The sequence below is a fragment of the Parvularcula lutaonensis genome, assembly GCF_014651915.1.
Classification (GTDB): Bacteria; Pseudomonadota; Alphaproteobacteria; order Caulobacterales; family Parvularculaceae; genus Parvularcula; species Parvularcula lutaonensis.
Map to the genome: position 1 here is coordinate 1,185,374 of NZ_BMXU01000001.1, position 57,127 is coordinate 1,242,500.

Genomic DNA, 57,127 nt, shown 5'->3' on the forward strand with positions numbered 1-57,127 from the left:
TCTTTGAGACAAAATGTCCCGGTCATGGCCTCGTCGAACGGGACGCCGGCCTTGCGCAGAACCGACCGCATTCGCACCGCCGCATAGAGAAGATAGGGGCCTGTCTTTCCCTCGAATGCGACGAAGCGGTCGATATCAAAGACATAATCCGTGGTCCGCGGGTTCGAGAGATCCGCGAATTTGAGCGCGGCGATCCCGACCATCCGGGCATTGTCCGCCCGGCTCGGATCATCGGCACCATCCCCGGAATTCTCACGCAGGCGCTCCTCGGCCTTTTCCGTCACCATGGCGATGAGGTCGGAGAGTTTCAGAACGCCCCCTTCGCGGGTCTTGAACGGCTTTCCGTCCTTGCCGTTCATCGTCCCGAACGCCGCGTGCTCGAGCTGGTCTTCCTCAAAGAGGCCCATTTTCACGGCTGCGCGGAAGACCTGCACGAAGTGCTCGGACTGCCGCTTGTCGACGACGTAGATCGCCCTTTCGAAGCCGTCTTGCTTGCGCTGCACCAGAGTCGCGAGATCCGTCGAGCCATAGCCGACAGATCCGTTCGACTTGACCACCAGGAGCGGCGGGATCCCTTTCTTGTCGTCCTCGCGCGCGACGAACACCACCTGGGCACCGTCGCTCTCCTCGAGGAGTCCCCTCTCCTTCAGCTCGGCGACCATCGGCTCGATCAGGTCATGCACCGATGCCTCTCCGCGCCAGAGCTCGAAACTCACGCCCAGCGCGCCGTAGTCACGTTCGAGCGCTTCACGGCTGACATTGACGAAGTGCTGCCAGAGTGCGCGATAGCCGGGCCGACCGGCCTGCAGTTCGGCGGTTGCGGCCTGCGCCTCGGCCATCCGCTCGGGATCGGCCTTGCAGGCTGCCGACGCCGCCGGATAGATCTCGGCGAGCTCCTCCACGGTGACAGGGCTCTCCTCGGGGAAGCCATCGGTCTTGTTCTCGTCGAAATAGGGAAGATCCGGCATCCGGCGGCGGAGCTCGGCGATCAGCTGGCCCATCTGCAGGCCCCAGTCGCCAAGGTGGATGTCACCGAGTGCATCGTCCCCTGCTCGGCGCATGATCCGCTTCAGCGCCTCGCCGATGATCGCGCTGCGCAGATGGCCGACATGGAGCGGCTTCGCCACGTTCGGCCCGCCATAGTCGAGCACGACCTTCTCCGCCTTCTCCACGCGGAAGCAGCCCTGCTGCTCATCCGCTTTCAGCTCGGAGGCCAGCTCTTCGACAAAGGCGACGGTCGGGGTGAGGTTCAGGAAACCCGGCCCGGCCAGTGTCACCTCCTCGAACGCCGCATCCCCGTCGAGGCGTGCCTTGATGGCATCGGCGAGCTGGCGCGGGTTCTTCTTCGCAGCCTTCGCTGCGGCGAGCGCACCGTTGCACTGAAACGGCGCGAGGTCAGGCCGGTCCGAGACGCGCACTGCTCCGAGCGCGCGGTCGAGGCCCTCCGCTTCGAAGGCATCGCCGACAATGCGGCTGAGCCGCTCGGTCAGAGAGATCATCAGAGCTCCGGGAATTTGAGGCTGGCGCCCGAGCGGTTCCAGCGGAACTGCTCCTCGGTGAGGACAAAGCCGATGGCGATCTCGAAGTTGAGACCCGAAGTCGCTTCCTTCGCACGCGGGATCACGATGCTTTCGATCTCCTCGGTGAGCGTCACGACGCTTTGCCCCGGCTTGAAGGTAACGGGCACCTGGAAGGTTTCTTTTGCGATGACGTCGCGATTCGTGCGGGTGACGGCGACGAAGTACTCGACCATCACGGTGTCTTCCTCGGCAGCCGGGCCGCGGCCGATCGACATGGTGAAGGCAACCTCCGCGTCGATGGGCACGTCGGCGTAATAGCGGCACGAACTGGTGACATCGTCGATCTCGCCCGAGAACGCGACGTTCTCCAGCGCAGGCTCTGCGCCGCGGAAGTCGATGAACCTTGCTGCCTGCTCGAGGACGAACACGTTCGGGCACGGCGCCGGGTTGGCGAGCCGTGCCGCGCGGCGGCGTTCCGTGCTGGCGCAGCCCTCCAGCAGGAGGACAAGGGCGAGAAGAATGACGGCGTATGGACGCATAGAGGCGTGGCTCCCGTGACGCTGGTCGAATATGGCGGTAGCCCGCACTTCGCAATTCCTATAGGTGAGCTTTCACCCGACGCGAACCCTGGCGGGGCGAATGAGCCAAGAAAAACCTCTTACACTTCGGATGGCCGCTCCCCGCGGCTTCTGTGCCGGTGTCGACCGGGCCATCGAAATGGTAGAACGGGCCATCGAGCGCTACGGCGCGCCGGTCTATGTCCGCCACGAAATTGTCCATAACGAAACCGTGGTGACGCGGCTCCGCGCCCTCGGTGCGGTCTTCGTCGACGAGCTCGCGGATGTTCCCGACGACCGCCCGGTGCTGTTCTCCGCCCATGGCGTGCCGAAAGCCGTGCCGCAGGAGGCCGAGCGCCGGAACCTGCATTATCTCGACGCGACCTGCCCGCTCGTCAGCAAGGTCCACATCGAGACCGAGCGCCACCACCGCCGCGGCGCCCATGTGCTCCTGATCGGTCATGCCGGCCACCCGGAGGTCGAAGGCACGATGGGACAGCTCCCGAAAGGCGCGATGACGCTGATCGAGGACGTCAAGGACGCCGAGACCTTCGAACCGCCAGCGGGCAAGCAGCTGGCCTACGTCACGCAGACGACGCTCTCGGTGGACGACACGAAGGAAATCGTCGCGGTGCTGCAACGCCGCTTTCCCGACATCTGGATCCCGCACAAGGACGACATCTGCTACGCGACGACCAACCGCCAGGAAGCGGTCAAAGTGATCGCGGAGGATGCGGATCTCCTCTTCGTCGTCGGATCGCCGACTTCTTCGAACTCCCTGCGCCTAGTCGAAGTCGGCCAGCGTGCGGGCTGCCCGGTGGGCCAGCTGATCGAGAATGTCGACGCCATCGACTGGGACATGGTCGCAAGGCTGGCGCCCCGCGTCGTTGCGCTCACGGCGGGGGCCTCGGCCCCCGAAAGCGCCGTGCAGGGCGTTGTCGAGGGCTTCCGCCAGCGGTTTGACCTGACCGTCGAAGAGGTGACGACGACCCGGGAAAACGTCGAGTTTAAATTGCCTCGCGAACTCGTCTAGCGTCGGTCCGCGATGGCGGTGTTTACAGACGTTTCCGAAGCAGAGATCGCTTCTTTCCTCGCAGGCTACGGCCTGCCCGCGCCCGATGCCGTCACCGGCATCGCTGAGGGTACGGAGAACACGAACTACAAGGTGATGGCCGGAGGGCGCCGGTTCATCCTGACGCTCTACGAGGCGCGGGTGAATGTTGCCGACCTGCCTTACTTCCTGTCCCTGATGGATGAGGTGGCGGGCGCCGGGCTTCCCGCCGCCAGACCTATCCGTACCCTGAAGGGTGAGCGGTTGCAGGCCATTGCCGGCAGGCCAGCGGCGCTGATCGAGTTCCTGCCAGGCCGGCCCAACATGGATCCCTCGCCGCGGGATGCCGAGACGGCGGGCAGCTTCCTCGCCCGTTTCCACCGAACCACGGCGCATTCGTCACTGCACCGGCCCAACACCATGGGCATGACGAGCTGGCGTGAGATGACCGCCCGCGCAGGCGATGCCCTCGACCGTTTCGGCGAAGGCGTGAGGACCGAGCTTGCCGAGACCTTGAAGCTCCTCGCGCGCTTCTGGCCCGTGGGCCTGCCCAAGGGGCCGATCCATGCCGACCTTTTCCCGGACAACCTGCTCCTGGACCACGGAGAGGTTTCGGGAATCATCGACTTTTACTTCGCGTGTACGGATTTCTTCGCCTACGACCTCGCGATCACGATGAACGCCTACACGCCTGAAACCGGAGCGCTCGATCTTACCAATGCCGAAGCGGTCCTTTCCGGCTATGACGAGACCTACAAGCTCACCGATGCCGAACGCTCGGCGCTGCCGGTCCTTCTCTGCGGCAGTGCCCTGCGATTTTTCCTCACTCGGGCCACGGATAATATCTTCGCACCGGAAAGTACGCTCTATACTCCGAAAGACCCGCTCCCGTGGCTGCGCCTGATGCGCCACCACCGGGCGAGGCTGGAGGACGAGTTATGATCAAGGCGTATACGGACGGTGCATGCTCGGGCAATCCGGGGCCCGGCGGGTGGGGTGTCCTCCTGGTCTTCAATGGCGAGCAGAAGGAGCTTTGCGGCGGCGAGGCCGAGACGACCAACAACCGCATGGAGCTGATGGCCGCCATCCGCGCCCTCGAAGAAGTCGCTCCGAACACGGAAATCTCCATCACCACCGACAGCCAGTACGTGAAGAATGGCGTCGAGAGCTGGGTGCACGGCTGGAAGCGCAATGGCTGGAAGACCGCGGCGAAGAAGCCGGTGAAGAACAAGGATCTCTGGGTCAGGCTCGACGGGCTCGCCGGGGAGCGCAAGGTCAAATGGGCCTGGGTGAAAGGCCATGCCGGCCATGATGGCAACGAGGCCGCCGACGCCCTCGCCCGCAAGGGCATGGCGCCCTATCAGTAGCGCTTCATACCCCCTACGGATCGCTCCGACGCTTGCCCCCTCGACGGTCACAGTCGCGTGATGTGAGCGCTCGAACCGCTGGGCGGGATGCACCACCGAATTGACCAGCACGGAGGCACGCCTACCCTTCAGGGAACCAGTCACGAACCGGAGGTATCCCATGCGCATGCTTTTCCTGTCAGCCGCAGCCCTGGCACTGGCGGCCTGTGCAAGCGGTCCGACCGGCCCGGATGCCGCAGCGAGGTTTGACACCTTCCAGGCTATCCAGACCAATGACTTCAGGGCGTATGACAAGGTGCAGGTCCTCAAACCCGTCCCCGGCCCCGACGTCGCCTCGCGGATCGATGCCAGGACCGTCGGGCGCCGCTTCGACCGCCGCCCGATCAGCCAGCAGGACGTCGACGCGAAAATGAATGACCTCTACGAGGACCTGGTCCGCGAGCTGAGCCGTCACGCCGAAATCGTCGATGAATCCGGCCCCGGAATCATCACGGTGCGCACGATTGTCACCGATCTCGATGCCAACCGCCCCACCATGGCCGAGCTGACCGACAATCCGGGCCTGTCGCTCCAGTCCATCGCTGCTGGCGATGCCGCGGTCAGGATCGAGCTCATCGAGGACGGCCAGGTGCTGGCCGTCATCACTGACAGCGACAACGTCAACAATCTCGGCGATCCCCGACTTGCAGGCGTGGCCATTTGGGAAACGGCGGACCGTTTCTTCGAGCAGGTCGCGCGCAAGCTCGGCGACCTCTTCGCCGGCTAGGCTTTCCCGGCTTTCCACGCTGCGTGCCCTTCGGCGCGCAGCTCGCAGGCCGGGCACGCCCCGCAGCCATAGCCCCAGGGGTGCCGGGTTCCCCGCTCTCCCTTGTAGCAGGTGTGGCTGTGCTCCTCGATCAGTGTGGTGAGCGTCTCGCCGCCAATTCTCTCCGCCAGCTTCCAGCTTTCCGCCTTGGACAGGTGCATCAACGGCGTCTCGACCCGCAACGGCATCTCCATACCCAGGGACAGCGCCTTCTCCTGTGCCGCGATCGTGTTGCTGCGGCAATCGGGATAGCCTGAATAGTCCGTCTCGCACATCCCGCCGATCAGGACCCCCGCGCCCCGGCGATAGGCCAAGGCACCTGCCGCGACGAGGAACGCCAGGTTACGTCCGGGCACGAAGGTGTTCGGCAGCCCATTCTCCTGCATCGTGATTTCGACGTCCGCGGTCATGGCCGTCTCCCCGATTGAGGAGAGGAAGCCGAGATCAATCAGGTGATCGTCGCCGAGCTTGGCCCCCCAATCGGGAAATGCCTCCGCCATCCGCTCACGGACGGTCAGGCGCTGCTCCAGCTCGACCCGGTGCCGCTGGCCGTAGGTGAAGCCGACGGTTTCCACTGCGCCGTAGCGCTTGAGCGCCCAGGCAAGACAAGTCGCGGAGTCCTGTCCGCCCGAGAAAAGCACCAGCGCTGTGTTCGATGACATCATGGTCCTTGCCTAGTCGTGACCGCTCTCGCGGGAAAGGTGCGTCCGTTAACCTCGTCTTCAGATATTGCAACCTAAGGGTGGTCTTGTCCGGGGATGATCCTTCCCTCACCTAGTGGCCGCCAAGATGCTCTCTCCTGGGCGGCCGTCATCCCGGATCACGTTGGCGGGTGCCCTGTGCCTTACGGGTTGCCCTGCCCCTCATGGGCACCCGCCAGCTTTTCTCTTCTCTGGGAGAGGGTTGCCCCTATCTGGGAGAGGGTTGCCCCTACGAACGAGCCAGTGTCACCGGCGCCGTCGAATGGTGCTCGGAATGGCTGTGGCCGTGCATGTGCGACGACCACATCAGAAGGATCGCTAGGATCGCCCCGAACGCATAGGTTGCAACGCTCGATTTGAAGCCCAGCTCACCGAACTCTTCGGGGAGCTGGCTGGCCCCCACAAACAGCAGCGCACCTGCGGCGTATCCCAGTGCAAGCGAGAACTGCTCAAGGGACAGGTCCGGCACGACCGCGAGCGTCGCCAGCGTGCCCATGGGCGTCGTCAGCGCCGCGCCGAACAGCGCCGCGAGGAGCGCGATCACCTTCGGCACGCCTGCTCCGCGGAGGATCAGGAACAGGACCACCCCCTCGGCGAATTCATGCATGATGAGCCCGAATGCGCCAAGGAACCCGGCCACGTCACTCGCGGCGAAGAGGAGGCCGTATTCCATCCCGTCGAGGGTGCTGTGCGCGGCAATGGCGAAAAACGCCGCGAAGGCGCGGCCTTCCGGGCGCCGCGCAAAACGGCTGAACACGAAGAGCGTGAAGTACCCAGCAAGCGCGGCAAGCGGCGCGGCCTGGCTGCCCCCGAACGCCTCGGGCAGGATGAACATCGCGGTGCTGAGAAGGATGCCTGACGCAAGCGCGGCAAAATAGGGCCGGTACCGCTGGGCGGTGTCCGGGCGTGTGGACACGGCGAAAATGCCCACCGACGCCATCGTCGCGGCGAGCACGCTCGCAACCAGAGCGGGGGGCCATCCGAAGACCCCCACCGAGGCGTCAATTTCTCCCAAGGTGGCCTCCCCAAGCCGGCCCGCCAGCGCCGATCATTTCGTCGCACAGCCGGGCGAATGTGACAAGAAGGTTCTGAAACTCTGTAACGCGGAGCGAGCCGTCTGCACCTGCCGTGGATTCTTGGCAAGAGCGGAAAGTCCACTAGCATCATGGCAAAGGAGAAACCTTATGCGTATCCCTGCCTTGACCGTTCTCGCCGCGCTGTCCCTCGCCGCCTGTGCCACCTCGTCCGAAGAGAAAACGGTGATGACCCCCGAGGAGGATCCGCGCGTGGTCGGGCGCGAGGACGGTGTCTGCTTCACGCGCACCATCAACGGGTTTTCGGAATGGGACGCTGGTGAAGGCGTGATCCTCAACCGATCGGTCAATGACCGCTACCTCGTGACCTTCGTCGGGCCCTGTTTCCCGCTTGATACAGCCATCGTTGTCGGACTCAGCCCGCGCTTCGGCACCGGCGGCTGCCTTCGCCGCGGCGATCTGATCTATTTCTCCGACAGCGTCAGTGGCCGCTCCAGCACGCCCTTCCAGTCCGGCACCTGCCGGGTCGGCGACATCTACCGGTTCGATCCCAAGGCGAAGGCCGATGACACCGATGAAGCCAGCGACGAGGCGGGTGAGGAGGGATGACGCACGGCCTCGGCGCAAGCTAGCGTGAACCTCCCAGCTTCCGGAGCACCTGGCACGTGACACCATTCATCCTTCCCTTCCACGGGAAGACGCCCAAGATCCACGACAGCGCCTTCATCGCGCCCGGCGTCATCATCATCGGTGATGTCGAGATCGGGCCCGACGCCTCGGTCTGGTATGGCTGCGTCCTGCGCGGCGACACGAACCGCATCGTCGTCGGTGCACGCAGCAATGTGCAGGACGGCACCATTTGCCATGTCGATGACGCGTCCCGCGGCGGAACACCGGTCCTGATCGGCGAGGATGTCTTGATCGGCCACCGCTGCATGCTTCACGGCTGCACGGTCGAGGCGGGCGGCTTTGTCGGCATGGGCGCGACAGTCCTCGACGAGGCCGTGATCGAGGGCGGCGGCTTCCTTGCGGCCGGAGCCTTCCTCTCCAACCGCAAGCGCGTGCCCAGCGGCGAGCTCTGGGGCGGCATGCCCGCCAAGAAGCTCCGTGACCTGCGCGAGGGCGAGGACAAGATGGCCCTGATGGGCGCAGCCTTCTACGTCGAAGAGGCCCGCCAGCACCGCGAAGCCATCGACGCCGCCAGCGCTTGACGCGCGGGGCCCGGCGGAATACCTCTCGCATCCCGTTGGGGCTATAGCTCAGTTGGTAGAGCGCGTCGTTCGCAATGACGAGGTCAGCGGTTCGATTCCGCTTAGCTCCACCATTTCTTTGATCTCACGGCGCGAGGCGCCTCGGATGGCGCGGACCGGTTGGTCCGGGCCGCGGTCGCGACCTTGCTCCGGGTTCGATCTTCGATCGAACGCCTCCACCACTCTTTCTCTCACGATGCGCAGCATCTCCGAGCGGGTGGGCTGACCGCCCGAGACCAGGTCGGGCCTTTGTTCCGACCTCGATCTCCGGTCGAAAGCCTCCGCCGGTTCCCCGGTCGCGCAGCGACAAAGGACACCGGAGGGTGGCCTCTCCCATCCCGGCACACGTCCCGCTGGCACGAAGTCTGCACCCTTTTCTCCCGTCAGCAGAGAGGAGGCGTCCATGCCGCACCAAGTTGATCTCCACGTGGGCCAGCGGCTTCGCCAACGCCGCACCCTTCTGGGCATGACCCAGCAAAAACTGGCCGATGCCGTCGGCATCAAGTTCCAGCAGATCCAGAAATACGAAAGCGGCGCGAACCGTATCTCCGCCTCGCGCCTGTGGGTCATCGCTCGCGCGCTCGAGGTTCCTGTCAGCCACTTTTTCGAGGGCCTGACCGAGGAAGAGCGCGCCCTGCACGAAAACGGCGAGCATGAGGATGGCGTCATCGCCCCGGAGGTCTTCCACCAGAAGGAGACCATCGATCTCATCCGCGCCTACTACAATCTCAAGGAAGCGCCTCGGAAGCGCCTCCTCGATCTCGCGAAGACCCTGGCCGACGCCGCGGCCTGACGTCTTCGCCTGGCGTACCGGCCAAGCGGGCCTGCCCCCGCGAGCGCCGGTATGGGGGAAAGGCCCCGCGCGCACCGGGTGAGGGTGCAGCGCGGGGTCTTGCTTTTTGGGGCCGGTGCAGGCCCTTGTCCGCTCCATGGACATCAGGACCCTCACCGATTTCGCAGCTGACCTCGCCAGAGCGGCCGCGCAGGAGACCCTGCCGCGGTTCCGGGCGGGCATCGATATCGTCAACAAGGCTCAGGGCGGCTTCGACCCGGTCACAGAAGGCGACCGCGAGGCCGAACGCGCCCTGCGCACCCTGATCTCCGATCGCTTCCCCGGCCACGGGATCAAGGGCGAGGAGTTCCCCGAAAAAGAAGGCACGGAGCCTTGGCGCTGGGTCCTCGACCCCATCGACGGCACCCGCGCCTTCATCTGCGGCGTCCCGATGTGGACGACGCTGATCGGGCTCGAGCATGAGGGCCGGCCCGTCTTCGGCATAATCGACCAGCCGCATCTCAAGGAACGCTGGGTCGGCGAGACCCTGAGCAACGCGAAGAGCCTCCTCGTCACCGGGCCTGCGGGAAGCCGGGTTTCGGGTTGCGCCTCGCTCTCCGAAGCACGGATGATGGCCACCGACATGCGGGCTGGCGAGTATTTCTCCGATGACGAGGCCGAGGCTGTCCTGCGTCTCGGACGCGAGGTTCGCGTCACCCGGCAGGGGCTCGACAGCTACGGCTTCGCGCTCGTCGCCTCGGGCCAGATGGACATGGTCGTCGAGGCGGGCCTCCACTGGCACGACGTCGCCGCCGTGATCCCGGTCATCGAAGCCGCAGGCGGCACCATCACCGACTGGCAGGGCGCCGAGCTCCGCGACACCGGCGGCACGCTCCAGGTCATCGTCGCCGCTTCTCCGAAGCTCGCCGAGGACGCAGCTAGGATCCTCCGCGCATAGAAAACGGGGCCGGCGAACCGGCCCCTCTTCCCAGTTTCAGTTCTGGCCGATTACGCGCGATGCGCGTCCTCGACGTGAGCACCGGGCTCGATGGTCTTGGTGCGGAGACCTTCGGACTCCGGATCGTCCGACAGGGTGTCGGCGTGGATCAACTTGTTGAGCAGCGGCGACAGGGCGATGAGGCCCACGCCCACGCCGACCGCGACCCAGCCCACATTGCTGTAGACCGCGATAACGCTGGCGCCCGGAGCCGCTGTAGCCTGCGCGATCAGGGCGGCGACTGCGTTGCCAGCACCTGAGGCTAGGAACCACGTGCCCATGATCAGGCCCACCATCGACGGCGCCGAAAGCCGCGTCATGGCCGAGAGGCCGACCGGCGACAGGCAGAGCTCACCCGTGGTGTGCAGCAGGTAGATCAGGAAGATGAAGATCACCGGCGTCAGGCCCGCCGAGGAGTTGGCGCCCCAGACGAGAACGAGGAAGCCAAGACCGAGCTGGATAATGCCGAGACCGAACTTCTGCGGCGCTGTCGGGTCCTTCCCGCGCTTGGCGAGATAGGCCCAGAACATCGCGAAGAGCGGGCCGAGGAGCACGATGTACATCGCGTTCAGCGACTGGAAGACCGAAGCGACGATCTCCTGACCGAAGATCGTCCGGTCGACTTCCCGGTCGGTATAGATATTCAGCGATGAACCCGCCTGCTCGAAGAGCCCCCAGAACAGGACCTGCATCGAGATCAGGATCAGCGCGAGGATGATCCGGTCACGGGCATGGGGTTCGAGCTGGAAGACCGAGCGCCACAGGATGTAGATCAGCGTCAGAAGGCCGAATACAATAAGCAGGATGTTGACCGTGCCCTGGTCGCGAACGAGCCACCAGACACCGACAGTCACGATCGCGGTGCCGATATAGATCAGCCATTGCGGGCTCAGGCCTGCGAACGCCGGCTTGTGGAGCTTCTGCACATCGGGAGCATCGCCCGCGCCCTTGAGGAGCGGCGTACCGAGCACGAAGACCAGAAGGCCGAGAAGCATGCCCACGCCTGCCGCGCCGAAGCCGTACTTCCAGCCGAAGGTCTCACCGAGATAACCGGCGATCAGCGCACCAGCAAAGGCACCAAGGTTGATGCCCACATAGAAGAGCGTGAAGGCCGAATCACGGCGCGGATCCGTCTTAGCATAGAGCTCACCGACGATGGTCGAGATGTTCGCCTTGAGGAAGCCCGTGCCCATGATGATGAGGGCAAGCGCGAGATAGAAGATGTTGAGAACGGCGATGTCCGGCGAACCGCCCGGCGCCACCGGCTCACCCTCGATGGCCATGGTCGCGTGACCCGCAACCAGCATGACGGCACCGATGATGATGGCCTTGCGCTGGCCCAGATAGCGGTCCGCGAGCGTGCCGCCGATGACGGGAAGGATGTAGACCAGCGTCGTATAGGCGCCATAGATGCCGTAGGCTGCGGTATCACTGAACAGGAAATGCTTGGTCAGGTAGAGGACCAGGAGCGCCCGCATGCCGTAATAGGAGAAGCGTTCCCACATCTCTGCGAAGAAGAGGATGTAAAGTCCCTTGGGGTGATTGCGCATTTGGAACAGCGCCATCGCCACACCGACCAGCGCAACGCCAGCCAGGATCAAGTAGAACATGTGTCCGTTTTCCTTCCCGCGGCGCTCTGCCCTGCCCCGCAGCCTGTTTTGAAAAAGCGCCCGCTCTGCGGCGGGCTCGAAGCTGTGACCCTAGCAAGTCCTACGGTCTTGAAAAGTGCGAAGGCGCGCCCCGGCAAGGCGGCCACGTCAACGCGATCATAGGATGTTGGCCGTAAATTCACCGCCGGCCGGGCAGTGAGAGCATGATCGGGGCACTTTGGAGCAGAATATTCGACCGGGTCGAGGCCTGGTTGCGCGTCGACTGTGACGGATCCCGCGAGACCGTCACGAGAACACGCGCAGTCTATGTCGTGGCCCTCGTGCTTGGCTTGCTGCAAGCCTTCAACACCATCGCTCTGTGGATAAGTTACGAGCGCTGGAGCACGGACTCCACCATCGCCCTGGTCGCGGCTTTGATCTTGCCGGCGTCGATCGTCTTCCTGCGATGGTCAAAGAACTTCACCGCCTACGCCACGTTCTACACCATCCTTTCCATCTCCTGCGTGTCGGGTTCGGCGCTGCAGGACCATGTCGGCATCAACTCGGCCCTGCTGCCGATGATCTGCATCGGCCCCATGATCATCGGCTATATCCTCGATTGGCGGGCCGCCCTTGCTTACGGGGTTGCTGGGCTGTTGCTGCTCGGGTTCTTCCTCTGGTGGGCGTGGGCCGAACCGCATCCCCTCTTCAGCGAGCTGCCATTCACCTGGTTTTTCCAGCGATGGCTCCAGGCGACGCTCGCCCTGATCCTCGGCACGGTCCTCGCGGTCAACGCCAGCTACAACACCTACGCCAACATCCGTCGGCTCGAGGAAAGCCTGGCCCGCGCCAAGCAGGCTGAAGCCGCGAAGTCACAATTCCTCGCCACCATGAGCCATGAGCTCCGCACGCCCCTCAACGGCGTGATCGGCATGGCCGAGGCCTTGGATTCGGCCAGGCTCGACGACAAGGAGAAAGAGCTCGTAGCCACCATCCGCCGTTCGGGCGAAAGCCTTCTCTTCATTATCGGAGACCTCCTCGACCTGTCGAAAATCGAGGCGGGCAAGATGGAAATCGAGCGCCAGCCCTTCGCGCCTCGCAGGCTGATCGAGCACGCTGCGAAGACCTGGCGCGCCAAGGCCAATGCGAAATCCGTGAACATCGAGGTCTCGATTGCCGATGACTTCCCCGAAGGCATGATCGGGGACGAGCACCGCACTGGGCAGATCATCAACAACCTCGTCTCGAATGCCGTGAAATTCACCGACGAAGGCACGATCACGATTGAAGGCCTGCGTGAGAACGGCCAGGTCGTCTTCCGGGTCACCGACACCGGACGCGGCATTCCCGAAGACCAGCAGGCCAAGATCTTCGACGCTTTCGAACAGGGCGAGAGCGGTATTACCCGCCGCTATGGCGGAACGGGGCTCGGGCTTCAGATCTGCAAGCTGCTGGCCGGGCTTCTCGACGGCTCGATCGAGCTCGAGCGTTCCGCCGAAGACCAGGGATCGAGCTTCCGCCTCACTCTCCCCCTGCGCGAGGCACAGATCGAACGGCCCGAACGCCCCCAATCCTTCCTGCATGTCGCCCCCGAGCTCGAAGGCCTCCATGTCCTCGTGGCCGAGGACAACCATGTGAACCAGCTGGTGCTGCGCGAATACCTGCGCCGCTGGAAAATGACCTTCATCTTCGCCGATGATGGTCCGTCCACGCTCGATGCTCTGGAGGCGGACCATTTCGACCTCCTCCTCCTCGACAAGCACATGCCGGGCATGAGCGGGCCGGAGGTCGCAGCAGCGATCCGCCGGTCCGATGCGCCCTACAAGGATATCCCCATCATCGCCGTCAGCGCCGACACGATGTCCGGGGAAGACGCCCGCGCCCGCGCCGCGGGCATGGACGGTTACGTATCGAAGCCGGTGCGGCCCAACGCCCTCCTCATGACCATTGCCGAAGTGCTCGAAGACCGCGCTCTCGCCAGGAACCGCTCGGCTAGCTGAACAATCCGGCCACCTCGTCCCACGGCACGAAGGCGATGCTGACATAGACAGCAGCGGCGGTGATCGCCCAGCCGACGAGCATCATCAGCCCGTCCCGTGCCGTCAGCGCCACGCCGGAAAAGGTGAGCGCCGCTCCGGGGAGTGCCACGGCACTGATGAATTCGAGAGGAATCATCAACAGTGCATGAAGAAGGGCCGCGACGCCCACGAGCCGCGCGCTGGTCGGACCCACGAGGACAGTCAGCCGCTCGGTGAACAGCCTGTCGATCCTTCGCAGCCAGGGCTGCATCTTGGTCTTCGCGTTCTCGATCTTCTCGCGCTCGAAACTCACTTCGCGCAGGCGCTTTGGCAACCAGATCCGGGTCGCTCCGGCGATGAACTGCACGGAGTAAAGAACCAGCGCCGCGCCAAGGAGGATCGGCACGCCCGGCACGGCCCCGATCGGCGGAAACAGGGCCAGGAGCCCGAAGAGAATCAGCACCGGGCCAAGCGACTGCGCCCCGAAGGCATCGACCAGCTCGCCCACGGAGGTCTTCTCGCCATCGGATGACTCGCGTGCCTCCTCGAGGATGTCCTCGAGCGGCTCGGTGTCGTCATTTGCCGGCTGCTGCTCCATGCCTGCCCAACACGTCCGAGGGCGAGGAGTGCCCGCCGGCATTGACGGGAAGGCATCCGTGAGCGTTCACTAATACCGGAGCAGGTGGATTGTCTGGATGAGCGGAGCGATGACAGGGCCGGGCTGGACCGGCAGCCGTATTCTCGCCGTGATGCAGCGGATGGGCCTCGATCCGAGACCGGCCGAGCCAGAGGCCGGCGACGACCTGCGCATCATCTCCGGCCTCGATCCGGCAAGCCAGCTCCCCTTCGGTGCGATGTATTTCGCCGAACCCCATGACGGGGTGAGCTATCTCTCGCTCATCGCCCTGATCGAGGCGCCGGGCCTGACCGAGGCAGGTGCGAAGCGGATCGGGGCGCGGCTATCGGTCGCCACGGCTTTCATCGACCAGGGCCATCTCTGCGTGTTTGCCGAGCTCAACACCAAGCCTCCCTTCACCGACGATTTCTTCAGCACACAGCTCGACTTCTTTCTCAAGGATCTCCGGCTCGCCGCCCAGATGCTCTTCGGCTCCAGTGACATGACCTTTCGCGCCGTGGATGCTTTCCGCGAAGTCAGGCGTCGCCGCGGTGACAGCGCGCCCATTGTCCGCGCCCTTCTCGGTCGCAGCAAGGGCGACGCTTTCACCGCCGCCACCGTGACGTGCAGCCGTTGCAACGGGACCGGCCGCCGGTTCCTGCGGCCATGCCGGGACTGCTACGGCACGGGAGAGAAGCGCTGAGCGCGCCCGACCTCGAAACGATCCGCGAGCGGACGGTTAATGTCTATGACCAACACGCCATTGGCTGGGATCGTCACCGGGTGCGGATCTTCTATGAGCAGGCATGGCTCGAGCGCCTCACCGCCAGGCTGCCGCGGGGTGCGTCTGTCCTCGATCTCGGCTGCGGTGCCGGGGACCCGATCGCCGCGTGGCTCATCGCGCAGGGCTTCGCCGTCACCGGTGTGGACTTTGCCGAAGGGATGCTGAGGATCGCGCGGGCGCGCTACCCCTCGGCCCGCTGGCTGTTGCAGGACATGCGCGTTCTCGACATCGACGGACCCTTCGATGCGATCATTAGCTGGGACGGCTCCTTCCATCTGACGACGGACGAACAGCGCGCACTCTTGCCAAGGCTCGCGAGCCTCCTCGCCCCCGGCGGACGTCTGCTCCTGACTGTAGGCCCCCACGAGGGCGAAGTCACCGGCGTCGTCGAAGGCGAGCAGGTCTACCACGCCAGCCTCGCGCCCGATGAATACAGGGACCGCCTCGAAGCCTTGGGCCTCGACGCTGACATCACGACCAACGACCAAACAGTCGAGGACCGCACCATCCTCTTCGCGGTGAAGCGCTCGCGCCGCTCCCGAGCGCGGTCAACGCAGCAACCTAGAAGATGATCCGTGTACAGACGTTATTGCACCAAGCCTCATACAGCGAAGTGCAAGGCCAAAGATGAAGCGATGCAAGCCGGCTAGGCTTGCATCGTCCAGCCTTCGACACCCATCGCGGCTTGGCGCAGGGCTTCGGTGCGGGTCGGGTGCGGATGGCAGACCCGTGCGATGTCTTCCGAGCTGCCCCCGAAGGCCATGGCCACGCATGCTTCGGCGATGATCTCCCCGACCCCGGCGCCGATCATGTGGACACCGAGGATGCGGTCCGTCTTCTTGTCCGCGAGCACTTTCACGAAACCGTCCGTCTCGTGATTGGTTTTCGCGCGCGAGTTCGCGGCGAAGGGGAACTTGCCGACGGCGTACTCGACACCCTCTTCCTTCAGCTGCTCTTCGGTTTTGCCGACCGTCGCGACCTCGGGGTTGGTGTAGACGACGCCCGGAATGATTCCGTAATCGACATGACCGTAGCCGGTCTTGATGAACTCGGCCACAGCGACGGCTTCCTCTTCCGCCTTGTGCGCCAGCATCGGGCCGGGGATGACGTCGCCGATGGCGTAGATGCCGTCCACGCCCGTGCGCCAGTGGGCGTCGACTTCGATGAAACCGCGCTGGTTCGGCTCGATTCCGACCGTGTCGAGACCAAGATTTTCCGTGTACGGCTTACGCCCGATCGAGATCAAGACCACATCCGCGTCGATCTTCTCCTGCTCGCCGCCTTGCGCAGGCTCGACGGTGAGGGTCGCGCCCTTGTTCGTCTTGTCGATCCCGACAACCTTGGTGCCGAGCTTGAAATCCATGCCCTGCTTTTTCAGGATACGCTGGAACTGTTTCGACACTTCTGCGTCCATGCCCGGCGTGATGCGGTCGAGGAACTCCACCACCGTGACCTTGGCGCCGAGGCGACGCCAGACCGAGCCCATCTCGAGCCCGATATAGCCCCCGCCGACCACGACCATGTGCTCGGGCACCTTGCCCAGCGAAAGCGCACCGGTCGAGGAGACGATCACCTCTTCGTCGATCTCGACCCCCGGCAGGGACATGATGTCCGAACCCGTCGCGATGATGATGTTCTTGGCACTGAGGGTTTCGGTTCCCTCATCGGTTGTCACCTCGACCTTGCCCTTGCCGGCAATCCTGCCCCAGCCATTGTAGCCATCGATCTTGTTCTTCTTGAACAGGTACTCGATGCCCTTGGTCAGGCCGTTCACTGCGTCGTCCTTCTGGCCAAGCATCTTGCCGAGATCGAGTTCGACGCCCGAGACCTTCACGCCAAGGTCGGCCATGTGCTTCTCGGCCACCTCGAAGATCTCCGACGCGTGCAGCATCGCCTTCGAGGGGATGCAACCGACATTCAGGCAGGTGCCGCCGAATTTCTTGGTTTCGCGCTTGTCGATGCAAGCGGTCTTGAGGCCGAGCTGGGCCGCGCGGATCGCTGCGTTATAGCCCCCGGGGCCACCACCGATGACGACGACGTCGTACTCTTTGCTCATCACGAGAACTCCTTGATCGGCCCGCAGGTATGCCGCGCGCGAGGAGGGGTCAACCGTGACGGGTCATACGAAGAACGCCTCGCGCACCAGAAGGACGCCGGTAACCAGCAGATAGACGCCGAAGACCTTCGACAGCCGCTCCGCCGAGAGGCTGTGCGCCAGCCTCGCCCCCAGCGGGGCGAAAAGCACCGTTCCCAGCGCCACAGCGAGAAACCCCGGCAGGTGAACGAACCCGATGGCTCCCGGCAGGGCCGCCTGCCCCCAACCGGCCAGCATGAAACCAAGGCTGCCCGGTATCGCGATGGCCATGCCGAAGCCCGCTGCCGTGGCCACCGCCTGATGGATCGTCTTGCCCTGCGCGGTCAGCAGGATGACCCCGATCACGCCGCCGCCAATCCCCATCAGCGATGAGACCAGCCCCGTTGCCGTGGCCGCCCCCCGCTGGGCCAGCGGCGACATCGTGATGGTCTTGCGCACGCCCCGCTGCCCGCGCAGCCGCTGGATGGCAATGCCGAAAATCCCGATCGCGAAAAAGGCGAGCAGCACATCGCCGCTGATCACTCGCGCCAGCCCTGCGCCAAGCAGCGCGCCGAGCGCGATGAACGGACCCCATCTTTTCAGCACCCCGAAGTCCACCGCCCCGCGTTTGTGGTGCGCACGGAGCGACCGCGCCGATGTCACGATGATGGTCGCCAGCGATGTGCCGACCGCCGTCTTCATCGCGACCTCTGGATCAGCCCCGCCCTGGATGAACACGAGATAGAGCACCGGCACGATGACCACGCCGCCACCAATGCCGAACAGCCCGCCAAGCGTTCCCGCGAAGGCCCCCGTCAGCGCAAGGAGAATGTACTGGATCAAGCGGGCTCCGGCTCTTGGGCAAGGCCCTCTTCACGCACGATCCGCAGCAGAAGGGAAGGCTCCGCATCGCGCGCTTCCTCCGAAATCCTCCGCCGCCAGCGCCGCGCCCCCGGACGGCCTGCGAAGAGGCCGAGCATGTGGCGGGCATAGCGCCACAGGGGCGTCCCGTCCGCCTCGGCTTTCGCCACGACGGCCGCCACCACGTCCTCCACCGAAGGCACCTCGCGCCTATCGCCGAAGAACAGCCCGTCCACCTCGCGCAGGATTGCCGGGCGCTCATAGGCAGCCCGGCCCAGCATCACGCCATCGACCTTCGGCAGATGCGCGAACCCCTCCTGCGGCGATGCCACACCGCCATTGAGGATGACGTTCATGTCGCCAAACCGCTCCTTCATCCGGAAGACAATGTCGTAATCGAGCGGCGGGATCGTCCGGTTCTCTTTCGGACTGAGCCCCTGTAGCCAGGCCTTGCGCGCATGGACGATCACCGTATCGATCCCGGCTTCTCGGACATGCTCGATGAAGCGGGGCAGGATCACCTCGGGGGCCTGGTCGTCGATGCCGATCCGGCATTTTGCCGTGACCGGCAGGAAGGTCGCCTCGCGCATCGCGATCAGGCAATCGCGCACCAGCTCGGGCTCCGCCATCAGGCACGCACCAAAGCGCCCCGACTGCACCCTGTCGGAGGGGCAGCCGACATTCATGTTGATCTCTTGGTAGCCGTAAGCCGCGCCAATCCGCGCCGCCTCGGCCATCTTCGCAGGGTCCGAGCCGCCAAGCTGCAGCGCCGTCGGCCCTCCATGGTCATAAGCCAAGAGGTGGTCCCGGTCCCCATTCAGGATCGCCTCGGCGGTAATCATCTCGGTATAGAGCAGCGCACGCCGTGTCATCTGCCGGTGAAAGAACCGGCAGAACCGGTCCGTCCAGTCGATCATCGGCGCGACGGAGAAGCGATGCGGCGCGTGGGTCATTGGGGGCGTATAGGGGCAGAGCTCGCCGGGGGCAAAACGGCGCCATTCTGCCTGAGCGATGTCATTCGGGGGCAGGCAACGCCTGAGCCCGGAACCCGAACGGCGCTCCCTATGGCCTTTGGGTGCGAGCCTCACCCGCTCCGGAATTACATAAAAAACGGTGATGGAAGCAAAGCTCGCCTTTGGGCCTCAGATGACGAGGGGGAGGGATCGTCAATCGCCACTTCCTGACACACTGGGTGCAGTCGTCCCCTACAAGTCGAAATATGCCAACGCATCCTCGTAGATGCTGCCCATCCAGACCCGGCCATCCTTCTCCCTCACGCCGGTCACGTGATGATACGTTTTCGGATCACCTTCGAGGAAATGAACCAGCCTCCCGCCGGGTTCGAACGCCATGACCCAGCAGATTCGCGGCACCTTGGGCTGCAGGTTCTCGGGCAGGGCCGAAACGATCCTGCGAACCAGCAGCGGCGACTGATGAAGCTTTGTCACGGCCGGGTTCCGGGGCGCGGGCACTGCTACCCAGAAAAGTCCATCCGTACCAAGAGCGATATTGTCGGGATAACCCGGCAGATCCGCGAAAAGCTCCGACCGCCCATCGTCGAGCCAGACCTTGTGGATCCGGCACTGCCCCGTCTCGGCGACGAGAACGAATTTCTCATCGGGGTCGAGCGCAACCCCGTTCGCAAAGGTGATGTCCTCCAGAAGAACCTCGGGCTCCCGCCCCTGCCGCCAGCGGATCAGCCTGCCCGTCCGTGTGTCTTCGACAATATCGTTGCGGTATTTCTCGAGATGGTATGTCTGCGAACTTTCGGAGAAATAGATCGTTCCGTCCTTCGCGATCGAGGCATTGTTGCAGACGCCGAACGGCTTTCCGAAAATCTCGGGCAGGAGAGCTTCGACTTCCCCGGTCCGGGGATCGACGGCCTGCAGGCCGAGGTCGGCATTGCAGACCAGGACCCGCCCATCAGCCATCAGCTCGACGCCGAGGCCTCGCCCGCCAATGTCGCAGACTTTCTCCGCCACCTCCGCCCCCGGCGGGACCCGCAACAGCCAGCCATCATTGCGCAGCGCCGAATAGACCGTGCCGTCATCCGCGATCACAGCGTCTTCAGGGCCTTGGCGCGGTGACGCGACTCTCGTGACATCGGGCATGGGGCGGGGATTGGGGAAGCTGTCCATGTCGCCAGAATGCCGCCTTTCCGGCGCTTACGGAAGGATCAGCCGCAGTCCTCAGAAGCCCCGGAACTCGGCCACGTCCTCGAGGCTAGCCCGCTCGCTACGCCAATTGTTGATCGGCGCCGACTTGTCCTCATGCCCCAAAGCCATGCCACAATAGATCACCTCGGCTTCATCCAGTCCGAAATGTCCGTGCAGCGTCTCGCGAACCTTGCCCCAAGCCTCCTGCATGCAGGTCGCAAGGCCCGCCTCTTCGGCCAGCAACGCGATCGTCTGCATCAGCATACCGAGATGGGCCCACTGGCCATGGCCGAACTCTCTCCGCGTGACGAAGAAAAGGCCAACAGGCGCACCGAAGAACCTGAAGTTCTCCGCAAGCTGCGCATAGCGTCCAGCCTTGTCCTCGCGGGGAATACCGATGGCACCATAAAGGTCCTCACCGACCCTGAAGCGTCGCGTGCGGAAAGGTTCTCCGAGCTTCTTGGGATAGACGGGGTATTCGTCATCCTCGCCCTCGGGGTTCTTGAAGAGGGCCGATTGAGCAAGAGGGGTCAGGGCATCCTTCTCTTCCCCAGCCACGGCGATGATCCTCCAAGGCTGGAGATTACCCCCCGAAGGTGCCTGCAGCGCGCGGGAAAGAAGTTCACGAACGGTTTCTTCCGGCACCGGATCGGGCAGGAAGGCGCGGCAGGAATGACGACGGGCAACAGCTTCGGATACAGACAAGGTCATCGTCGGCTCTCCTCGATTTCTTCGAGCACCTCGCGCGCAAGATCGAGGCTCGCATTGGCATACCTGACCTGCAAACCATGGGCGACGATCATGTAATTCACTTCGCCCACCGCCTCGCGAAAGCCCTCATAATCACCGTCCAAAGGTATGAGGTACCGCAACGTGATCCGTGAAGGATCAAAAGCCTCGAGCGCCCAGTCCAGACCCCGATTGGCAACTTCCGTATCGAGATGATAGGCAACGAGTGCTGCGCGCAGCTCCTGATTATCGAGGCGGCTCAGTGCGCCCGATGCCTGCATCTCGACATAGGTAGGCGAAGGCCGCGCAGGCCGCGAAGCCGATATCATCGCGTCGATATGGCTGGAGATATCTCGCTCCGACAGGGGCGTCTCATCTTCGAGGAAAGCCCGCAGCTCCGTGACGAGTTCGAGGTAATTTTCAGAGCGCTCCCGCTGCTCGAGCAGCGTCTCCTCGATGAAGGCAAAGTCCTGCTTGAGCTTGTCGATCAGGACCCTCTCCCGCTCCGCCTCGGCCCGGTCCTCGTTCCAGTTGCCGAGCTGCACGCCCAGGAAAACACCGACCGCCACGATGAAGAACTCGATCGTCACCGCGAGCCAGTTCTGCTCCCGCACGCCTTTCGCAACCGTGCTCAGCACCATGACAGATCACCCCCCCGCGAACTGCTTCGCCATCTGAGACAGAGGTGCCACCATCTTGCCGTAGCCCAGTGCCTTCTCGCTCGACGCATTGCCGTCTTTCGCGCGCTTGTAGACGCCCTGGACAATCCCGGCGAGCCGGAAAAGATTGTAGGCGAAATAGAAGTTGAGGTCCTCGGGAACCTCCGCTCCCGTCTTTTCGCGGTAGCGGTCGATCAACTCCTCCTCACGCGGAATACCGAGGCTTTCCAGATCCTGCCCGACAAGACTCTCTCCACGGCTGGGGTCCAGCGGAATCTTCCACGACAGAAGGTAATAAGTGAGGTCGGCAAGCGGATGGCCAAGCGTCGACAGCTCCCAGTCGATGAGCCCCATAGGCGTTGGGCTGTCCTTGGCGAACATGCAGTTGTCGAGGCGGAAGTCTCCGTGGATCAGACAGGTCTCGTCCGCGTCGGGAATGTTCTTCGGAAGCCAGTCGATGAGCCAGTTCATCGGCTCGATATCGTCGGTCTCGGAGGCTTTGTACTGCTTCGACCAGCGCCCGATCTGCCGGGCGAGATAGTCGCCTTCGGGCCCGAAATCCCCGAGGCCCACCGCCTTGTAGTCGACCGAATGAAGCGCGGCGAGGGTGTCGGTGAGATTGAGATAGACCTTGCCCCTCTCATCCTTGGGCAGTTCGCTGAGGAGCGGGTTCCAGAAGATGCGCCCGTCCATGAATTCCATGATAAAGAACTCAGAGCCGATCATGTCGGCATCGTCTGTATGGAAAAGGACCTTCGGCACAGGCACGTCAGTGTCGGCCAGCGCGCTCATCACCCGCGCCTCCCGGCCGACCTGGTGGGCCGAGCCGAGCAGCTTGCCGGGCGGCTTGCGGCGCAGGACGTAACGCCCCTCTGCGGTCGTGATGAGATAGGTCGGGTTCGACTGGCCACCCTTGAACTTCTTGACCTCTATGTCACCCGAAAGACCGGGAACCGAAGCGCCTGCGCCCTTCTTCAGCCCTTCGATATCGAAAGCGAGGTGATCGGGAACGTCGCCCAGTCCGGAAAAGTCGCTGGCCATGCTGGCCTCCCTTGGATCGTTTTTCCTGTTGTGGCGGAGTTGCGCCGAGGAACCAAGGCGGGCGCAGCATCTTGGCCGCTTGACGGGCGGGTGCCTCTGCCCCGAGAGGGCCGGGTCCAAGGAGTGATGCTTGTCCCAAGACCCTGAAAGCTACGACGTGATCGCCCTCGGCGCAGGCGCCGCTGGCCTTTTCTTTGCCGCCGAGGCGGGAAAGCGGGGCAAGCGAGTGCTGCTGCTCGACCATGCGAAGAAGATCGGCGAGAAAATCAGGATCTCCGGCGGCGGGCGGTGCAATTTCACCAATATCCACGCCAAGCCAGAGAACTTCCTGTCGCAAAATCCCAAGTTCTGCATCTCCGCCCTACGCGGCTTCACGGCGCAGGACTTCATCAAGCGGGTCGATGCTGCCGGCATCGGATGGCATGAGAAGCATCTCGGCCAGCTTTTCTGCGACGATAGCGCCCAGGCGATCATCGACATGCTGGTGCGAGACTGCGAAAGCCATGGCGTCACCATCCGTACGGAAACGGAGATCGAGCGCGTTGCGCGTGGCAACACGGGGTTCGCCGTCGCGGCAGGCGGCGCGGTCCATGCGGCTCCGGCCCTCGTGGTCGCGACCGGTGGCAAGTCGATCCCGAAGATAGGAGCGACAGGCTTTGGCTATCAGCTCGCGGAGCAGTTTGGTCTGAAGGTTGTCGAGCCGCGCCCGGCCCTGGTCCCGCTGACCTTCGAGGGCGCGATCAAGGACATGGCGAAAGACCTCTCCGGGGTCTCCGTCCCCGCGCGGGTCACGGCATCTCCCGAGGCGGTCTTCGGCAGGAGGCGCAAGAAGCCGACGGCCTTCGAAGACGGATTTCTGTTTACCCATCGCGGCCTCTCCGGGCCTTCGATCCTGCAGATCTCCAGCTATTGGCGCGAAGGCGGCGGCGTGACCGTTGACCTCTCGCCCGCCAATGATGTCTATGAAACACTCCGGGCACGGCGGGCAAAGGGCGGCAAGACGGAAATCCAGACGGCCCTCTCGGAAGTCCTGCCACGACGACTCGCGCAAAGCCTTGCAAGCCATGAGGGTTGGCGCGGCAATCTCGCCGATTTCTCCGACCGGAAACTGAGAGCCGTTGCTGATCGGGTGCATGGCTGGGGAGTTAGACCGGCAGGATCCGAGGGCTACCGCACCGCAGAGGTCACGCTTGGCGGCGTGGATACGGACGGTCTCAATTCGAAGTCCATGGAAGCCAAGGACGTGCCCGGCCTCTATTTCATCGGCGAAGTCGTTGACGTGACCGGCTGGCTCGGCGGCTACAACTTCCAGTGGGCCTGGTCCTCAGCCTACGCAGCAGCCCGCTCGGTCTAGGCGATCTTGCGGAGCTTTCCAGCGAGGGTGCTGTCGCCCTTCTTCTCGGCAATGCCAATGAGAAGGTCGAAATAGGCTTTCATCGCCACGTCCTCGGACCAACGGCTCTCGAATTTCTCGAGCGCCAGCCGCCCAAGCCGCTCGCGCGTGTCGCCTTCCATCAGCTTACGAACGGCATCGATGATATGCTCGGGTTTCTCGAACAGGAACCCAGCGCCGGTCTCTTGGACGATCTCGCGATAGGCACCAAGGTCACGCGCGATGATCGGCGTGCCGGCACGGAACGCCTCGATCGAGACCAGCGGGAAAACCTCGTGACACCGCGAGGGCGTCACCACGGCAAGGGCCTTGCGATAGTAGGTCCCCATCTCCTGCGGATCGAGACGCCCCAGCCACCTTACCCGGCTGTTCTCGGGCTCTATCCTCAGGAGTTCGTCTTTATACGCTCCATCGCCTGCGATCAGCAGGTCGCAGGGCGCATCCGGGCCGAACAGCGGAACCACATCCTGAAGCCCCTTGATGATCTCGAGCCGCCCGGCGAAGAAGAGGTAAGGCACGCCGCCATTGAGGTGCTCCTCCTCCCCTTGCGGTGCGGGATCGGCGGGAAGGAAGCTCGGCAGGACCTGCATCGGGAACCTGAAGCCGAATTCCGCATGGTTGTGGGCACTGGCCTGGCTGAGCGCGATAAAGGCGTCGACCTCGGCGGCCTGTTTCTCGAGGAGGTCCGTATACCGCCAAAGCTGCGGCGGGCGGCGGTGAGCGATTTGGCAGCGGAAGCATTCGCGCCCGTCGCAGACCTCGCGGTTGTGTCGCCAAAGGATGTGCGATGGACAGACGAGCCAATGCTCATGCGCCGTGTAGATTTTCAGCGCACTGCCGATAGACAGCACCCCCGGTCCGCCCATCAGCGAGATGTTGTGGTAGTGGATGATGTCGGCATCCGCGACCGCCGCCTCGATACTCGGCTTGGTGGCGAGCGGCCTGCCCAGCTGCTGGATGGCGAGGGTTTCGAGGAAGGGACGCTTCGCTTCCACAGGAACGACCCTGTACGGACGGCCCTCGGGTGCTGTCATGCCTTCGGAAGCCTTGCCGGCGAGCAAGCGGTAGGCATCAGGATTATGGACCACCGTGACCTGGCATCCGCGCTCGGTGAGAAGCCCGGCAAAGCGTTCGAGATAGATGCCGTCGCCGCCGAAATTGAACGGCGGGAAGAATGTCGAGACGAGCGCGATATGGGGTCCGGACAACATCAGGGGTCAGGCGTCTCCCGCTTCGGGCCGAAAAGCATGATCCGGGCGAAACCCCGACGCTTTTCCTGACCCGGTAGCGACCACTCGAACTTGAGCTGGCCGAGGATGTGGACAAGGCCGATAAGAAGGACGACGTAGCCGGAATAGACATGAACCTTGCCGACGGGGATCTTGATTTTCATCACCGTGCGTGCACGGCGTTTGTCGTGGGTCGACTTGTCGAGCGGCTTCACCTCGGATAACGGGAGGCCGTCCGCGGCAACATAGCGCTTCACGAACGGTCCCAGCGGCGGGTGGAAAAGATCCGTCCCTGCACGGAATAATCCGGTAACCATCAAGACAAAGAACATCGCGTAGAAGACTGCGATCACTGTCCTACTGATGGGTGAGCGACCGGCGAAACGGGTCTTCCTCTTTCCCTTGCGGATGCCTTCCACCTGCCTGCTGAGGCGCAGGACTTCGTCCTGGCGCGGAAGGACGTCTTTCATCCGAGGAAGGACGGCCCGAACGAGAGGAAGGATCAGCCTGACCGCCAGGACGGCAAGAAATCCGTAGGAGGCAAAGGCGTGGGTATAAACGAGAACGTACTTCAACTGGGGGAAGCCGAGCTCGTCACGGAAATGGATCGCGTAACCTGTCAGCGCGAGAAAGATCACGAACAGGCCGATGGCCCAGTGGAGATAGCGCAACACCCGGCCATAGGGGTCATGCGTTTTCGAAGCTGTACCCTGCATGGTATCCACTGTTAGCGCCGCAGCTGCATCCATCAAGCGTCCCCGCTTTTCGAAGCGGCGAGATGGAACATCGCCCGGCGCATGCGCGGGTCAGCGAGGGCTGCTGCGCCGAGGATCGCTCCGGTCAGTATCATGGCGGGGAGATCAGCAAGGCCACTGATGCGCACCCCTGCGCAGACCGCGACGCCGAGAGCCGTGGGCAGGAAGAAGTGACGCAGCGAAGTCGGCGCCAGGCTCTCCCGCTGGGAGGCAAGATGCGCAACGCTCCAGACCGCCGCGACCCCGACCGTGTAACCGACTGCCCCGCCCAGCGCGCCATGGGTGATCGCGCCACCGAGCGCGACGATCGCCGTAACGACAGCGCCCCAGAGCTGCACCCTGAAGATCGCGCGGTTCCGCTCTTGAGCGATAAGCGTCCAGCGCGCCGTGCCCGAAGCGAAGGTGAAAAAGATCGCGACGACCAGGACTTCGAACTCGAGAGACACATCGGCATAGTCCGCCCCGAACACGACGCTCATGATGAGCTTCGAGCCGACGAAGAGAACAGCGCAGGCCACGACCCCGGTCCAGCTTGCGAAGCGTTGGGAAGCCTCGACGAGAGCGACGAACCCCTCCCTGTCCGATGCTGCATGGCGTGCGAATAGCGGATAGAGGTTGAGGTAGTAAAGCCAGCTGAAAGTGATGATCGAAATCGCGATCCTCAGTGCTGCGCCGATATCGCCGGCTTCGGTGGCACCTGCGATGGCAGCGACGATCAGCACGGGGACGGACGATGCGAAGGCGTTGGCGATCTTGGCGAGGCCGAGGCCCGATGCGCTGCGAATCATGTGCAAGCCGCCTCTAAAGTCGAGACGCGCCGAGCCGAGCCCGAAGGTCATGGCCTGGCTGGCGAGGAAGAACAACGCCATGATGGCGGCCGCCAGCGCCTCGGCATAGCCAACGGAAAGAACGCCGCTTTCTCCGGGCGCGAAGAGGATGACAAGAACGAGAAAGGCACCCATCCGGAGGCTGGGACCAAAGGCTGCGATGTCCATCCGCTCCTTGGCCTGGAAGAGCCATTCCTGATTGAGCACGAGACCAAAGAGCGACAGGCCATACAAGAGAAGGAGGCCGGGCGGTGCGGCATCGCCTGCAAGGCTGACGTAAAGCGCTAGGAGGAGCGGCACAGCGATGGCGGCGAGCATAAGCCTCGCCGAAGCCACTGTGCGGACAATCTCGGCGTAGCTTTCAGGGTGCTGGGACAGCCTGCGGATCCCCGTCGCCCCGGTGCCGAAATCGACGAAGGCGAAGCCGATCATCCACATACTGACGGCCGTCTCCACCGCGCCGTATTCCTCCGCCGTCAGGGTCCGGGCCAGAAAGGCAAAAGCCGCGATACCCGCGAGCTTGGTGACCACCTGGCCCAGGAACAGGACCGCGAAATCGACAACCGCCTTGAAGGAGGCGAAGAGCGCCCGCGCGCGCTGGCTGATATCGGTTGTCGTGCTCATGAGGGCTCGCAGCCCCATAGCTCGATCTCGGCTCCGGGGAGCGTCCCGCCGAGGCGCTGGGGCTTGCCGTCCCTCGCGACGAGGATCGCGTGTATGTCAGGATAGGTGCCGCGGAAATGGGTCGGAAACGCGGAGACCACGCACGCCTCTGGCTCGTCGCGAAGAAGCGCGCGCATCCCTGCCGCATCCTCGATGAAAGGCCAGTCCGGCTTTCGGTAATCCGTAAAGGGAACTTTAGCGAGCCCAACCGTGACGACCGGCCTGCCCTGCCCTTCCGCCAGCGCCGCAGCCGCGATGGCGTCAGAGATTTCCATCTTCGGATCGTTGTAGTTCGGCCTGAGCATCAGCACGCACGCGGAAAGGATGACAAGCGTCCCGAGAGTTTTCGAAAGCGGAGCAGGCAGCCTCCATCCCGCGACCCGCCACCGCTCCACCCAGTCAGCGACCTGGAATGCCCCTGCGAGCGCCGCGGCCACGAGAAATCCGATCTCGATGAAGAAATAACGGGGCCAGACCCGGAAACCGAGAGCCACAAGGATGACCAGTGTAACGACGATCGCAGCGGGGTAGGCCCCCGCGGCAACCGGGGCGCGCCGGGTCATCTGCCAGCCACCAATTGCGGCAAAACCAAGCGCGATCGGGAGAACGGCACCCAGGGCGCCGAAGCTGGCCATGAGCTCTATGGCCGTTCGCAGGGGGTTCTCCCATTCCTTCATGGCTTCAGAGCCAGCGGCATCGGCATCCGAAGGCGCGCTCATCTCGCCCATCGTGGAGGCGATGTCGGCCATGATCGGTGAATAGAAAAGGAGGAGCGCGACGATAACCACCAAAGAAGCAGCGAGCGGCATGCGGAGCCATTGCCACACTGTTTGCTCGCGCTCGATGAAGGCCTTCCGTGCACCATCGATCAGGAGGACGGCGGCTTGCGCTGCGAAAAAGAAAGCTGCGGTCAGGTGGATCGCCATGGCACCGACGACGCAGGCTGCCCAGAGCATCCAGCTTTGCCAAGGCTTCTCGCCGCGCTGGGCACGGAGGATGAAGAGGCTCGAAAGGCTGATGAAGAACAGAAGCCCGGTGTAGCCGCGGGCATTCTGGGAAAACCAGACATGGTGGTAGGAAATGGCAAGGACCAAGGCCGTCAGCATCGCGACCGGCAGGCTCGTCACCCTGCGCATGAAAAGCCATACGGCCACGATGGAACCAAGGCCGAAAAGAACGGCCGGTAGCCGCATCGCCCAAGCGCTTTCACCAAAGATCCCGACACTGATCTTGGCCATCCAGCTGTAGAGGACATGGTTGTTGAGGGAGCCGTAGGTCTGGACGAGCTCGCCCCAAGGCAGGCGGACATAGTTCAGGAGCGTCAGGATTTCGTCATACCAGAGATCCGCATTCAGATGAATAATACGCAGTACGAGCGCGAGCATCAGCACGCCGGCCATGCCGATGGCTTCCGGCCGTGTAATCGGCTGCGGACCTCCGTCGGTCATTTTTCGGGCTTCCTGATGACCGCACCGAGGATCAGCTCGAAGTCCTCGTCCTCATGGTCGAGCTCCTCGGTCTCGAGATCCTCCGCAGCGAGCCCATAGAGAAACATCGCGCAGGAGAAGACGTTGCCGTAGGCCTTGACCGAAAGCTCTGCGTCCGGGGCGACCTTTCGGGTCAGCGCCTCGACGCCTTGGGCCGTGAGCCGCCAATACTCACCCCAGTCGTCCCGACCAAGGCGGCGCGCGATCTTGGACGTGCCGTGGGTCGTCATCAGGACGACACCGCCTGGCTTCAGGATGCGGTAGAGGTTCCCCATCGCCGCTTCCATGTCGTAGATCATCTGCAGCGCCTGGGTGAAGATGATGCAGTCGAAACTGTCGTCCGGGATATGCGGACAGTCGGTGAGATCGGCAACGATGGTTGCGTCGGGATTTCCCTCGACAACGTGCAAAACGTCCGCCTGCGCATCAGGCGCGCCGAATTTCTTGATATAGAATGGATCACCCAGCTCCATGCACCGCCCACGGATAAGGTCGCTGTTCGCCTCCAAGAACTTCTCGATGTAGTATCGGTCGATAGGCATGCCGCGATCCATGCCGAAGATCGGGCTGATCGGGGTCAGCCTGCGGAGCGATGCGAAATCGACATTGCCTGTCCGCGGCCATTGCAGGCGGTGCTTCCGCTGGAAGGCGACGATCGAGCGGCGCATGTCCTCCGAAAGGACACGGCGGGCGAGAGAGAGCAAGGGTCCGGTCACGAACGCCCTCCTGCAGCTTGGAGAATACGGGTGGCGGAATTCCTCACGGATCGGAGGAACTGGCGCTGCTTGAGGTAACCGCCGCCTTCGCCAGCGAGGAACGCGCGCCATCTGGAGACATCGCGATAGTAGTACATCTCGAGGCGCGGCATGGCGGTAACGGGCGAGCTGCGCGTCGCGACGCCAAGCTCCACGCCAAAGGCGATATCGTAGTGTCTGGCGATGGCCGCTTCGACGCGGTCGTCGGTTGCGCCGTAGGGCTGGGCGAAAGACACAGCATCGATGCCGGTCTTTTCCTTCAGTTCTCTCTTAGACCCTGCCACTTCGTCTTCGAGGTTTTCGTCGCCCAGGGTCGGGAGGTTCGCGTGATGCCGGCTGTGCGGCGCAAACTCGGTGACACCTTCCTGCAGCCTGCGGACAGTTTCCCAGTCCATCAGCGGTCGCGCGGGATCGTTGGCACCGGACCAGTTTTCCCGCTCACCGATCACCGCGGTCGGAAGGAAGACAACAGCCGGGAAGTGGTGATCTTCGAGGATCGGGGCCGCGATCTCGGCGTAGTCCTGGAAGCCGTCGTCGAAGGTGATGAGAAGGGCTTTCTCCGGCAAATTGGCCTCGCCCTTGCGCCAGCGGATGGCATCGGCAACCGTGACCGGACTCCAGCCGAGAGCCGCGATAACGCTCATCTGTTCCCGAAAGACCTCGGGCGGCGTGCAGGTGGGTCCGTCTCCATCCGAGATTGAATGGTAGGTGAGGATCGGCAGCCTGTCCTGATCGCCGGCGCGCGTCATCGGTCAGTCCTCGACCACGTGGGTTTCGAAGATCGCCCGGAGTTCCGCCCAGCGTTCTTCATCAAACGAGCCATCCTTGGACAGACATTCCACGGCGCCATAGGCCATCGCAAGCGCATGGTGGGTGTTGTCGTGGGCGAACAGGCCCTGGCGACCGAAGGTCAGGACATTGTCGAGGCTTCCGACCCATTCGTCGAGCTTGGCGAAATTCTCTTCGAAGGTGCGGTCATAGACCGGATAGGCGAAGGGAAGCCTGCGGGTATGGACCTCGAGGGTCTTGGCCGAGACGGGCAGGCCGGCCTTCTCCAGCCAGCCGCGCATCTCTTCTCCGAGCTGTTCGTCGGGCATCGACCAGTATTTCTCATGAGGATCGCACGGCAACTCCGCACAGAGAATGGTCTTCCCTTCAGGTTGGCCTTGCGCGTGATAGTTCTTGGGCTCGGACAGGCGCGACATCGGGATATCGCTCTCGGCGAAGTAATGGGCGTCGTACTCAGTAAACTGATCCGTATCGAGAACGATATAGACTAGGATCATGCCGCGATAGCTGACCGAGTCGGCGGCCTTGCGGACCTCCTCGGGCGCCTTGTCACCTGCTGCGCGGACGAGAAGCGAAATTGGCAGGGTCGACCAGAGCGTCTCGACGGGTTCTGTCCGTGTCCCCTCTTTCGTTTCAAGGACAATCGAGGTGACGGTCTTTCCGTCCATCTCCATGCCGACAAAGCGGGTGCCGAATTCGATATCGGCACCGTGGGCAATTGCAGCATCGGCAATGGCGTCGCAGATCTGGCCGAAACCCTCACGGGGATAGTAGAACTTGCCCGTGGTCGGCGATTTGAGACCCGGCAGTGTGCCGAGGATCTTGCGCATCAACTTGGGAAGTGAACTGCCCGAGACGCGGCGGTGGGCCAGCGTCGGGGCGAGCTGGTGCGGCTCAAGACCCCAGAGCTTGCGAACATACGGGAAATAGAAGGCATCGGACATGGTGTTGCCGAGACCACCGCGCAGGACCGTTTCGAAAGTCTCTTCCACGACTTTCGGTGCACGCATCTTCGCCGTCGCCATGTCGAACAGAAGTGCCGATGCGAAGGCCGGTGGCATGTTCATCACGAGGTCAACCGGCTTCAGCGGGAAGTGAATCCAGCTCCCTTTGAGGCGCATGCGGCCGTGACGTGGGCGGAGCAACAGATCCTCACCGAGGAGATCCTTGATGTCGTCGAGGATATCGGCCTCTGCCACCGGGTGGAGGCGGTGGCTGCCGTAATCGACGCGCATGCCCGCGAGCTCGAAACTCGCCGCGTTACCACCGGGGACGTCGGCGGCCTCATAGAGCTTGACCGCGCCGTAGCCGTGCTTGGCCAGTTTGTAGGCCGCGCCGAGGCCAGCAGGCCCGCCGCCGAGGATGGTGACGAAGGATGGGGTCTGGTCCGTATGCGTCTCTTGCGGACGGTCGAGAACTTCCGCGTCGCTCATGACGTCTCCGATATCGCTGCGGCCTTTCGCGGGCCGATGAACTGGATGGCGAGACCGAAGAGGCCGCCGCCGATGAGGATGGTCTGCCAGACGAAACCGGTCGCCACGACCTCCGGGGCCGTGACGCCGAGGGCGGCGAAGAAGGTGGCAAGGCTCGTCTCGCGCACGCCCAGGCCGCCGATGGAAATCGGCAATGTCGCGACCAGCTTGGCGAGGGGCCAGGCGAAGAGCCACAGAAGCGGGTCGGACGGGCCGCCCATCGATTGGCTGAGGGCCGCGTTGAGAAGTGCGAAGCCGCTCTGCACGGCGACGGAGAGCCCGATGCAGGTGAGGAGCGCTCCCTTGTCAGCGGCCGCGGCCTCGAAAGCATTCGCGAGGGAGGCGCCGATCTTCTCCGCTTTCGTTCCTGCACTGAACGTACGGAGGAGCCCCGCAAGTCTTCCGAGGTTTGCAATAACAATGACCGCTGCGATGATCGCGATCACTGATGCCGCGGTGAGGTAGCGGCCATAGGCTGCGCCTTCTGATCCGAGGACCGCCGCGGTGGCGGAAGCGATGAGGAGCAAGGCGCCGACGTCGATCAGGCGGTCGGCGACGGAGCCGACGACCACCCTGCCCTTATGCGCGTCGCTGCCCATAAGGAGGCCCGCGCGAACGACATCGCCTCCAGCGACGCCAGGCAGACCGAGATTTGCAGCGAGGCCTGCGAAATGCGCCTTCAGCACGGTGATGAATTGGGAGGCCGTGCCCGTCATCAGTGCCCATTTGAAGGCGGCAACGCCGTGACCCGTGAGAAAGAGAGCCAGCACCACGAACCAGACAAGCGGGTTGGTGCGGGAGATGTCAGCCCAAACTGCGGCGGGATCGACAAACTGGAAAACGAGCAGCAGTGCGGCGGCAGTGACCGCCAGCTTGATGGCCCAGGCCCATTTTCCGATCAGTTTGCCCATCCTCCTTCAATCCCTCGCAAAACGAACCGCCTACGGACGGAGATGAAGGCGCGAAATCATGTCGGCCAGCAACCCGAACGACCAGATCATCAACGCGGCCAGAAATGCGAAGACGGCTGTTTCCGACAGGTTCCACTGGGTAATGTCGTAGGCAAGCTTGACGAGGCCGAGGAAGAAGAGAGCAGCGCCCAATGGCATGAAAACCCTCAGTGGACTGAAAAGAGTAACAATCCGCACAACGAGCATCATGAAGCGGAAGAAGTCAGTCGGCCTGATCTTCGAATGCCCAACACGACGGCCATATTCGATGGGCGTGTACACCACCTTGTGGCCTGATCCGAACATGCAGAGCGTGATCGTCGTCGTGAAGCTGAAACCATCCGGCAGCAGGTCGAGGAACTTCTCGAGGCTCTCGCGGCGGAAAACCCTGAGGCCGGAATTGAGATCGTTGATCTTGTGTCCGGCAAGAAGGTTCGCCGTCTTGTTGAGGAGCCACTTGGCAGGCTTGCGCACCAGCGGAACATTGGACATCGCCTTGCCCCGGTCGCCGACGACCATATCGACACTACGTGCCATTTCGAGCATGCGAGGGATGTCCTCGGACGGATAAGTACCATCCGCATCGGTGATCGCGACGAATTTCGATCTCGTGTTGCGGATACCGGTCTTCAGGGCGTGGCCGTAGCCACGATTCTCCGGGCACCGATAGACATTCGCGCCAAGTTTTTCGAGGATTTCGGCGCTGCCGTCCGTCGAGCCGTCATCGACCCAGATGACTTCGGCGTCGATCCCGCTTTCGCGGATCATCTTGTCCATACGCTCGACGGCTTCCTCGATCGCTCCCGCCTCGTTGTAGACAGGGACTACGATCATCAGCTCCGGCTCAGGTCGCTCATCCGTCCCGGCAGTCGCCGGCTGTTCATGCTCGGCACTTGCAGTTCCATCCATGGCGGGACCCTGATCCACGTCCTTGTCGTCGTACATATTTCGATGTTCCCCAATCGAGAGCCCCGGCGCCGGGTCCATGACCCGTCAGCTCTGGAGCCTCTTCCTGCTCGCGCTGCCTGTCCTCAGCACTTTACTTCAATAGCATTAACCAGAACCTTCGAGAACCGGGCGTTTGCAGCGCAGCAATTGATCCGCGAATGAAAGCTCGACGCCTCGCCGCATCACCGTTCTTCATCCGAACAGCCGACAGCACGGAAGTACTCGATAGTCTTCGGAAGACCGGTTTCGAGCTTCGTTGTCGGGGACCATTTCAGGTGCTCGCGCGCAAGCTCGATCTCCGGTTTGCGGCGATGCGGATCGTCCTGGGGCTGGGGCTTGTAGATGATTTCCGACTTCGTGCCCGTCAGCTCGACGACCCGCTCGGCGAGATCCCTGATCTGCAGCTCCTCGGGGTTGCCGAGGTTGATCGGCCCGGTGATCTCCTTCGGTGTCTGCATCATCCTGATGAGACCGTCCACGAGATCGTCCACGTAGCAAAAGCTCCGGGTCTGGCTGCCATCGCCGAAGATGGTGATCGGCTCGCCGCGGATCGCCTGGCAGATGAAATTGGAAACCACGCGACCGTCATTGGAGCGCATACGGGGGCCATAGGTGTTGAATATCCTGATGACCTTGATGTCGACATCGTGCTGGCGGTGGTAATCGAAGAACAGCGTCTCGGCGCAGCGCTTGCCCTCATCATAGCAGGCACGCGGACCGATAGGGTTGACGTTGCCCCAATAATCCTCCGGCTGCGGATGGACGAGCGGGCTGCCATAGACCTCGCTGGTCGAGGCCTGGAGGATCGGGATCTTGAGGCGCTTGGCGAGGCCAAGCATGTTGATCGCACCCATGACGGACGTCTTCGTCGTCTGCACGGGATCGAACTGGTAGTGCACCGGGCTCGCCGGGCAGGCGAGATTGTAGATCTCGTCCACCTCCACATAGAGGGGAAAGGTGACATCGTGGCGCATCGCCTCGAACGCCGGATTGCCGAGAAGGCCCGCGATATTCCGCCGGCGCCCTGTGAAGTAGTTATCGACGCAAAGGACCTCATGCCCTTGCTCGAGAAGTCTCTCGCAGAGGTGGGAGCCAATAAAGCCCGCACCACCGGTTACCAGGATCCGTTTCGGCATAGCCGTTCCCCGCCTGTCCTACGCACTGTCACTTCCCCGCATGGTTGCAAGAAAGAGGCTACCGACGGACGGCGGCATGAGTCCGGCTGGATTGACTTGGCTGGTTCGCGCTCTGCCCAAGCACAAACATCCGCGATCCCGCTCAAAATACGCCGCTTTCCCAAATGGGAAGCGATATTCCCCTCTCCCGCGCGGCTTCTCCTTAGAGGAGCTATCCCCACGAGTCCGAACACTTAGTCACACCGGGCTCGGAACTCCTAGAGCGAAACTGCCACTTTTTTGCAGTTGCACTGTTCCAGAGCGGGAAGCTTTGAGGATCCTCAAGACTTTTGCGCCCATCGATGCGTAACAACTGCGTTTGACCCGTTCCTTGCAGGGTGGGACAATGAAGATCTTCGGGATCAGGGGAACCGAACGTCATGATTCGAGACATCGCGATCGACAACGACAACCCGTCGGTGCCGCGGGGCACGGCCGACGGGGCACTGCAGGGCACGGTCTACGTGCTGCGCAACGGACTCGGCGCGTTCGGGCTGCTCGATCCGCTGATCGAGGCGAGCCTGCGCGGTATCCGCAAGTCCGCTGGTGACGAGGTTGCCGATAACTGCGTGCGGGAGGGGTTCGAGCAGATCCACAAATGGGTCTCGCCGGGGCACATTCCTGAGGTGGCCGAGGCGGTCTACCGAGAAATCCAGCCCCTCGCCCCGAGCATCCTGACGAGCTACATCCGCCAGGCCTTTCCGGACAAGGAGCATCTTTACTACGAAGAAGTGCCGAATGTCCGCTTCCATATCCCTTATGATCTCGCGAAGGCTCATCAGGACGAGTACAAATCGTTCTCGAAGAACCGTGGCGAAGGCAAGATCACCGCTCACGGTCCGCACCGGGACAGCTGGCTCGATTGCCCGTCCAATGGCGTGAACCTCTGGTTCGCCATTGGCCCGGTGAAGAAGGGCAACGGCCTGACGATCTATACCGGTGATTACGGCGGTGACTTCCGCTACAAGAACTCAGGCGACATCGCCGAGGGAGAAAGCCTGCACGAGCCATCGACCTTCGATCTTGCGCCGGGGGATGGCATCCTTTTCCACACCGATCATGTCCATGGCTCGGAACTCAACCGGACCGACGAGACGCGATTCGTGATCTCCTTCCGCCTGAGCTTCGACAAGCCGCATTTCCCGAACAGGCATTTCCACCGCTATGTCCGGGCCGACCTCGTGAACAGCCCGTTGAAGGCGTTCGCCGCAGCGCCTGCGATGATGCAGCCCAGCTACCCGCGCAGCCTCGTGACGCGCATCAGGGAGAAGCTGACGGGCCTGCCTGCTGACGCGCCCGCGCGGGAGCCGGAGGTCATTGGCCGGGAGCAGGACGGCAAGCTGGTCGTTCCGCTATCGGACGTTCCTGTGGGTGCAGTCCGCGGCATCAGCCCTGCGCTCTGTGTCGCGCGCGTGTCTGAGACAGACGTCGTTGCCGTCTCGCGGCGCTGTCCCCATGCCGGCGGCGATCTCGCCAATGGCTGGGCGAAGGACGGTCAGGTAGTCTGCCCGTGGCACAACCTTCCCTTTGACGCGAAGACAGGCAGGTCGCCGTGCCAGACCCTGCCCGCGCTGATCCGTGTCCATGCAGAGATCGTCGGCGAGCAAATCGTGGTGAACCCCACGCAGCGCCTGAAGGATACCGTTCAGGAACTGGAGGGCGCCTGAGGCTACTCGGCGGCTTTCCGGTCTTCTTCCTCCTCGAAATTGAGGAGCCGCTGGATTGCAACCCGGCGGCCATAGCGGGTCTGCTGGTAGATCCGGCCGACATACTCACCGATGATCCCCATAAAGACGGCCTGGATTCCTGAGAAAAAGAAGAGCGCCGTGATGACCGTGGTGATCCCGCGTCCGGCAACAGGCCCCTGGATCAGGTAAAGCACGATCTGCAACAGGCCGAAGAGGATGCTGATGCCCGCGATCACGAAGCCCAGGATCATGATCAGCCGCAGCGGCAGACGCGAGAAGCTGAACGTCATGTCGTAGGCGGTTCGGAACAGCTTCGTCAGTGTAAAGCTCGTCTTCCCCCATTCCCGGGCGCGCCATTCATAGTCGATGATGTAGGGCTTGTAGCCAAGCTCCGCGAGCATGCCGCGCGGGAAAGGCGCAGCGTCGGGGATCGACAGCAGCTCATCCACGAGGCGGCGGTCTGCGAGCTGGTATTCTCCGACGCCCGGTTCCATCGTCTGGTCGGCGATCTGCGACATCAGCTTGTAGAAGCGGAGCCGCAGCCATTGCATGATTTTCGGCTCCTGACGCTGCAGGCGACGCCCGGCGACCAGCAGCCAGCCTTCCTCCCACTTCTTGAGCATGTCGACCATCAGCTCGGGCGGGTCCTGCAGGTCTGACGGCACCATCAGGAAGACGGCATCGCCCTTGGTGTAGTGGAGCGCGTTGAAGCTCGATGCGAAGACACCGACATTCCGGGCATTGAAGACAACCTTGAACCGCTTGTCCTTCTCCGCAATCTCTTCGAGATATCGAGCGCTATCGTCCGTTGACGCATTATCGACGAGAATGACCTCTACCTCGTAGGGCGCGAATGCTTCATTCGCCAGGATGGTCGACATCTCCTCGTAGTAGCGCCGCAGCCCTTCGCCCTCATTGTAGACGGGCGAGATGATGGAGATCGTCTTTTTCACGACCTGCTCTCCGGAGCAATGGTGACCGTCTTGATCTCCGGCAGTGGACGGATGACGTCGATCGGATAGTCGATCAGTGTTCCGATGATACGCGATAGCTCGTCGAAGATGTTCCAGGCGAAGACGACCGAGACATCCGGCGCATCGTCACGCATGGCGTCAGGTGGCCTGATCTTTATGGCGGCACCGGGAATGAAACGTCCCTGCTTGAAGGGGCTTGCATCGCAGCAATAGTCGAGATCGTCTCCGGTGAGTCCGACATAATTCGCAAGCACCGTCGCCTTGGACGCTGCGGCATAGCCAGCGATCTTTCGGCCAGCCTTCTTGTGCTTATCAATCAGGGAACGGAGCTCCTTTCGCCACTTGGCGAGCCGGTCGGAAAGCGCGTGCCAAGCGGCCTCACTCTCGACGGGTTCCTCTTTCTGGAGCCAGACGCTGAGATCGCTCGCTTCCTGTGCAGCGGAGGCGTGCCGCAGGATGACGCGCAGGCTGCCGCCATGGGTCGTCTGCGGATCGATAGCAGCAACGACCATACCGTTGCGCTTCGCCCATTCATGGAGCGGGCGGACACCCAGATAGCCGTAATGCTCATGGTAGATCGTATCGACGAACATGCGGTCGATGACATGAAGGACGTGGGGGAACTCAAAGCACAGGAAGCCATCCTCGGCGATCAGGGCCTTGCCGGCCTTGAGAAACCCGTCCGTATCGGGAACGTGCGCGAGGACGTTGTTGCCGATCACGCAGGCCGCAGGGCCGTATTCGGCCTTTGCCTTTTCCGCCGACTCCGCGCCGAAGAAAGCATTCATGGTGCGCAGGCCCTTGTCGTTGGCGATCTGCGCGACATTACCCGACGGCTCGATGCCGAGGATGTCGAGACCCTCGTCCTTCAGGGCCTGAAGGAAGGCGCCATCGTTCGAACCGACTTCGACCGCCAGCGCGCCCTCCCTGACGCCGTATTTTTCGCGCACGTCGCGGGCATAGTTGCGGCAGTGGTCGAGCCACGTGGACGATGCGCTCGAGACATAGGCGTAATCGTCGTGAAAATGGGCATCCGCCGGGAGGTCATGGGTGAGCTGCACATAGCGGCAGCTCTCGCAGGCAGCGACAGCGAGCGGGAAACGCGCTGCGTTCTCCGCATCTTCTGCAGTCTTGGGAAGCTGGTTGGAAATCGGCTGGTGGCCAAGCGACAGCAATGTGTCACCCAGCTTCCCGCCGCACATGCGGCAGGTCTCGACCCTGACGGCACCTTGATCCTTCGTCATCGTTCCCCTCTACGATGTCCGCGAGCAAAGTTTCGCTGACTTCACCGGCTTCTCAAGAGCTGTTCTGCGTAATGCTGCAGTTTTCGCCCAAGATCGGTTAATCCACCCATATCGCCGTGCAAGAAAGGTGCAGGGTTTTCTGCTGCGATGACTGGGCAGGTCGCATCTGCTGGAGGTTTCGCGGGCAGGACCGGCTCCAGGGGCTCGCCGACCGCCTCGCTGACCAGGCGGACGATGTCCGTGAAGCTGACAGTCTCCGGGCCGCAAATGTCCCAGTTCTCAGGACTTTGGGCGAAGACGGCATCGAGCAGCCCTGCCGCCACGTCGTCCACATGCGCCCAGTGCCGCCGACGTTCGAGGGCGCCCATGGGAAAGGGCTCACCAGCCTGGGCGGCTTTGATGGCGGCAGGGATCAGGCGCCCGGCTGCCTCTTCCGGGCCGAAGACGAAATGCACACGCAAGCGCGCCGACCGCTCTGCGCAGATTCCGCGGACAAGGTCCCAGATCTCGGCCTTTCGCCGGGCATAGGTGGCATAAGGCTCGCCAAGGGGGCCGCCTTCTCCAGCATAGCGTTCGACACCGCTGCCGACTTGGAAAAAAGGGATACCGGCACTGGCGCAGCGGTGGGCCAATTCCCCGGTCAGGTGCCGGAAGCTTTGCCACTCCTCGGGATCTTCCGTGCCCGAGCCCTGCGCACTGAAGTGGCCCAGCGAAGGCCAGCCGAGGTGGAGGAACGCCGCTCGCGCAGCCGCGCCGGCCTCGGGCCAGTCAGCCGCTTCCGGTTCCAACCGGGATACGGGACGAAGCGCGATGTCCGGGCGGGCCGAGGCCGCGCGCTGCACCGCCTTGCCAAGAAAACCGCCAGCGCCAGACAATAGAAGGACCTTGTTCACGCCCCTGCTCCAAGAAAAGGTCAGTTGCAGGTCTCGCACTTTGCGTGCGACGGAGGCAACCGTTCGTGACCGAGGGGACCGGTTCAGCGATGAGGGACAAGGGCGAGACACTTCCGAAGGTTCGGCCGACAGGACGTGACCTGTGGCTGCTCGGCATGTTCGCGGTCCTGCCGGTGCTCGGTTTCCAGTTTGGTATCGGAAACCAGGTGGAACAGCTTCCGCTGGTCGCTCGCATCCTCGACCCCGAATTCGCGGCCGGAGATTTCTATCTCGACCACGCCATGGGGTTCGGTCCGCGCATCTACTATGCGTGGTTCCTTGCAGGGCTGAGCGCTATTCTTTCCGCACCAGGCGCAGTCTTCTTTCTTGCCATCCTGTCGAATTTCGCGACCGGGGTGGTGAGCTACCTTGCTTGCCGGAGGCTCCTTGGCGCGAGTGCCTTTGCGGGGATGTTCGCCGCTGCGCTGGCGGTCCTGAACAGCAGCTTTGCACTGGGGCTCGCAGGTTATGTCCGGTTCGATAGCTTCCAGCCCGCAAGCCTCGCAATCCCGCTGGCGCTGTTCGGCGTGCTGACACTTTTCGAAGGGAAGCACTTCCAGGCGGCAGCGTTCTTCGCTGCAGGCAGCCTCTTCCATCCCCTGATCGGGACCGAGATCGGCCTGATGGCCTTTGGCTCGGCGGGGCTGGCCGGTTGGGCTCGCGGGGGGTTCCGCCCGGGCGCCCTCTTCGGTCAGGGCCGCCTGATCCTCGGCGGCATCGCTTTCCTCACGGCTGTCTTTCTTCTCTGGGCCTTGCCGGGGATAGGCGACGCTTCAGAACGTCTTCCGGATGCTGAGTTCTTCGACATCCTGATCTCGTTCCGTGCGCCGCATCACTACCTGCTGCTGGGCCAACCAAGAGCCTATGTCGTCTCCGCGGCGGTGTTTGTCGCCGTTCTCGGGTCGGTGATGTTCCTGTTCTGGCGGGAGCGAAGGGAGCTTTGGTCGTGGCTTCCGCTGTTGATCCTTTTCATCGCGACCCTTGCAGCCTGCGGACTCAGCCTGCTGATGGTCGATGTCCTCGAAAGCCGGACCTTCGCCACGGCGCAGCTTCTCCGCCTCCTGATCCTCGTGAAGTGGACAGGTTTTCTCTTCTTCGGATGGCTGGCGGCGAAGTGGGTCGCGGAGGAAGGGATAATCGGATGGGCTTTCGCCCTGACCATGCTCCTGGCAACGGCAGAGACCCAGCCGATCGTGCTAGGATTGCTTCTCACCGCCGCCGCTCTCCTCAACCATCCTCGTGCCAGAGCCGTTGCTGTGGCGTCGCCGGTCATCGCGGCGGGCGCGGTGGCGGCATCGCTCGCCCTCATCTTTATCGCGGGAAGCGCGCTTGAGACGACGCGCATGCTGGTCGCGGCGGCGGGACTTTTGACTGCCTACGGCATCGCCGTGCGCGAGCGGATCGGGCTTGCGGAGCCCCTCGGCATCGCAGCGGCGTTCATCGCCTTCGCTCTTGTCAACAAACACACAGGCTGGACCGACTTCCGCGCCTTCAACCCGGTCCTGACATGGGCTGACCACGAGGATCCTGAAGACGATATCGCCCGTTGGGCCCGTGACAATACGCCCGAAGGCAGCATCTTCATTACTCCTCCTGACATGGAAGCTTTCCGAATGCTTTCGCAGCGCGGTATAGTGGTCGACTATACATCGATCCCTTTCAGCGACCAGGGGCTTCAGGAATGGCGATCGCGAATGCGGACGCTTTATGGAGCGACGGGGCAGGCAGGGGGATTCAGGGCGTTGAGGATCATGCGCAGGAACTATCACGCCATCGACCCGGTACGTCTTCGCCGGGCGATGTCCCGGTACGGCGCAGATTTTGCAGTGCTCTATGCCGACACGGAATGGGATGGAGCCGTGCTGTACGCAAACGAAGAGTTCAAGGTGGTCGCGCCATGAGCGGGTTCGAGGACACGCTCCGCGGTCGCTCGGTCTTCCTCACCGGGCACACAGGCTTTACCGGAAGTTGGCTGACCAGCTGGCTTACCGCGCTTGACTGCGATGTGCATGGCTATGCCTTGGCGCCGGAGATGGAACGGAGCCTCTTCGACCTCCTCGGCGGGGCCAGCCGCTATGCCTCGTCAACCCTCCGCGATCTCAACGACCATCAGGCGTTGAAGGCAGCGATGGCCGAAGCGAAGCCCTCCGTGGTCATCCACCTTGCGGCGCAACCCCTCGTCCGGCGCAGCTACCGCGATCCGCTCGAGACCTTCGCATCCAACGTCACCGGGACTGCCAGCCTTCTCGAAGCTGCGCGGAACACCGACGGCGTCGAGGCCGTGGTCTGCATCACGACGGACAAGGTATATGCCAACCGTGAATGGGTTTATCCGTACCGGGAGGTTGATACGCTCGGCGGCAAGGATCCCTACTCCGCCTCCAAGGCAGCGGCGGAAATCGTGACCGCCAGCTACCAACAGACGATGGCCGCCCTTGGCAATGGGGTAAAGATCGCCACCGCCCGAGGCGGCAACATCATTGGGGGTGGCGACTGGTCCGAGGACCGGCTGATCCCGGATTTCTACCGCGCGGCAATGGCGGGCGAGAAGCTCGTGATCCGCAGCCCGGACGCCATCAGGCCCTGGCAGCATGTCCTGTCAGCCTGCCACGGCTATCTTGCTATCGCGCATGATCTTCTGTCAGCGGAGGGAAAGTTCGAGAAGGCCTGGAACATTGGTCCGGGCGATGGCGCCGCTCTGACCGTCCGCGAGGTTCTCAACCTGCTTGCAGAAACGTCGACGGCACCCGAGGTGGTTTACGAGGAATCGCACCTTCCCGAGGCGCAGACCCTCAAGCTTGACATATCCAAGGCCGTCAGCGGCCTCGCCTTCATGCCGCCATGGAATACGGAAGAAGCCATCCGCCGCACCGGCGAGTGGTACGGCTCCTATGCCGACGATCCGAGCGAGGCGGCGGCGATGACCGACCTTCAGATCTCAGACTACCGCGACGCACTCTCGGAGACGACCCGATGAAAGCCGTGATCCTCGCCGGGGGCCTCGGCACCCGCCTCTCCGAAGAGACCCGCCTCAAGCCAAAACCGATGGTCGAGATCGGCGGACGGCCAATCCTGTGGCACATCATGAAGATCTACAGCCATTACGGCATCAAGGACTTCGTCGTCTGCCTTGGGTACAAGGGTTATCTGATCAAGGAGTATTTCCAGAACTACGCGATGCATCAGGCGGACGTGACGTTCGACCTCAAGTCGGGCGAAGCGATCTATCACCGTCGCATGGCCGAGGACTGGCGGGTGACACTGGTCGAAACCGGCGAGCTGACGATGACCGGCGCGCGCATCCGGAAAATCCTGCCCTATGTGAAGGACGACGAAGCCTTCTGCCTTACCTATGGAGACGGCGTGGCCGATATCGACATCAAGGCCCTGCTTGCGCATCACAAGAAGCTGGGCCGGACGGCGACGCTGACGGCGGTGACACCGCCTGGCCGCTTTGGCGCGCTCGAATTCAATGGCGGCGAGCCGGAGATCGTCGATCGTTTCGTCGAGAAGCCCGCAGGCGATGGCGGGGTCATCAATGGCGGGTTCTTCGTCCTGAGTCCCGACGTCGAGAAATATGTTCAGGGGGCCGATGACCTGGTCTGGGAACAGGCGCCGCTCCAGGGCCTCGCCAAGGACGGACAACTCACCGCCTTCCGTCACCGGGGCTATTGGCAGCCGATGGATACGCTGCGCGAGCTCGGCGAGCTGGAGAAACTCTGGGCGAGCGGCAAGGCTCCCTGGAAGATGTGGGACGACCCGGTCATCTGACCGGCAGCTTTATGGTCAGGCAGCTCAAGGATCTTTATGCCAAGACCGATCTCGGGGCGCTCATGCGCTTCGGGCTGGTCGGGATCACCTCGTCGATCACTTATTTCCTGATCGGCCTCGCGGTTGAACGCCTGACACCGATCGAGCCGTTCACCGCGAACCTGATCGCCTATTTCTCGGCCGTCTCGATCAGCTATTTCGGCCACCACTACATCACCTTCCGATCGACGCGGCCCCATCGCGAAGCGTTGCCGCGATTCATCCCGATCATGGTCTTCGTGTTGGGATCGAACCAGCTCATGGTCCTGGTCATCGTGAACTGGTGGGGGTTGGATTACCTCTGGGCACTGATCGCCAATGTAACGATGGTACCACCGCTGACCTATATCTTCTCCGCGCTCTTCGCTTTTGGCGCGCCAGAGCGGCGTTCGTCTCCCCCGCCCGATTCCGGCAGCAGGCTGGATACCGACGAACATTGTGCGCCAGAAAGGCCAGTTAGTCCCGGATCGTGACGAGGCGCTGGAGCTGGGTGGTCAGCCATTCTGCCTTCAGGAGGTCGATCCGGGTGTGCTGATGATCGCGGCCCGCATCGGCCAGCACCGCCGCCACCTTGTAGCGCTTGCCGATCCGGTAGTCGACGCCGATCGGCTCGACATTCTGGCTCAGCGCGAAGATCGTGGCGTGGAACCGCATCGTGATCGCGGCATCCATCGTCCGCATCAGCGCGAGGACGCCATCAAGCGAGGCGTCAGCCTCCCACACCCTGAACTCGACGTCGTCAGGCAGGTGCTGCTTGATATTGAACGCGCTTTCGAGGTCTGACTTGCCGAAATGGATTGCGTTCATCGGAAAGAATACGAAGATCGGCTTACGGACGGCTTTCTCGTGGTAGGCAGCGATGCCCCTCGCCATCTCCTTTTCGAAGCGCTGCTGCACCTCGCGGGTGAGCTTCGCCTTGTCCTCGCCGTCCTTGTTCACAGTGAAGGTGTGGTAGATCGGGCGGGTATTGACCCCGATGACCGGGCAGCCACCTGCGTCGCCCGTCAGGCGCTCGATCTCCGCAAGCTCACCGGGTAACAGGCGAGAAAGCTCGCGCCCGCGCGTCTCGAGATAGTCAAAGGCAGGGCAATGGCCGACATCAACGTCCCGCCCGCCGAGAATGCCTGCCTCCGCGTCCTCTTTTGTCCGTATCGAGATATGATCGGCGAGCCTGACGATGTTCTGCGCCGTGACTCTTGAAGGCATTCGAGTGAATGGCCCCGGCCCGATGCCCTCCATGATGAAAGGCTTGCCCATCCGCTTGGCTGCGGAGACGGTGTAGAGGTGGCGGACCAACTGCTTGGGGATGTCGATCAGCGGGCCACCTGCCCAGACGACCGCATCGACTTCCTTCAGGGTACGGTCAATTTCTCCATGGGTATATTCACGCACCTCCATGTCGATCGGTGTCTCGATCAAGGGCATGAGGTGCCGCGTGTGCCGCGGCCGCTGGGTCATCAGCACGGCTTGCGTGGTACCGTGGCGGCGGTGAACGCGGAAGGCGACGCCGCCTAAGATCGCCATATCGCCGATATGCTCGCCACCGTATGCGCCGATGAAGAGCACCTTCCCGAACGGACGCGTCAGGATTTCAGGATCGCGCCGGGCGGGCGCGAGCAACCTTCCCACATGCGCCCGCGCTCCGTGCATCAGGACTTCGGCCGCATCGGCAGCGAAACTGGCGTCAACGCTGTCCTCCTCCGACAGCCCCTCTCCTGCACCAACCCGAAGCGCGTGAAGCGTATGGTCGAGTTCTTCCTCGTCAGCATCTTCGCGCAAGGCATGGAGGATGGCGCGGAGCCCCCCCTGTTCGGCAGGCTGCGCGCGCTCCAACAGGCCATGACGGATGAAGTCATCGAGAAAGAGCCGGTCGTCCGCGGAAAGAAGCTCGCCACTCGGCACGAGGACCACATCGACACCGATCCGGTGCGCTGCACTGACAAGCCCGTTGACTTTGTAGACCGTCCCCGGCTCGACCGGCAGCGCCCAGCGGGTGGTCGCGAAATCCCTCAATGTTTCCGTCAGGTCGATCAGGGCCGCGAGCGCTTCCCTTTCTGCCTCGTCCCGAGGGAACGCCGTATGAATCCGTTCAAGGACGAATTCCAGACGCGTATGGCCCGGTAGCTCTGCAGCCATGTTGCGCAGGTCTTTCCCCAGCGCTTCGCTGTCGACATTCGTCAGCTCGCGCACTTCGAGGATGACACTCGTCGCCTTGCCGGTCTCACGCAGCCCGTCGATGATCCTGCGCGGGGAAAGCTTGGACCAGGTTTCGGCCGTCGCGGTCAGGATGCGGGCATGACCGAGCGCCGGCGCGCCTTCTTCGGCAACACGCAGCGCGGAGACGACATCGTCTCCGCCCCGCCAGTCGAGATCGGCATGGCTGTCTGGCATAGAATCCATCCTTGCCGATTCAAGAGGCAGGACAATGGCGGAATTGCGATTTACTTGATCGCGACGAAACCTTCGAAGCAGATATGCTTGAACACCGTCATGATATCGACGAAACCGGCGCGGTTCATCATGTCGATATTGCCTTGGGTCGAGAAGGGTTCGAGCACGCCTTTGAGGCTCCGCGTCTTGTTGACGATCTCCGCTTCGGAAAACCCGTTCTGGAGCTTGAAGTCGACATAGAGCGACGAGACCATGTCCTGGAAGCGGGCATCGGGACCACGGACCTTCTCGAACATGATGAACGCACCGCCCCAGTTCAGCGACTTGTAGATCTTGTCGATCACCTGCTGGCGCAGGGCCGGCTGGATGAACTGAACGGTGTAGTAAGAGACGATGAGGTCGGCGGGCTCGAGTTCCTCAGAAAGGATATCCGCCTGGCGGACTTCGATATTGGCGTAGTCCTTGGTGCGCTCCTTCGCGACGCTCACCATGTTCGGCTCGATCTCGAGGCCCACGATCTTGAAGTTCCGGCCTTCGTTCTGCTCGGCAATCCGGCGGCACAGCGCGGCTGTGGAGCAGCCGATTTCATAAGCCGTCGAGCCTTCATGGATGAAGAAGTCGGAGATCGCGGCGACCATGTCGTGACCCGCGCGGTAGTGCGGGACGGACTTGCCGATATGGTCCTCGAAGTGATCGGGCACAGACCCGCCGAAAGACCACCGCGCGTTGTCGGCTTCGATATGCTCGTCGACGACGGATTTCCCGGCTGCCTCGGCCGCCCTTGCGTTTGCTTCGCTCACCCTGATGGCCTCCCGCGAATGTCGCCCGCATTGTGGCTTCCCCTGCCCCGAGGACAAGCCTTGCGTGCAGGCGGCTCTGATTCACACCGCCCCTCGCGGGACGAGTGGTTTCCTAAGACTCGAACGTGCAAGGATCGCGCCGCAATCACTCCGCCTGGTGGGTCGCTGGCGATGTCCGGTCCCGGCCCGGCCGCAGGAGCGACGCAAGACGGGCCTTCAGCATACGCCACTGATGCCCAAGCGTCGCAATGGCGAAGGCAAGGGTCGAATAGAGATAGTAAGCGAAATGCAGCCCGTTGCTGGCGGCCATGGTCGGCAAGCCGCCATGCCTCAGCAGCGTGCGATAGAACCGCAGGTTTGCGTAGAGATAACCGAGCGAGAGCAAGCCGGTAAGCACGAGCACGGCGGGGTTCACCACGGCCGCGAGCAAGGAAAGAACGATCAGGCAAGCCAGGATCGCTTTCACTTGTTCCTTCCGCGAGACGTTCAGAATCTTCGGTGCACGGCCTTCAGCGATCATGGTCGACCACGGCAGGGCACGGCAGAAAAAGTCCGTGTGCCACGTCTGGCCCACAGTCCAGTTCTTGAGGTGCGTTCCCCGCGCCAGATGCACGAGGCGAATGTCGTAACCCAGCTGACGCAGGCGGGTGCCGAGCTCGATGTCTTCGATCGACGGACGATCAAAGGCCGAGTCAAATCCGCCCAGCTTCCCGAAGATCTCGACATTCACCGCGCCGAGGCCGGACCAGAAGGTTTCGGCGCTCTGGTCGCCATGCACATGGAAGTAGTGGTGGCGCAGGTTCACGTATTTCGCGGCGATGTTGGAGCCAGCCTGGAACACGCCGTAGGCGCCGAAGGCAGCGGCAACATTGTCGCCTTCGGCCATGGCATCGACGAGGCGGCCACAGGCGTCCGGCTCCACCACGACATCAGCATCGACGAAGACGACATAAGGCGTGGTCACGGTCTCGACGGCACGGTTGCGCCCCACGCCCGGTCCGAAGGACTGGCCGTTATTGCGGATCACGCGAACACCGCGGGCTTCGGCAAGCGCGCCCGTATCGTCCGACGAGCCGTCGTCGTAAAGGATGACTTCCTTCGGCGCGGGCCTGGATGCCGTGACGGCATCGAGCACCTGCGGGAGCATATGGGCTGCGTCTTTGGCCGGAATCACGACGGAAAAGTCGCGTTCGGCACCCCTCTCAGGACCCTGCATTCTCAATTCCCCCTGCGCTTAACGTATTGCCTACAATTTTCTCCTATGCAAGAGGTCGACCACAGTTGCTGACCAGTGTTGAACAGACCAGAGGCTCATTTTGCCAAGTCTCCAGAGCCGGAAGGGCTCGACTCCTCAGCAAGGTGGTTTATTCACGCTTTTGCGCCGCTTCTCCCTATGGTTGTTCCTCGCGCTTTTTGCGGTGGTCGCGCTGTCATTTTGGGACGGGTACGGCCCTCGTGATACGGAGCGTTACATCAGGGCGGCACTGGACTGGGTTAGGACGGGTGATCCGGTCACGGACAACCATTGGGCACTTCGCTGGCCGCTCACGGCAACCATGGCGGGTGTGTTCAAGCTCTTCGGCCCGAGCGCTTTCGGTGCCGCCGTTCCGAACATCCTCGCCGGGGCAGGACTGGTGGCTGTCAGCTTCCTCTACGCCCGTCGGCTGACGCCGCGCTTCACGGCGGAGATTCTTTCCGTCTTCATCGCCACGTCCGGATTCTTCGCCATGCAGGCGAACGAGGTGCGGATCTACGGCATCGAGATCTTTTTCACGGTGCTGGCCATGTGGTCGATGCTGCTGGCGATCCAGACGAACAATGCCCGTGAAAGGACCATCCAGCTGATGGTCGCCGGACTGGGCGTGGGCGGTGCATGGCTGTGCCGGGAGAGCAGCTTTGTCCTCGGCCCGTTTCTTCTCGTTGTCGGTTTCTTTTCGCTGCAGAGACCTGTTCGGACGCTGATCCCCTTCGTGCTGACGGCAGGCGGTGTCCTGGCCGTGGAGCTTGCGAGCTACTGGCTGCTAACCGGCGATGCCTTCTACAGAGTCAACGAGAGCCTCAATCACGGCGAAGGGAGAGGCAACACGAAACCTTTCGAGTTCGCCGCAGAGAACGAGGACTTCGGCTGGTTCATCATCCACCCGTGGGTGAAGCTCCTCAGCTACCCCACGGTCACTCCGATCGTAGGCCTTGCAGGCCTCGCTGGGCTTCTCGCATTCTGGAAGCGCGTGTCAGTCCCGTTCCTGACAGCGGTCGTGTTCATCGGCGGGGCGATCGTCGCCTTTCTCGGCAATGGCTACGTGCTGAGCCTTGAAACCGTCGAATATTACCCTCTGGTCGCGTACAGCGCCTATGTCGTGCTTGCCCTGGTCATCGCCCAACTCATCGCTCGCGGGGGCGGCTGGCGCCGCGCCGCCCTTGGGTTTTTTGCATTAGTGATCGTGACGAGCTTCGCCGGAGAAGCCTTCCGCGACGATGGCGAATACCGGGAAGCCAATGACCTGGCTCGGCTCATCTTGGAGGATAGGCAGCCGATCTGGACCGACGTCGCGACGCGGGAGCGGGTCATCCTCCTGCTCGAACTGGCCGGGAAATCGCCAGAGGAAGCTGAGGCCCTCGTCCCCAAATGGGACCGGGACAATCCCGCCAGTGAGGGGCTCCTCTACGTCGCCGCACCGATCGGGCCGTTCTATTTCCTGCGCACGGTGCCGCAGAATTGCTCAGTCATCGACGAGCGGAAGGTCAGGGACCTTGGCTGGTCGAAGGCTCTTGCCCGCAGGTTTTTTGCCCTGTTCTCCCTTGAGGAGCGTCTGCACCCCAGCCTGCAACCCCCACCGCCCGTTCTCCTGTGCCAACTTGGCGCTGCTGCAGCGTAAGACTTCGGAAAAAAAGCTGTGCTATTTACAAAGGCGACGAGAATAACTTGACGATGGTGCTCGCATCGCGCTGATTTCTGTGTTGCAGAGCAATATACGCTCATAGAGGGGACACTGGTGAGCTTCGATCAGCCTGACGAGAAAATGCGTGCCGTCGTGATCGGCGGTGGACCGGCGGGTCTTGCCGCTGCCTACACACTTCAGTCGCAGTCCGACGAATGGCGCCCGGTCGTCTACGAAATGGGCGACATCGTCGGCGGTATTTCGCGGACCGAGAACAACAAGGGGTACCGGTTCGATATTGGCGGGCACCGGTTCTTCACCAAGGTCGAGCGGGTGACCGATTTCTGGCACGAGGTGCTGGAGGACGAGTTCATCACGCGCCCTCGGCTGTCGAGAATCTACTACGAGGGCAAGTTCTACGCCTACCCGCTCAAAATCTTCAACGCGCTTGCAAATCTCGGCCCGATCGAGGCCGTGAAGATCATGGCGAGCTACGGCTACCGCATGGTTCGTCCGCACCCTGCTGAAGACAATCTTGAGCAATGGGTGTCCAACCGTTTTGGCGACCGTCTCTACAATACGTTTTTCAAAACGTACACGGAGAAGGTCTGGGGCATGAAGTGTACGGAGATCCGTGCAGACTGGGCAGCCCAGCGCATCAAGAACCTCAACGTGGCCAAGGCCGTCTGGAATGCCATCTCAGGCGCCAATGACACCGTCAGCTTGATCGAGGAATTCGAGTATCCCCGCCTCGGTCCGGGCCAGATGTGGGAAGTCTGCGAAGAGAAGATCAACAAGCGAGGCGGCCACGTCCAGAAAAAGACGGAGGTTGTCAAAGTCCATCGCGATGGCAATCGCGTCACCGGGATCACCATCAAGCCGCGCGGCGGTGAGGAAGAATTCGTCCCGGGCGATGCGTTCATCAATTCGATGGACCTCAAGAACCTGATCTATCGCTTCGACCCACCCCCGCCGCAGGAGGTGATCGAGGCCGCTAACAAGCTGAAATATCGTGACTTCTTGATTGTCACGCTTGTCCTTGATGATGCTGATCCGTTCCCGGACAACTGGATCTACATTCACAGCCCGGAAGTGAATGTCGGCCGCATTCAGAACTTCCGCGCCTGGTCGCCGGACATGGTACCTGACCCCAATACATCGTCCATCGGCATGGAGTATTTCTGCCACGAGGGCGATGGCCTCTGGGAAATGTCTGACGAAGACCTGATCAAGCTTGCCGGCAAGGAACTCGAACACATCGGCCTGTCGAAGGCAGACCGCGTCAAGGACGGCATGATCATTCGTCAGCCCAAGGCCTATCCGGTCTACGATGGCGAATACATGGAAGCCCTCGACGTGATCCTCGACTGGATCGACACCCTGAAGAACTTCCAAACCGCAGGTCGGAATGGGCTTCACCGCTACAACAACCAGGATCACTCGATCCTCTCGGCGATGTACGCCGCAGAGAACATTCTCGGCGCGAACCATTCGGTCCGCGACGTGAATGTCGACCGTGCCTACCACGAGGAATTCACAGTCGACGAGAAGCAAAAAGCCGGTTAGGCGCTTCGCCACCGACCTGCCGTCAGCGAAAGAGCCCTACTTCACAAACGTTGGGCTTTCCTTCCATCCGCGCCGCGGTGCTCAGGCGGTTGCTGACTTCTTCAGCGGAAGGTGGATCCCCGCCATCATGCAGCGGGCACTCCCGCCTGACTTTTCGATGGTTGACAGCTCTGGCGTGACCACAGCGACGACACGCTCAAGATCAGCCTGCTGGTCGCGTCGCAGGCTGTTCCACGCTCGCCGGGAGATCACGAGAACGGGACCGTCGCAACCGTCGACCTCAAGCGCGTTGCCCGCAAAAGCAGCAATCTGGTCATTGTCGAGCTCTATCAGGAGCCTGTCGGTCGCTTCGATCCTGCGGCGGAGAAGCAGCAGCTCGTCGGGATAAGGAACGGAGTCAAACCCAACCAAAGCCGTTTTCTCGCCGAGGCTCATCATCACGTTGGTGTGGTAGATAGGAACGCCTGCACGATCGACCGCTGTGAAGACCTGCGGCACGTAATCGAGCGTCTCGCAGAGCTTGGCGAGTACGCCAGTATCGGCCCTTTGCGAACGGGCCATGAAGGCAACCCGTTCTTGATGATCAAAAACGACCGCCCCGGTGCCCTCGAGATAAGCTCCGTGCTCCTCATTGCCGGCGAGATCGACAATGCCGGTGATTTCGTGAAACTTCGCGAGCGCCTCGAAAACATCGCGGCGGCGCTCTCTTCTGCGGGACTGGGCTAACATCGGGTACTGAACAATCAGTCCCGAATGGTGTGTCGAAAACCAGTTGTTCGGGAACACCGCGTCCGGCGTATCTTCACGCTCCTGGCGGAAACTCATCACCGTCACGCCGGCCGAACGCAAGGCGGCCTTCATGGCATCGAACTCCGCGATAGCCTTCGGTCTGTCGCCAGCCGCCTCCGTGGTCTGAAACCGGTTATCAGGCGCAGTTTCAGCGTTCACGCCGAAGTAGTCCGGCCTGACCATCACGACTGCAGACGGGTTCTGCGAGAGGGGTGTACGGGTAGAGGTCATCGGACAGGTCATTTTCGCGAATCGCCCAGTCGTCAACCGTGGGCTGCTCCGCGAGGGTGACGACGCAGCGCTCGCTCGGGCCGGGCGGCTGGAGCAGACGACGGGCCCCTGGGGTTCGTCCTGGTACAGGTATGATCTCGTCGGAAATATCACCTATGCGGAGCGTTCGTCGACCGATGCTCCGTCGGTCCTCAAGGTCTATGACTACGACAGCCGGGGTAATGTAACTGGTGATGGGAAATTCACCTACACCTACGATCTCTCCAACCAACCGGTGCGTGTTCGCGGCGGAGCCGTCGCTGACTACCGGTACGATGGCGCCTTCAAGCGTGTCGTCTCAACCTTGAACGGGAATGTCCGCTATTCAGCCTACGGCCAGACCGGCAGCCTCCTGTTCCAGGACTACCGGCCCACGGCGCCAGGAGACCGTGAGGTCACCGAGTATGTCCGGGCCGCGGGGATGACGCTCGCGCGGATTGAGGCCGTCGAGACCGGGGCGGGGACGGTGATGTCCATCAGCCACACCCACCACGATCACCTCGGTAGCCCGCTTGCCGCGACCGACGCCCAGGGAGTTGTGGATTGGCGAGAGGACCGGACGCCTTTTGGTGAGATTTGGGGCGCATCAGCAGCAGCCAATGACGACAAACCGTTCTTCACCGGGCACGTCCGCGATAGCGCCACCGACCTCGTTTACATGCAGGCACGGTACTACGATCCTGTCGCGGCGCGGTTCCTGGCAAACGATCCCGTGCCGTTCGCCCCCGACCGGCCGGACATGTTCAATCGGTATGCCTATGCCGCAAACGATCCCGTGAATATGATCGATCCGGATGGAAGGTTCTCAAACCCTGCGATTGACCGGCGGGCCGATACGATGATGGCCCTGTCGCAACAGGAGAAGGCCGCAGTTATCGGTGCAATGACAGACTTCACGCCTGTTGTTGGGGACATCAAGGGAATTGCCGAAGCAGTTCAGAACCCATCGATATCAAATGTGGTTGGCGCTGGAATTGGCTTCGTCCCACTTGTTGGTGACGCGGGGAAAGCTGCCCTTAAGCATGGAGATGAGGTTGCCGGGGCGCTTCGCGGAGGACGAGCGCCGGAGTTCGACGGCGGGGAAATCACTGAAAGTGGCTTCCTAGACAAACCAACAGAATACCTCGGCGAAGGATATTCTGAGGCGAGTCCGGGTCGCTATGTCTCCTCGGACGGAACCCGACAGGTTCGGTATAGGAGCCACGAAACGCGCAACCCGAACAATCATCACGGTCACTTTGAGAGTGTCGAGAATGGGCGCGTCACTGAGAACACGAGCGTAAAGATCATCCCGGACGAACCTAAATAGGGCAACACGACCATGACCGAAGTTCTTGTGGCTCAATATCTCTTTCCGTCCCCGTCCTCGGGGAAAACCACGCACCTTACGCCTGCAGGAGTCGAGACGGACTTTGACGAGCTGAAAATCGTCAAGTACGGGCCTAGAGAGTACAACCTTCTCTACTTCCGACGTGGAGAAGAGATTACCGATACAGGACATGGCAGTCTGGATGAGGCTCTGGAGCAAGCAAACTTCGAGTTCGGTATCACCAAGGAAAACTGGAAGTTCGCGAACTGAGAACAGCCTAAAGAACCCGTTCCTCATCTCCCCCTAACGGCCCGGCGGTCCGCATTTGCCTGATCACACACAACGCATGTGTGGACGGCCCTTTGTTGGCAAGGGGTTGGTTCGGCGTTCGTGCATGGTGGCGTCTGGGGCTTTGGATGCGGGTCATGTGTCCGGCCTCTTGGGTGGCGGTGAGTTGTCCGCCGGGCCTTGATGAAGTTCGCTTGGGCTCGGCTCCCGATCACAGGGGCGCGCTCATGGCCCGGAAGGCTTGGCGCTGTGCGTTATACGGGGTGGTCCGAACCTGATCGCAAAGACCTTGGGTGCCATCGGTGCACATCGGCTTTGGCCCTTGCCGAACCGGGGACGGTGCGGCGACGTCTGTGCTGGTTCTCCTTCTTCAGCTGCTACGGGTTCAGGGGCTCGCGGTCACGCGGCGGCGGGGTCGCGGCGGAACACCTCGACGGTGGCCATGACGGCGTAGGCGACCCTCGCAAGTTTGTTGGCGAGAGCGACGCTGACGAGCCTCTTCGGCTTGGTCTCGGCGAGCCTTCTGGCCCACAGGTGAAGGGGCGACGTCGCCTTGGTGCCTGGTCTGAGGACAGCCGTAGCACCCACCACCAGAAGGGTGCGCAGATACCTGTCCCCCATCTTGGTGATGGCTCCGAGGCGCGCCTTGCCGCCGGTGGAGTGCTGCTTGGGGACGAGGCCGAGCCAGGCGGCAAAGTGGCGGGCGGAGGTGAACTGGCTGCCGTCCCCGACGGTGGCGGCTATGGCCGAGGCGGTGATCGGTCCGATACCGGGGATGGTGACGAGGGCCTGTGCGACGGGGCTTTCCTTGTGTTGCGCTTTGATCGCCTGCTCGAGGTCCGCGATCTCAGCTGACAACGTGTCGAGTTGTCTTGCGAGAGCCCGAAGCGCTCTTCGGGCCACGGGTGGAAGGCGGGGGTCTGTCTCGCCCTCAATGATCGCGACGAGCTCGCCCATCCGCCAGGCTCCTCTTGGCGCCACGATGCCGAGTTCGGCGAGATGGCTGCGCAAAGCGTTCATGACTTTGGTCCGCTGTCCGACCAGGAGCTCGCGAGCGCGGTGCAGCATGAGGGCGCTTTGGTCGTCGGTACTTCTGACCGGGCCGAAGCGCATGTCCGGCCGTGTCACCGCTTCGACGATGGCGGCGGCATCGGCTGCGTCATTCTTCTGCCTACGCACGAAGGGCTTCACATAGGCGGGCAGCATCAGCCGGACCTCGTGGCCGAAGCGAGAGAGCTCGCGCGCCCAGTAGTGGGCCGAACCGCAGGCCTCGATCCCGACGAGGCAAGGCAGCAGCGAGGTGAAAGCTCGAAGCACCTCGGAGCGGCGCAGGGCTTTTTGAAGAGCGCTTTGCCTTCGCGGTCGGCGGCGTGAAGATGGAACACGGACTTCGCAAGATCGAGACCGATCACGGCAGGGGCTTGAGACATGGCAGGGTCCTCTGGGCTGATGTTACAACGGACCTCTTCTGCCACCACAGAGCAGCGGCGGCAGGGCCGTCCACATCATCACGGGGTGCCTGGGGCGCTCTGGGCCAGTGTTCATGCGGGGCCCACGGGCTTGTCCGGAAAGTTCGCGCTGTTCGGTTATCGGTATCCGATGGGTGCCGGGAGCCAGGGTTTATGGGGTCTACGGCGGATACGTGGTGTAGCCCTCATGCGCCGGAGATGCACCGATTGACCTGAGCCCTTAGGCGCCCTCGTTCATTTCGAGAGTCCTTGGGGGTGATAGCTGATGGTTGGGTTGATGGCGAGCGCGGTGATCTCAACAACCACACCCCGGCACACAGATGCCGCTGGAGGAGGCCGTCCACCCCATCAGGTCAGGTCAGGCCAGACAGACTGACCAAACATCGGACACAAAAAAGCCCCGCTAAAAGCGGGGCTGAATTGGGTGCGGGAGCAGGATTTGAACCTGCGACCTTCAGGTTATGAGCCTGACGAGCTACCGGGCTGCTCCATCCCGCAACAACTGCGTTGTAGCGATCAAGGTCCACATAGAACCTACGCTGCAGAAGCCGGTCATTACCGTAAAGAGGGTTAGAATGCTCGCTCGGCAGGCCTGGCGACGACCTACTCTCCCACGGCTTAAGCCGGAGTACCATCGGCGCTGCAGGATTTAACGACCGTGTTCGGGATGGGAACGGGTGGGGGCCCTGCGCAATAATCACCAGGCCGGCAGAATGAGCATCCTATATACGAGAGTCTTAGTCTTCGAACGAACCATAGCGCGGGCCGTTCGCCGCGCATGGGCATGAAATCCATACCTTGGAAGGCATGGGAACGATCAAGCCGATCGAACAATTAGTACCAGTCAGCTACATGCATCGCTGCACTTCCACACCTGGCCTATCAACGTGGTGGTCTTCCACGGTTCTCAGGGAAATCTAGTATCGAGGGCGGCTTCCCGCTTAGATGCTTTCAGCGGTTATCCGTTCCGTACATAGCTACCCAGCTGTGCCGCTGGCGCGACAACTGGTCCACCAGAGGTACGTCCACCCCGGTCCTCTCGTACTAAGGGCAGCTCCTCTCAAATTTCCTACTCCCACGGCAGATAGGGACCGAACTGTCTCACGACGTTCTAAACCCAGCTCACGTACCGCTTTAAATGGCGAACAGCCATACCCTTGGGACCTGCTCCAGCCCCAGGATGCGATGAGCCGACATCGAGGTGCCAAACAATGCCGTCGATATGGACTCTTGGGCATCATCAGCCTGTTATCCCCGGCGTACCTTTTATCCGTTGAGCGATGGCCCTTCCACGCGGGACCACCGGATCACTATGGCCGTCTTTCGACTCTGCTCGACTTGTCAGTCTCGCAGTCAGGCTGGCTTATGCCATTGCACTCAACGAGCGATTTCCGACCGCTCTGAGCCAACCTTCGCGCGCCTCCGTTACCATTTAGGAGGCGACCGCCCCAGTCAAACTACCCGCCACGCAGGGTCCCGGATCCGGATAACGGACCGCGGTTAGACATAAACGAAAGCAAGGGCGGTATTTCAATGGTGGCTCCACAACAACTGGCGCTGCTGCTTCAAAGCCTCCCGCCTATGCTACACATGCTGTCGCTCATGCCACTGCGAAGTTGTAGTCAAGGTGCACGGGGTCTTTCCGTCTGACCGCGGGTACTCCGCATCTTCACGGAGAATTCAGTTTCGCTGAG

At 62.5% G+C, this 57,127-nt stretch carries 51 protein-coding genes, 2 tRNA genes, 2 rRNA genes and 1 pseudogene (2 of these 56 cut by a window edge); 22 read left to right on the forward strand and 34 right to left on the reverse strand.

Going from position 1 to position 57,127, the window contains the following annotated elements:
• Positions 1-1,499, reverse strand: the 5' portion of a protein-coding gene (argS, locus tag IE053_RS05680) for an arginine--tRNA ligase (RefSeq protein ID WP_189573126.1). The gene continues 265 nt to the left of window position 1, outside the view; only the first 1,499 of its 1,764 coding nucleotides appear in the window; the start codon lies at positions 1,497-1,499; the stop codon falls past the left edge of the window.
• Positions 1,499-2,059 (reverse strand): hypothetical protein, encoded by a 561-nt coding sequence (locus IE053_RS05685; protein WP_189573128.1) that lies wholly within the window; start codon positions 2,057-2,059, stop codon positions 1,499-1,501. Before IE053_RS05685 ends, argS begins: the two co-directional genes overlap by 1 nt.
• Positions 2,060-2,159: 100 nt before the next feature.
• Between IE053_RS05685 and ispH the strand changes: the two genes are divergently transcribed.
• The 4 genes from ispH to IE053_RS05705 all read left to right on the forward strand — a co-directional run bounded on the left by ispH (position 2,160) and on the right by IE053_RS05705 (position 5,261).
• The gene (gene ispH, locus IE053_RS05690) at positions 2,160-3,110 is read left to right on the forward strand and encodes a 4-hydroxy-3-methylbut-2-enyl diphosphate reductase (protein WP_189573131.1); all 951 of its coding nucleotides are present in this window, start codon (positions 2,160-2,162) and stop codon (positions 3,108-3,110) included.
• A 12-nt stretch (positions 3,111-3,122) separates the two neighbouring features.
• Positions 3,123-4,070: a homoserine kinase gene (thrB, locus tag IE053_RS05695; RefSeq protein WP_189573134.1), complete on the forward strand. Its 948-nt coding sequence runs from the start codon at positions 3,123-3,125 to the stop codon at positions 4,068-4,070.
• A complete protein-coding gene (gene rnhA, locus IE053_RS05700; RefSeq protein WP_189573137.1) occupies positions 4,067-4,495 on the forward strand; it encodes a ribonuclease HI in 429 nt (142 codons plus the stop codon). The genes thrB and rnhA overlap by 4 nt, the downstream gene beginning before the upstream one ends.
• Positions 4,496-4,655: 160 nt before the next feature.
• Positions 4,656-5,261, forward strand: a complete 606-nt coding sequence (locus tag IE053_RS05705) for a DUF3313 family protein (RefSeq protein ID WP_189573140.1) — start codon at positions 4,656-4,658, stop codon at positions 5,259-5,261.
• On the opposite strand, the gene queC is transcribed toward IE053_RS05705, so the two are convergent.
• Both queC and IE053_RS05715 read right to left on the reverse strand, forming a co-directional pair.
• Positions 5,258-5,965 carry a 7-cyano-7-deazaguanine synthase QueC gene (queC, locus tag IE053_RS05710; protein WP_189573143.1) on the reverse strand — a complete coding sequence of 236 codons (708 nt, stop codon included), beginning with the start codon at positions 5,963-5,965 and terminating at the stop codon, positions 5,258-5,260. The genes IE053_RS05705 and queC overlap by 4 nt on opposite strands.
• A 265-nt stretch (positions 5,966-6,230) precedes the next feature.
• Positions 6,231-7,016: a ZIP family metal transporter gene (locus IE053_RS05715; RefSeq protein ID WP_189573146.1), complete on the reverse strand. Its 786-nt coding sequence runs from the start codon at positions 7,014-7,016 to the stop codon at positions 6,231-6,233.
• Between the two features lie 169 nt (positions 7,017-7,185).
• On the opposite strand from IE053_RS05715, the gene IE053_RS05720 reads away from it, so the two are divergent.
• The 5 genes from IE053_RS05720 to IE053_RS05740 all read left to right on the forward strand — a co-directional run bounded on the left by IE053_RS05720 (position 7,186) and on the right by IE053_RS05740 (position 10,015).
• Positions 7,186-7,644, forward strand: a complete 459-nt coding sequence (locus tag IE053_RS05720) for a DUF6491 family protein (RefSeq protein WP_189573149.1) — start codon at positions 7,186-7,188, stop codon at positions 7,642-7,644.
• 56 nt (positions 7,645-7,700) lie between these two features.
• Positions 7,701-8,246, forward strand: a complete 546-nt coding sequence (locus IE053_RS05725) for a gamma carbonic anhydrase family protein (protein WP_189573152.1) — start codon at positions 7,701-7,703, stop codon at positions 8,244-8,246.
• A gap of 37 nt (positions 8,247-8,283) precedes the next feature.
• Positions 8,284-8,359: transfer RNA gene (locus IE053_RS05730), tRNA-Ala, on the forward strand.
• A 329-nt stretch (positions 8,360-8,688) separates the two neighbouring features.
• On the forward strand, positions 8,689-9,078 hold the full coding sequence (locus IE053_RS05735; RefSeq protein WP_189573155.1) for a helix-turn-helix domain-containing protein: 390 nt from the start codon (positions 8,689-8,691) through the stop codon (positions 9,076-9,078).
• Positions 9,079-9,214: 136 nt separating this feature from the next.
• The gene (locus IE053_RS05740; protein WP_189573158.1) at positions 9,215-10,015 is read left to right on the forward strand and encodes an inositol monophosphatase family protein; all 801 of its coding nucleotides are present in this window, start codon (positions 9,215-9,217) and stop codon (positions 10,013-10,015) included.
• Positions 10,016-10,065: 50 nt separating this feature from the next.
• Here IE053_RS05740 and IE053_RS05745 read toward each other — a convergent pair whose 3' ends face one another.
• Positions 10,066-11,664: a peptide MFS transporter gene (locus IE053_RS05745; protein WP_189573161.1), complete on the reverse strand. Its 1,599-nt coding sequence runs from the start codon at positions 11,662-11,664 to the stop codon at positions 10,066-10,068.
• A gap of 203 nt (positions 11,665-11,867) precedes the next feature.
• On the opposite strand from IE053_RS05745, the gene IE053_RS05750 reads away from it, so the two are divergent.
• Positions 11,868-13,643, forward strand: a complete 1,776-nt coding sequence (locus IE053_RS05750) for an ATP-binding protein (protein WP_189573164.1) — start codon at positions 11,868-11,870, stop codon at positions 13,641-13,643.
• Here IE053_RS05750 and IE053_RS05755 read toward each other — a convergent pair.
• Positions 13,636-14,259 carry an exopolysaccharide biosynthesis protein gene (locus IE053_RS05755; protein WP_189573167.1) on the reverse strand — a complete coding sequence of 208 codons (624 nt, stop codon included), beginning with the start codon at positions 14,257-14,259 and terminating at the stop codon, positions 13,636-13,638. The genes IE053_RS05750 and IE053_RS05755 overlap by 8 nt on opposite strands.
• 97 nt (positions 14,260-14,356) lie before the next feature.
• On the opposite strand from IE053_RS05755, the gene IE053_RS05760 reads away from it, so the two are divergent.
• Both IE053_RS05760 and IE053_RS05765 read left to right on the forward strand, forming a co-directional pair.
• On the forward strand, positions 14,357-14,980 hold the full coding sequence (locus IE053_RS05760; RefSeq protein WP_189573170.1) for a DnaJ-like cysteine-rich domain-containing protein: 624 nt from the start codon (positions 14,357-14,359) through the stop codon (positions 14,978-14,980).
• The gene (locus IE053_RS05765; RefSeq protein ID WP_189573173.1) at positions 14,944-15,633 is read left to right on the forward strand and encodes a class I SAM-dependent DNA methyltransferase; all 690 of its coding nucleotides are present in this window, start codon (positions 14,944-14,946) and stop codon (positions 15,631-15,633) included. Before IE053_RS05760 ends, IE053_RS05765 begins: the two co-directional genes overlap by 37 nt.
• Positions 15,634-15,707: 74 nt before the next feature.
• Here IE053_RS05765 and lpdA read toward each other — a convergent pair whose 3' ends face one another.
• The 7 genes from lpdA to IE053_RS05800 form a co-directional block, all read right to left on the reverse strand.
• Positions 15,708-17,117 (reverse strand): dihydrolipoyl dehydrogenase, encoded by a 1,410-nt coding sequence (gene lpdA, locus IE053_RS05770; RefSeq protein WP_189573176.1) that lies wholly within the window; start codon positions 17,115-17,117, stop codon positions 15,708-15,710.
• 63 nt (positions 17,118-17,180) lie between these two features.
• Entirely contained in the window at positions 17,181-17,978 is a 798-nt protein-coding gene (locus IE053_RS05775) for a sulfite exporter TauE/SafE family protein (protein WP_189573181.1), read from the reverse strand.
• Positions 17,975-18,949 (reverse strand): tRNA dihydrouridine(20/20a) synthase DusA, encoded by a 975-nt coding sequence (gene dusA, locus IE053_RS05780; protein ID WP_189573184.1) that lies wholly within the window; start codon positions 18,947-18,949, stop codon positions 17,975-17,977. The genes IE053_RS05775 and dusA overlap by 4 nt, the downstream gene beginning before the upstream one ends.
• A gap of 252 nt (positions 18,950-19,201) precedes the next feature.
• Positions 19,202-20,107 (reverse strand): SMP-30/gluconolactonase/LRE family protein, encoded by a 906-nt coding sequence (locus IE053_RS05785; RefSeq protein WP_189573187.1) that lies wholly within the window; start codon positions 20,105-20,107, stop codon positions 19,202-19,204.
• A gap of 78 nt (positions 20,108-20,185) precedes the next feature.
• Positions 20,186-20,863 carry a nitroreductase gene (locus IE053_RS05790; protein ID WP_229786074.1) on the reverse strand — a complete coding sequence of 226 codons (678 nt, stop codon included), beginning with the start codon at positions 20,861-20,863 and terminating at the stop codon, positions 20,186-20,188.
• Positions 20,860-21,522 (reverse strand): hypothetical protein, encoded by a 663-nt coding sequence (locus tag IE053_RS05795; protein WP_189573190.1) that lies wholly within the window; start codon positions 21,520-21,522, stop codon positions 20,860-20,862. Before IE053_RS05795 ends, IE053_RS05790 begins: the two co-directional genes overlap by 4 nt.
• 6 nt (positions 21,523-21,528) lie before the next feature.
• Positions 21,529-22,581 (reverse strand): phosphotransferase family protein, encoded by a 1,053-nt coding sequence (locus tag IE053_RS05800; RefSeq protein WP_189573193.1) that lies wholly within the window; start codon positions 22,579-22,581, stop codon positions 21,529-21,531.
• 130 nt (positions 22,582-22,711) lie between these two features.
• On the opposite strand from IE053_RS05800, the gene IE053_RS05805 reads away from it, so the two are divergent.
• A complete protein-coding gene (locus IE053_RS05805; RefSeq protein WP_189573195.1) occupies positions 22,712-23,935 on the forward strand; it encodes a BaiN/RdsA family NAD(P)/FAD-dependent oxidoreductase in 1,224 nt (407 codons plus the stop codon).
• On the opposite strand, the gene IE053_RS05810 is transcribed toward IE053_RS05805, so the two are convergent.
• From IE053_RS05810 to IE053_RS05855, 10 genes are all read right to left on the reverse strand, one after another.
• On the reverse strand, positions 23,932-25,185 hold the full coding sequence (locus tag IE053_RS05810; protein WP_189573198.1) for a glycosyltransferase family 4 protein: 1,254 nt from the start codon (positions 25,183-25,185) through the stop codon (positions 23,932-23,934). The two genes, IE053_RS05805 and IE053_RS05810, sit on opposite strands and share 4 nt — an antisense overlap.
• On the reverse strand, positions 25,185-25,919 hold the full coding sequence (locus tag IE053_RS05815; protein ID WP_189573201.1) for a cytochrome b/b6 domain-containing protein: 735 nt from the start codon (positions 25,917-25,919) through the stop codon (positions 25,185-25,187). The genes IE053_RS05810 and IE053_RS05815 overlap by 1 nt, the downstream gene beginning before the upstream one ends.
• A 32-nt stretch (positions 25,920-25,951) precedes the next feature.
• Positions 25,952-27,409 (reverse strand): lipopolysaccharide biosynthesis protein, encoded by a 1,458-nt coding sequence (locus tag IE053_RS05820; RefSeq protein WP_189573204.1) that lies wholly within the window; start codon positions 27,407-27,409, stop codon positions 25,952-25,954.
• On the reverse strand, positions 27,406-28,896 hold the full coding sequence (locus IE053_RS05825) for a glycosyltransferase family 39 protein (protein WP_189573207.1): 1,491 nt from the start codon (positions 28,894-28,896) through the stop codon (positions 27,406-27,408). Before IE053_RS05825 ends, IE053_RS05820 begins: the two co-directional genes overlap by 4 nt.
• Positions 28,893-29,651 (reverse strand): class I SAM-dependent methyltransferase, encoded by a 759-nt coding sequence (locus IE053_RS05830; RefSeq protein WP_189573210.1) that lies wholly within the window; start codon positions 29,649-29,651, stop codon positions 28,893-28,895. Before IE053_RS05830 ends, IE053_RS05825 begins: the two co-directional genes overlap by 4 nt.
• Positions 29,648-30,439 carry a polysaccharide deacetylase family protein gene (locus IE053_RS05835; protein WP_189573212.1) on the reverse strand — a complete coding sequence of 264 codons (792 nt, stop codon included), beginning with the start codon at positions 30,437-30,439 and terminating at the stop codon, positions 29,648-29,650. Before IE053_RS05835 ends, IE053_RS05830 begins: the two co-directional genes overlap by 4 nt.
• A 3-nt stretch (positions 30,440-30,442) precedes the next feature.
• Entirely contained in the window at positions 30,443-31,912 is a 1,470-nt protein-coding gene (locus tag IE053_RS05840; RefSeq protein WP_189573214.1) for an FAD-dependent oxidoreductase, read from the reverse strand.
• On the reverse strand, positions 31,909-32,862 hold the full coding sequence (locus tag IE053_RS05845) for a lysylphosphatidylglycerol synthase transmembrane domain-containing protein (protein ID WP_189573217.1): 954 nt from the start codon (positions 32,860-32,862) through the stop codon (positions 31,909-31,911). The genes IE053_RS05840 and IE053_RS05845 overlap by 4 nt, the downstream gene beginning before the upstream one ends.
• Before the next feature lie 30 nt (positions 32,863-32,892).
• A complete protein-coding gene (locus tag IE053_RS05850) occupies positions 32,893-33,846 on the reverse strand; it encodes a glycosyltransferase family 2 protein (protein ID WP_189573220.1) in 954 nt (317 codons plus the stop codon).
• A gap of 185 nt (positions 33,847-34,031) precedes the next feature.
• Positions 34,032-34,985, reverse strand: a complete 954-nt coding sequence (locus IE053_RS05855; protein ID WP_189573223.1) for a UDP-glucuronic acid decarboxylase family protein — start codon at positions 34,983-34,985, stop codon at positions 34,032-34,034.
• 419 nt (positions 34,986-35,404) lie between these two features.
• Here IE053_RS05855 and IE053_RS05860 point away from each other — a divergent pair, with 419 nt between their 5' ends.
• Positions 35,405-36,691, forward strand: a complete 1,287-nt coding sequence (locus IE053_RS05860) for a Rieske 2Fe-2S domain-containing protein (RefSeq protein WP_189573236.1) — start codon at positions 35,405-35,407, stop codon at positions 36,689-36,691.
• A 2-nt stretch (positions 36,692-36,693) separates the two neighbouring features.
• Here the strand turns inward: IE053_RS05860 and IE053_RS05865 are convergent, their stop codons facing one another.
• The 3 genes from IE053_RS05865 to IE053_RS05875 are packed head-to-tail and all read right to left on the reverse strand — an operon-like array spanning position 36,694 to position 39,823.
• Positions 36,694-37,665 (reverse strand): glycosyltransferase family 2 protein, encoded by a 972-nt coding sequence (locus IE053_RS05865; RefSeq protein ID WP_189573239.1) that lies wholly within the window; start codon positions 37,663-37,665, stop codon positions 36,694-36,696.
• The gene (locus IE053_RS05870) at positions 37,662-38,930 is read right to left on the reverse strand and encodes a class I SAM-dependent methyltransferase (protein WP_189573242.1); all 1,269 of its coding nucleotides are present in this window, start codon (positions 38,928-38,930) and stop codon (positions 37,662-37,664) included. The genes IE053_RS05865 and IE053_RS05870 overlap by 4 nt, the downstream gene beginning before the upstream one ends.
• A gap of 41 nt (positions 38,931-38,971) precedes the next feature.
• On the reverse strand, positions 38,972-39,823 hold the full coding sequence (locus IE053_RS05875; protein ID WP_189573245.1) for an NAD-dependent epimerase/dehydratase family protein: 852 nt from the start codon (positions 39,821-39,823) through the stop codon (positions 38,972-38,974).
• A gap of 65 nt (positions 39,824-39,888) precedes the next feature.
• Here IE053_RS05875 and IE053_RS05880 point away from each other — a divergent pair, with 65 nt between their 5' ends.
• From IE053_RS05880 to IE053_RS05895, 4 genes are read left to right on the forward strand one after another with little or no spacing between them, the layout of a single operon-like run.
• Positions 39,889-41,763 carry a DUF6798 domain-containing protein gene (locus IE053_RS05880; RefSeq protein WP_189573248.1) on the forward strand — a complete coding sequence of 625 codons (1,875 nt, stop codon included), beginning with the start codon at positions 39,889-39,891 and terminating at the stop codon, positions 41,761-41,763.
• Positions 41,760-42,839, forward strand: coding sequence for a CDP-glucose 4,6-dehydratase (gene rfbG / locus IE053_RS05885; protein WP_189573251.1), 1,080 nt, complete (start codon positions 41,760-41,762; stop codon positions 42,837-42,839). Before IE053_RS05880 ends, rfbG begins: the two co-directional genes overlap by 4 nt.
• Positions 42,836-43,633, forward strand: coding sequence for a glucose-1-phosphate cytidylyltransferase (gene rfbF / locus IE053_RS05890; RefSeq protein ID WP_189573254.1), 798 nt, complete (start codon positions 42,836-42,838; stop codon positions 43,631-43,633). Before rfbG ends, rfbF begins: the two co-directional genes overlap by 4 nt.
• An 11-nt stretch (positions 43,634-43,644) precedes the next feature.
• Positions 43,645-44,145 carry a GtrA family protein gene (locus IE053_RS05895; protein ID WP_189573258.1) on the forward strand — a complete coding sequence of 167 codons (501 nt, stop codon included), beginning with the start codon at positions 43,645-43,647 and terminating at the stop codon, positions 44,143-44,145.
• Here IE053_RS05895 and IE053_RS05900 read toward each other — a convergent pair.
• From IE053_RS05900 to IE053_RS05910, 3 genes are all read right to left on the reverse strand, one after another.
• Positions 44,129-46,063, reverse strand: coding sequence for a polysaccharide pyruvyl transferase family protein (locus IE053_RS05900; RefSeq protein WP_189573261.1), 1,935 nt, complete (start codon positions 46,061-46,063; stop codon positions 44,129-44,131). The genes IE053_RS05895 and IE053_RS05900 overlap by 17 nt on opposite strands.
• A gap of 50 nt (positions 46,064-46,113) precedes the next feature.
• On the reverse strand, positions 46,114-46,863 hold the full coding sequence (locus IE053_RS05905; protein ID WP_189573264.1) for a methyltransferase: 750 nt from the start codon (positions 46,861-46,863) through the stop codon (positions 46,114-46,116).
• Positions 46,864-47,008: 145 nt separating this feature from the next.
• A complete protein-coding gene (locus IE053_RS05910; RefSeq protein ID WP_189573267.1) occupies positions 47,009-48,079 on the reverse strand; it encodes a glycosyltransferase family 2 protein in 1,071 nt (356 codons plus the stop codon).
• 340 nt (positions 48,080-48,419) lie between these two features.
• Here IE053_RS05910 and IE053_RS05915 point away from each other — a divergent pair, with 340 nt between their 5' ends.
• Together IE053_RS05915 and IE053_RS05920 are read left to right on the forward strand one after the other, a co-directional pair.
• Positions 48,420-49,739, forward strand: coding sequence for an ArnT family glycosyltransferase (locus tag IE053_RS05915; RefSeq protein WP_189573269.1), 1,320 nt, complete (start codon positions 48,420-48,422; stop codon positions 49,737-49,739).
• Between the two features lie 117 nt (positions 49,740-49,856).
• Entirely contained in the window at positions 49,857-51,308 is a 1,452-nt protein-coding gene (locus IE053_RS05920) for an NAD(P)/FAD-dependent oxidoreductase (RefSeq protein WP_229786075.1), read from the forward strand.
• Positions 51,309-51,389: 81 nt separating this feature from the next.
• Here the strand turns inward: IE053_RS05920 and ctlX are convergent, their stop codons facing one another.
• The gene (ctlX, locus tag IE053_RS05925) at positions 51,390-52,328 is read right to left on the reverse strand and encodes a citrulline utilization hydrolase CtlX (RefSeq protein ID WP_189573272.1); all 939 of its coding nucleotides are present in this window, start codon (positions 52,326-52,328) and stop codon (positions 51,390-51,392) included.
• Positions 52,329-52,602: 274 nt separating this feature from the next.
• On the opposite strand from ctlX, the gene IE053_RS05930 reads away from it, so the two are divergent.
• Both IE053_RS05930 and IE053_RS05935 read left to right on the forward strand, forming a co-directional pair.
• Positions 52,603-53,676, forward strand: coding sequence for an RHS repeat-associated core domain-containing protein (locus tag IE053_RS05930; protein ID WP_189573275.1), 1,074 nt, complete (start codon positions 52,603-52,605; stop codon positions 53,674-53,676).
• Positions 53,677-53,688: 12 nt separating this feature from the next.
• Positions 53,689-53,946 carry a hypothetical protein gene (locus IE053_RS05935; RefSeq protein ID WP_189573278.1) on the forward strand — a complete coding sequence of 86 codons (258 nt, stop codon included), beginning with the start codon at positions 53,689-53,691 and terminating at the stop codon, positions 53,944-53,946.
• Positions 53,947-54,363: 417 nt separating this feature from the next.
• Here IE053_RS05935 and IE053_RS05940 read toward each other — a convergent pair.
• The 4 genes and pseudogenes from IE053_RS05940 to IE053_RS05955 form a co-directional block, all read right to left on the reverse strand.
• Positions 54,364-55,394: pseudogene (locus IE053_RS05940) on the reverse strand (IS110 family RNA-guided transposase).
• A gap of 460 nt (positions 55,395-55,854) precedes the next feature.
• A tRNA-Met gene (locus IE053_RS05945) sits at positions 55,855-55,931 on the reverse strand.
• Between the two features lie 92 nt (positions 55,932-56,023).
• Positions 56,024-56,138 (reverse strand): 5S ribosomal RNA (rrf, locus tag IE053_RS05950).
• A gap of 108 nt (positions 56,139-56,246) precedes the next feature.
• Positions 56,247-57,127 (reverse strand): 23S ribosomal RNA (locus tag IE053_RS05955) (it continues 1,975 nt past the right edge of the window).

Coding starts and splice junctions, on each gene's coding strand:
- IE053_RS05740 (WP_189573158.1), top strand. CDS start 9,215: ATGGACATCAGGACCCTCACCGATTTCGCAGCTGACCTCGCCAGAGCG.
- ispH (WP_189573131.1), top strand. CDS start 2,160: ATGAGCCAAGAAAAACCTCTTACACTTCGGATGGCCGCTCCCCGCGGC.
- ctlX (WP_189573272.1), bottom strand. CDS start 52,328: ATGACCTCTACCCGTACACCCCTCTCGCAGAACCCGTCTGCAGTCGTG.
- IE053_RS05850 (WP_189573220.1), bottom strand. CDS start 33,846: ATGTACGACGACAAGGACGTGGATCAGGGTCCCGCCATGGATGGAACT.
- IE053_RS05785 (WP_189573187.1), bottom strand. CDS start 20,107: ATGCCCGATGTCACGAGAGTCGCGTCACCGCGCCAAGGCCCTGAAGAC.
- IE053_RS05745 (WP_189573161.1), bottom strand. CDS start 11,664: ATGTTCTACTTGATCCTGGCTGGCGTTGCGCTGGTCGGTGTGGCGATG.
- IE053_RS05765 (WP_189573173.1), top strand. CDS start 14,944: ATGCCGGGACTGCTACGGCACGGGAGAGAAGCGCTGAGCGCGCCCGAC.
- rfbG (WP_189573251.1), top strand. CDS start 41,760: ATGAGCGGGTTCGAGGACACGCTCCGCGGTCGCTCGGTCTTCCTCACC.
- rfbF (WP_189573254.1), top strand. CDS start 42,836: ATGAAAGCCGTGATCCTCGCCGGGGGCCTCGGCACCCGCCTCTCCGAA.
- IE053_RS05750 (WP_189573164.1), top strand. CDS start 11,868: ATGATCGGGGCACTTTGGAGCAGAATATTCGACCGGGTCGAGGCCTGG.
- rnhA (WP_189573137.1), top strand. CDS start 4,067: ATGATCAAGGCGTATACGGACGGTGCATGCTCGGGCAATCCGGGGCCC.
- IE053_RS05760 (WP_189573170.1), top strand. CDS start 14,357: ATGAGCGGAGCGATGACAGGGCCGGGCTGGACCGGCAGCCGTATTCTC.
- IE053_RS05685 (WP_189573128.1), bottom strand. CDS start 2,059: ATGCGTCCATACGCCGTCATTCTTCTCGCCCTTGTCCTCCTGCTGGAG.
- IE053_RS05800 (WP_189573193.1), bottom strand. CDS start 22,581: ATGGCCAGCGACTTTTCCGGACTGGGCGACGTTCCCGATCACCTCGCT.
- IE053_RS05735 (WP_189573155.1), top strand. CDS start 8,689: ATGCCGCACCAAGTTGATCTCCACGTGGGCCAGCGGCTTCGCCAACGC.
- IE053_RS05835 (WP_189573212.1), bottom strand. CDS start 30,439: ATGACGCGCGCCGGCGATCAGGACAGGCTGCCGATCCTCACCTACCAT.
- IE053_RS05870 (WP_189573242.1), bottom strand. CDS start 38,930: ATGACGAAGGATCAAGGTGCCGTCAGGGTCGAGACCTGCCGCATGTGC.
- lpdA (WP_189573176.1), bottom strand. CDS start 17,117: ATGAGCAAAGAGTACGACGTCGTCGTCATCGGTGGTGGCCCCGGGGGC.
- IE053_RS05855 (WP_189573223.1), bottom strand. CDS start 34,985: ATGCCGAAACGGATCCTGGTAACCGGTGGTGCGGGCTTTATTGGCTCC.
- IE053_RS05720 (WP_189573149.1), top strand. CDS start 7,186: ATGCGTATCCCTGCCTTGACCGTTCTCGCCGCGCTGTCCCTCGCCGCC.
- IE053_RS05910 (WP_189573267.1), bottom strand. CDS start 48,079: ATGCAGGGTCCTGAGAGGGGTGCCGAACGCGACTTTTCCGTCGTGATT.
- IE053_RS05915 (WP_189573269.1), top strand. CDS start 48,420: ATGGCGGGTGTGTTCAAGCTCTTCGGCCCGAGCGCTTTCGGTGCCGCC.
- IE053_RS05840 (WP_189573214.1), bottom strand. CDS start 31,912: ATGAGCGACGCGGAAGTTCTCGACCGTCCGCAAGAGACGCATACGGAC.
- IE053_RS05845 (WP_189573217.1), bottom strand. CDS start 32,862: ATGGGCAAACTGATCGGAAAATGGGCCTGGGCCATCAAGCTGGCGGTC.
- IE053_RS05795 (WP_189573190.1), bottom strand. CDS start 21,522: ATGGTGCTGAGCACGGTTGCGAAAGGCGTGCGGGAGCAGAACTGGCTC.
- IE053_RS05705 (WP_189573140.1), top strand. CDS start 4,656: ATGCGCATGCTTTTCCTGTCAGCCGCAGCCCTGGCACTGGCGGCCTGT.
- IE053_RS05895 (WP_189573258.1), top strand. CDS start 43,645: ATGGTCAGGCAGCTCAAGGATCTTTATGCCAAGACCGATCTCGGGGCG.
- dusA (WP_189573184.1), bottom strand. CDS start 18,949: ATGACCCACGCGCCGCATCGCTTCTCCGTCGCGCCGATGATCGACTGG.
- IE053_RS05820 (WP_189573204.1), bottom strand. CDS start 27,409: ATGAGCACGACAACCGATATCAGCCAGCGCGCGCGGGCGCTCTTCGCC.
- IE053_RS05790 (WP_229786074.1), bottom strand. CDS start 20,863: ATGACCTTGTCTGTATCCGAAGCTGTTGCCCGTCGTCATTCCTGCCGC.
- IE053_RS05825 (WP_189573207.1), bottom strand. CDS start 28,896: ATGACCGACGGAGGTCCGCAGCCGATTACACGGCCGGAAGCCATCGGC.
- IE053_RS05935 (WP_189573278.1), top strand. CDS start 53,689: ATGACCGAAGTTCTTGTGGCTCAATATCTCTTTCCGTCCCCGTCCTCG.
- thrB (WP_189573134.1), top strand. CDS start 3,123: ATGGCGGTGTTTACAGACGTTTCCGAAGCAGAGATCGCTTCTTTCCTC.
- IE053_RS05815 (WP_189573201.1), bottom strand. CDS start 25,919: ATGCAGGGTACAGCTTCGAAAACGCATGACCCCTATGGCCGGGTGTTG.
- IE053_RS05755 (WP_189573167.1), bottom strand. CDS start 14,259: ATGGAGCAGCAGCCGGCAAATGACGACACCGAGCCGCTCGAGGACATC.
- IE053_RS05860 (WP_189573236.1), top strand. CDS start 35,405: ATGATTCGAGACATCGCGATCGACAACGACAACCCGTCGGTGCCGCGG.
- IE053_RS05810 (WP_189573198.1), bottom strand. CDS start 25,185: ATGTTGTCCGGACCCCATATCGCGCTCGTCTCGACATTCTTCCCGCCG.
- IE053_RS05900 (WP_189573261.1), bottom strand. CDS start 46,063: ATGCCAGACAGCCATGCCGATCTCGACTGGCGGGGCGGAGACGATGTC.
- queC (WP_189573143.1), bottom strand. CDS start 5,965: ATGATGTCATCGAACACAGCGCTGGTGCTTTTCTCGGGCGGACAGGAC.